Annotated in this window: 55 protein-coding genes, 1 other RNA gene and 1 riboswitch (2 of these 57 cut by a window edge); of the genes, 18 read left to right on the top strand and 38 right to left on the bottom strand. The window is 74.9% G+C overall.

All coding sequences use genetic code 11. The features are described 5' to 3' along the window. The 5 genes from BD833_RS14030 to BD833_RS14010 form a co-directional block, all read right to left on the bottom strand. Window positions 1-832, bottom strand: partial view of a hypothetical protein gene (locus tag BD833_RS14030; protein WP_166533743.1) — the 5' portion only. The gene continues 251 nt to the left of window position 1, outside the view; only the first 832 of its 1,083 coding nucleotides appear in the window; the start codon lies at window positions 830-832; its stop codon lies off the left edge, out of view. After that, window positions 829-1,491, bottom strand: coding sequence for an SCO family protein (locus tag BD833_RS14025; protein ID WP_166533742.1), 663 nt, complete (start codon window positions 1,489-1,491; stop codon window positions 829-831). The genes BD833_RS14030 and BD833_RS14025 overlap by 4 nt, the downstream gene beginning before the upstream one ends. Then, entirely contained in the window at window positions 1,488-2,225 is a 738-nt protein-coding gene (locus BD833_RS14020; RefSeq protein WP_208092658.1) for a YcnI family protein, read from the bottom strand. The genes BD833_RS14025 and BD833_RS14020 overlap by 4 nt, the downstream gene beginning before the upstream one ends. A 77-nt stretch (window positions 2,226-2,302) precedes the next feature. Next, window positions 2,303-4,075 carry a copper resistance CopC/CopD family protein gene (locus tag BD833_RS14015; protein ID WP_166533740.1) on the bottom strand — a complete coding sequence of 591 codons (1,773 nt, stop codon included), beginning with the start codon at window positions 4,073-4,075 and terminating at the stop codon, window positions 2,303-2,305. Beyond that, window positions 4,072-4,719 carry a zf-HC2 domain-containing protein gene (locus BD833_RS14010; protein ID WP_166533739.1) on the bottom strand — a complete coding sequence of 216 codons (648 nt, stop codon included), beginning with the start codon at window positions 4,717-4,719 and terminating at the stop codon, window positions 4,072-4,074. The genes BD833_RS14015 and BD833_RS14010 overlap by 4 nt, the downstream gene beginning before the upstream one ends. 70 nt (window positions 4,720-4,789) lie before the next feature. Here BD833_RS14010 and BD833_RS14005 point away from each other — a divergent pair, with 70 nt between their 5' ends. The 4 genes from BD833_RS14005 (at window position 4,790) to BD833_RS13990 (ending at window position 8,386) form a co-directional block, all read left to right on the top strand. After that, window positions 4,790-5,353: a sigma-70 family RNA polymerase sigma factor gene (locus BD833_RS14005; RefSeq protein ID WP_166533738.1), complete on the top strand. Its 564-nt coding sequence runs from the start codon at window positions 4,790-4,792 to the stop codon at window positions 5,351-5,353. A gap of 107 nt (window positions 5,354-5,460) precedes the next feature. Next, window positions 5,461-6,078, top strand: coding sequence for a DUF47 domain-containing protein (locus BD833_RS14000; protein ID WP_166533737.1), 618 nt, complete (start codon window positions 5,461-5,463; stop codon window positions 6,076-6,078). Window positions 6,079-6,099: 21 nt separating this feature from the next. After that, window positions 6,100-7,101 carry an inorganic phosphate transporter gene (locus BD833_RS13995; RefSeq protein WP_166533736.1) on the top strand — a complete coding sequence of 334 codons (1,002 nt, stop codon included), beginning with the start codon at window positions 6,100-6,102 and terminating at the stop codon, window positions 7,099-7,101. A gap of 268 nt (window positions 7,102-7,369) precedes the next feature. Continuing rightward, on the top strand, window positions 7,370-8,386 hold the full coding sequence (locus BD833_RS13990) for a sulfite exporter TauE/SafE family protein (RefSeq protein ID WP_166533735.1): 1,017 nt from the start codon (window positions 7,370-7,372) through the stop codon (window positions 8,384-8,386). A 19-nt stretch (window positions 8,387-8,405) separates the two neighbouring features. Here the strand turns inward: BD833_RS13990 and BD833_RS13985 are convergent, their stop codons facing one another. Both BD833_RS13985 and BD833_RS13980 read right to left on the bottom strand, forming a co-directional pair. Continuing rightward, the gene (locus tag BD833_RS13985) at window positions 8,406-9,389 is read right to left on the bottom strand and encodes an NAD-dependent epimerase/dehydratase family protein (RefSeq protein WP_166533734.1); all 984 of its coding nucleotides are present in this window, start codon (window positions 9,387-9,389) and stop codon (window positions 8,406-8,408) included. Between the two features lie 66 nt (window positions 9,390-9,455). Next, complete coding sequence (locus BD833_RS13980) at window positions 9,456-9,950, bottom strand: DUF5994 family protein (RefSeq protein ID WP_166533733.1); 495 nt, start codon at window positions 9,948-9,950, stop codon at window positions 9,456-9,458. A gap of 372 nt (window positions 9,951-10,322) precedes the next feature. Then, window positions 10,323-10,441: riboswitch (cyclic di-AMP (ydaO/yuaA leader) on the top strand. Between the two features lie 20 nt (window positions 10,442-10,461). On the opposite strand from BD833_RS13980, the gene BD833_RS22765 reads away from it, so the two are divergent. After that, window positions 10,462-11,100 (top strand): LysM peptidoglycan-binding domain-containing protein, encoded by a 639-nt coding sequence (locus BD833_RS22765; RefSeq protein ID WP_208092657.1) that lies wholly within the window; start codon window positions 10,462-10,464, stop codon window positions 11,098-11,100. Window positions 11,101-11,170: 70 nt separating this feature from the next. Here BD833_RS22765 and typA read toward each other — a convergent pair whose 3' ends face one another. The 5 genes from typA to BD833_RS13950 all read right to left on the bottom strand — a co-directional run bounded on the left by typA (window position 11,171) and on the right by BD833_RS13950 (window position 15,474). Continuing rightward, window positions 11,171-13,063 carry a translational GTPase TypA gene (gene typA / locus BD833_RS13970; protein ID WP_166533732.1) on the bottom strand — a complete coding sequence of 631 codons (1,893 nt, stop codon included), beginning with the start codon at window positions 13,061-13,063 and terminating at the stop codon, window positions 11,171-11,173. 101 nt (window positions 13,064-13,164) lie between these two features. Beyond that, a complete protein-coding gene (locus BD833_RS13965) occupies window positions 13,165-13,506 on the bottom strand; it encodes a hypothetical protein (protein WP_166533731.1) in 342 nt (113 codons plus the stop codon). A 12-nt stretch (window positions 13,507-13,518) separates the two neighbouring features. Continuing rightward, window positions 13,519-14,280 carry a DsbA family protein gene (locus BD833_RS13960; protein WP_166533730.1) on the bottom strand — a complete coding sequence of 254 codons (762 nt, stop codon included), beginning with the start codon at window positions 14,278-14,280 and terminating at the stop codon, window positions 13,519-13,521. Beyond that, window positions 14,270-14,785 carry a MauE/DoxX family redox-associated membrane protein gene (locus tag BD833_RS13955; RefSeq protein ID WP_166533729.1) on the bottom strand — a complete coding sequence of 172 codons (516 nt, stop codon included), beginning with the start codon at window positions 14,783-14,785 and terminating at the stop codon, window positions 14,270-14,272. Before BD833_RS13955 ends, BD833_RS13960 begins: the two co-directional genes overlap by 11 nt. 128 nt (window positions 14,786-14,913) lie before the next feature. Then, window positions 14,914-15,474 (bottom strand): YceI family protein, encoded by a 561-nt coding sequence (locus BD833_RS13950; RefSeq protein WP_166533728.1) that lies wholly within the window; start codon window positions 15,472-15,474, stop codon window positions 14,914-14,916. 90 nt (window positions 15,475-15,564) lie between these two features. Between BD833_RS13950 and BD833_RS13945 the strand changes: the two genes are divergently transcribed. Beyond that, entirely contained in the window at window positions 15,565-16,065 is a 501-nt protein-coding gene (locus BD833_RS13945) for a MarR family winged helix-turn-helix transcriptional regulator (protein WP_166533727.1), read from the top strand. Window positions 16,066-16,089: 24 nt separating this feature from the next. Here the strand turns inward: BD833_RS13945 and BD833_RS13940 are convergent, their stop codons facing one another. Genes BD833_RS13940 through BD833_RS13930 form a run of 3 tightly spaced genes read right to left on the bottom strand, consistent with a single transcriptional unit; the run spans window position 16,090 to window position 19,195 of the window. Then, window positions 16,090-16,989 carry an enoyl-CoA hydratase-related protein gene (locus BD833_RS13940; RefSeq protein ID WP_166533726.1) on the bottom strand — a complete coding sequence of 300 codons (900 nt, stop codon included), beginning with the start codon at window positions 16,987-16,989 and terminating at the stop codon, window positions 16,090-16,092. After that, entirely contained in the window at window positions 16,986-17,978 is a 993-nt protein-coding gene (locus BD833_RS13935) for an acyl-CoA dehydrogenase family protein (protein ID WP_166533725.1), read from the bottom strand. Before BD833_RS13935 ends, BD833_RS13940 begins: the two co-directional genes overlap by 4 nt. Then, window positions 17,975-19,195 carry an acyl-CoA dehydrogenase family protein gene (locus BD833_RS13930; RefSeq protein WP_166533724.1) on the bottom strand — a complete coding sequence of 407 codons (1,221 nt, stop codon included), beginning with the start codon at window positions 19,193-19,195 and terminating at the stop codon, window positions 17,975-17,977. Before BD833_RS13930 ends, BD833_RS13935 begins: the two co-directional genes overlap by 4 nt. Window positions 19,196-19,301: 106 nt before the next feature. Here BD833_RS13930 and BD833_RS13925 point away from each other — a divergent pair, with 106 nt between their 5' ends. After that, window positions 19,302-19,946 (top strand): TetR/AcrR family transcriptional regulator, encoded by a 645-nt coding sequence (locus BD833_RS13925; RefSeq protein ID WP_208092656.1) that lies wholly within the window; start codon window positions 19,302-19,304, stop codon window positions 19,944-19,946. A gap of 63 nt (window positions 19,947-20,009) precedes the next feature. Beyond that, window positions 20,010-21,599 carry a long-chain-fatty-acid--CoA ligase gene (locus tag BD833_RS13920; protein ID WP_208092655.1) on the top strand — a complete coding sequence of 530 codons (1,590 nt, stop codon included), beginning with the start codon at window positions 20,010-20,012 and terminating at the stop codon, window positions 21,597-21,599. 51 nt (window positions 21,600-21,650) lie between these two features. Here the strand turns inward: BD833_RS13920 and BD833_RS13915 are convergent, their stop codons facing one another. Together BD833_RS13915 and BD833_RS13910 are read right to left on the bottom strand one after the other, a co-directional pair. Next, window positions 21,651-22,814, bottom strand: a complete 1,164-nt coding sequence (locus BD833_RS13915; RefSeq protein ID WP_166533723.1) for a glycerophosphodiester phosphodiesterase — start codon at window positions 22,812-22,814, stop codon at window positions 21,651-21,653. 132 nt (window positions 22,815-22,946) lie between these two features. Further along, window positions 22,947-23,462, bottom strand: a complete 516-nt coding sequence (locus BD833_RS13910; protein WP_166533722.1) for a MarR family winged helix-turn-helix transcriptional regulator — start codon at window positions 23,460-23,462, stop codon at window positions 22,947-22,949. 116 nt (window positions 23,463-23,578) lie between these two features. Between BD833_RS13910 and BD833_RS13905 the strand changes: the two genes are divergently transcribed. Next, entirely contained in the window at window positions 23,579-24,052 is a 474-nt protein-coding gene (locus BD833_RS13905; protein WP_166533721.1) for a PPOX class F420-dependent oxidoreductase, read from the top strand. 27 nt (window positions 24,053-24,079) lie between these two features. Here BD833_RS13905 and BD833_RS13900 read toward each other — a convergent pair whose 3' ends face one another. After that, window positions 24,080-24,931: a patatin-like phospholipase family protein gene (locus BD833_RS13900; RefSeq protein WP_166533720.1), complete on the bottom strand. Its 852-nt coding sequence runs from the start codon at window positions 24,929-24,931 to the stop codon at window positions 24,080-24,082. 79 nt (window positions 24,932-25,010) lie between these two features. Between BD833_RS13900 and BD833_RS13895 the strand changes: the two genes are divergently transcribed. The 4 genes from BD833_RS13895 to BD833_RS13880 all read left to right on the top strand — a co-directional run bounded on the left by BD833_RS13895 (window position 25,011) and on the right by BD833_RS13880 (window position 31,128). Further along, window positions 25,011-26,753 carry a class I adenylate-forming enzyme family protein gene (locus tag BD833_RS13895; RefSeq protein ID WP_166533719.1) on the top strand — a complete coding sequence of 581 codons (1,743 nt, stop codon included), beginning with the start codon at window positions 25,011-25,013 and terminating at the stop codon, window positions 26,751-26,753. A gap of 73 nt (window positions 26,754-26,826) precedes the next feature. Then, window positions 26,827-27,885 (top strand): potassium channel family protein, encoded by a 1,059-nt coding sequence (locus tag BD833_RS13890; RefSeq protein WP_243737659.1) that lies wholly within the window; start codon window positions 26,827-26,829, stop codon window positions 27,883-27,885. Between the two features lie 271 nt (window positions 27,886-28,156). Beyond that, complete coding sequence (locus tag BD833_RS13885) at window positions 28,157-29,887, top strand: DUF2207 domain-containing protein (protein WP_166533717.1); 1,731 nt, start codon at window positions 28,157-28,159, stop codon at window positions 29,885-29,887. Then, window positions 29,884-31,128, top strand: a complete 1,245-nt coding sequence (locus BD833_RS13880) for a serpin family protein (protein ID WP_166533716.1) — start codon at window positions 29,884-29,886, stop codon at window positions 31,126-31,128. Before BD833_RS13885 ends, BD833_RS13880 begins: the two co-directional genes overlap by 4 nt. 7 nt (window positions 31,129-31,135) lie before the next feature. Here the strand turns inward: BD833_RS13880 and paaI are convergent, their stop codons facing one another. The 8 genes from paaI to BD833_RS13840 form a co-directional block, all read right to left on the bottom strand. Continuing rightward, window positions 31,136-31,591: a hydroxyphenylacetyl-CoA thioesterase PaaI gene (gene paaI, locus BD833_RS13875; protein ID WP_243737658.1), complete on the bottom strand. Its 456-nt coding sequence runs from the start codon at window positions 31,589-31,591 to the stop codon at window positions 31,136-31,138. Then, window positions 31,588-31,722: a methionine/alanine import family NSS transporter small subunit gene (locus tag BD833_RS13870; RefSeq protein WP_166533715.1), complete on the bottom strand. Its 135-nt coding sequence runs from the start codon at window positions 31,720-31,722 to the stop codon at window positions 31,588-31,590. Before BD833_RS13870 ends, paaI begins: the two co-directional genes overlap by 4 nt. Next, window positions 31,719-33,356, bottom strand: coding sequence for a sodium-dependent transporter (locus BD833_RS13865; protein WP_166533714.1), 1,638 nt, complete (start codon window positions 33,354-33,356; stop codon window positions 31,719-31,721). Before BD833_RS13865 ends, BD833_RS13870 begins: the two co-directional genes overlap by 4 nt. A 128-nt stretch (window positions 33,357-33,484) precedes the next feature. Then, entirely contained in the window at window positions 33,485-34,093 is a 609-nt protein-coding gene (locus tag BD833_RS13860; RefSeq protein ID WP_166533713.1) for a hypothetical protein, read from the bottom strand. After that, complete coding sequence (locus tag BD833_RS13855) at window positions 34,080-34,637, bottom strand: SigE family RNA polymerase sigma factor (RefSeq protein ID WP_243737657.1); 558 nt, start codon at window positions 34,635-34,637, stop codon at window positions 34,080-34,082. The genes BD833_RS13860 and BD833_RS13855 overlap by 14 nt, the downstream gene beginning before the upstream one ends. Window positions 34,638-34,670: 33 nt before the next feature. Beyond that, window positions 34,671-35,189 carry a hypothetical protein gene (locus BD833_RS13850; protein ID WP_166533712.1) on the bottom strand — a complete coding sequence of 173 codons (519 nt, stop codon included), beginning with the start codon at window positions 35,187-35,189 and terminating at the stop codon, window positions 34,671-34,673. Between the two features lie 79 nt (window positions 35,190-35,268). Then, window positions 35,269-35,868, bottom strand: coding sequence for a hypothetical protein (locus tag BD833_RS13845; RefSeq protein ID WP_166533711.1), 600 nt, complete (start codon window positions 35,866-35,868; stop codon window positions 35,269-35,271). Then, complete coding sequence (locus BD833_RS13840; RefSeq protein WP_166533710.1) at window positions 35,861-36,559, bottom strand: PD-(D/E)XK nuclease family protein; 699 nt, start codon at window positions 36,557-36,559, stop codon at window positions 35,861-35,863. Before BD833_RS13840 ends, BD833_RS13845 begins: the two co-directional genes overlap by 8 nt. A gap of 162 nt (window positions 36,560-36,721) precedes the next feature. Here BD833_RS13840 and BD833_RS13835 point away from each other — a divergent pair, with 162 nt between their 5' ends. Further along, window positions 36,722-37,204 (top strand): hypothetical protein, encoded by a 483-nt coding sequence (locus tag BD833_RS13835; RefSeq protein ID WP_166533709.1) that lies wholly within the window; start codon window positions 36,722-36,724, stop codon window positions 37,202-37,204. 78 nt (window positions 37,205-37,282) lie between these two features. After that, on the top strand, window positions 37,283-37,915 hold the full coding sequence (locus tag BD833_RS13830) for a hypothetical protein (RefSeq protein WP_166533708.1): 633 nt from the start codon (window positions 37,283-37,285) through the stop codon (window positions 37,913-37,915). A gap of 52 nt (window positions 37,916-37,967) precedes the next feature. Here the strand turns inward: BD833_RS13830 and BD833_RS13825 are convergent, their stop codons facing one another. From BD833_RS13825 to BD833_RS13770, 12 genes are all read right to left on the bottom strand, one after another. Beyond that, window positions 37,968-38,291 carry a hypothetical protein gene (locus BD833_RS13825; protein ID WP_166533707.1) on the bottom strand — a complete coding sequence of 108 codons (324 nt, stop codon included), beginning with the start codon at window positions 38,289-38,291 and terminating at the stop codon, window positions 37,968-37,970. Between the two features lie 729 nt (window positions 38,292-39,020). Further along, window positions 39,021-39,396: a transfer-messenger RNA gene (gene ssrA, locus BD833_RS13820) on the bottom strand. A 37-nt stretch (window positions 39,397-39,433) separates the two neighbouring features. Then, the gene (gene recD / locus BD833_RS13815; RefSeq protein ID WP_166533706.1) at window positions 39,434-41,206 is read right to left on the bottom strand and encodes an exodeoxyribonuclease V subunit alpha; all 1,773 of its coding nucleotides are present in this window, start codon (window positions 41,204-41,206) and stop codon (window positions 39,434-39,436) included. Next, window positions 41,203-44,469: a UvrD-helicase domain-containing protein gene (locus BD833_RS13810; protein ID WP_208092654.1), complete on the bottom strand. Its 3,267-nt coding sequence runs from the start codon at window positions 44,467-44,469 to the stop codon at window positions 41,203-41,205. The genes recD and BD833_RS13810 overlap by 4 nt, the downstream gene beginning before the upstream one ends. Next, entirely contained in the window at window positions 44,466-47,699 is a 3,234-nt protein-coding gene (gene recC / locus BD833_RS13805) for an exodeoxyribonuclease V subunit gamma (RefSeq protein WP_166533704.1), read from the bottom strand. Before recC ends, BD833_RS13810 begins: the two co-directional genes overlap by 4 nt. A gap of 62 nt (window positions 47,700-47,761) precedes the next feature. Further along, entirely contained in the window at window positions 47,762-48,910 is a 1,149-nt protein-coding gene (locus BD833_RS13800) for a magnesium and cobalt transport protein CorA (protein ID WP_208092653.1), read from the bottom strand. Between the two features lie 254 nt (window positions 48,911-49,164). After that, on the bottom strand, window positions 49,165-49,722 hold the full coding sequence (locus BD833_RS13795) for a carboxymuconolactone decarboxylase family protein (RefSeq protein WP_208092652.1): 558 nt from the start codon (window positions 49,720-49,722) through the stop codon (window positions 49,165-49,167). A gap of 7 nt (window positions 49,723-49,729) precedes the next feature. Next, window positions 49,730-50,608, bottom strand: coding sequence for an SCO6745 family protein (locus BD833_RS13790; protein WP_208092651.1), 879 nt, complete (start codon window positions 50,606-50,608; stop codon window positions 49,730-49,732). Between the two features lie 9 nt (window positions 50,609-50,617). Next, a complete protein-coding gene (locus tag BD833_RS13785; protein ID WP_243737656.1) occupies window positions 50,618-51,616 on the bottom strand; it encodes a GNAT family N-acetyltransferase in 999 nt (332 codons plus the stop codon). 11 nt (window positions 51,617-51,627) lie between these two features. Then, complete coding sequence (locus tag BD833_RS13780) at window positions 51,628-52,029, bottom strand: VOC family protein (RefSeq protein WP_166533702.1); 402 nt, start codon at window positions 52,027-52,029, stop codon at window positions 51,628-51,630. Continuing rightward, on the bottom strand, window positions 52,026-52,418 hold the full coding sequence (locus BD833_RS13775; RefSeq protein WP_208092650.1) for a VOC family protein: 393 nt from the start codon (window positions 52,416-52,418) through the stop codon (window positions 52,026-52,028). The genes BD833_RS13780 and BD833_RS13775 overlap by 4 nt, the downstream gene beginning before the upstream one ends. Then, a complete protein-coding gene (locus BD833_RS13770) occupies window positions 52,415-53,326 on the bottom strand; it encodes an amidohydrolase family protein (RefSeq protein ID WP_166533701.1) in 912 nt (303 codons plus the stop codon). Before BD833_RS13770 ends, BD833_RS13775 begins: the two co-directional genes overlap by 4 nt. Window positions 53,327-53,382: 56 nt before the next feature. Here BD833_RS13770 and BD833_RS13765 point away from each other — a divergent pair, with 56 nt between their 5' ends. The 3 genes from BD833_RS13765 to BD833_RS13755 form a co-directional block, all read left to right on the top strand. Next, on the top strand, window positions 53,383-54,189 hold the full coding sequence (locus tag BD833_RS13765) for an ArsR/SmtB family transcription factor (RefSeq protein ID WP_208092649.1): 807 nt from the start codon (window positions 53,383-53,385) through the stop codon (window positions 54,187-54,189). Between the two features lie 70 nt (window positions 54,190-54,259). Further along, window positions 54,260-54,889 carry a TetR family transcriptional regulator gene (locus BD833_RS13760; protein WP_243737663.1) on the top strand — a complete coding sequence of 210 codons (630 nt, stop codon included), beginning with the start codon at window positions 54,260-54,262 and terminating at the stop codon, window positions 54,887-54,889. 135 nt (window positions 54,890-55,024) lie between these two features. Next, window positions 55,025-55,988: the 5' portion of an MFS transporter gene (locus BD833_RS13755; RefSeq protein ID WP_166533700.1), read on the top strand. The gene runs 539 nt beyond the window's last position; only the first 964 of its 1,503 coding nucleotides appear in the window; the start codon lies at window positions 55,025-55,027; the stop codon falls past the right edge of the window.

Here is a 55,988-nt window from a genome sequence, read left to right as displayed (position 1 = left end):
TCATGGCCCCTTGCCCGCGCCAGGCGGCGCGCAGCCCCAGCACCGCGCAGAGCAGCGTCGCGGCGGCCGGCATGAGCGCCGAGACGACGGCTCCGGTGTGCGAGCCGGTGGTCACCGACGGCTCGGGGGTGGTGAGCGCGTGCCAGAGCGCCGCTAGCGCCCCGACGGCCAGCAGGCTGCCGAGCAGCCGGGGGCTGCGGGCGACCAGGCCGGCCGCGACGGCGAGAACCAGCAGCGCCACGACCGGCGGCCACACGACCCAGGGCGCCGGCGGCGGGCTCCAGGTCAGCACCCCGGCGACCTCGGCCTCGACGCCGCCGTGCCGGACCGGCACCACCCACTCCGCGACGACGTGCTCCCGGCCGGGGTCGGCGGCCACCTGCGGGGGCAGGACGCCCTCGCTCATCCAGTGCGTCCGGTGGTCGTGCCAGACGTACTCCGGCCGGGTGGAGACCTGCTGCCACTCCGGGGTGGCATCGGAGTCGGCGGACGCCGGCAGGCTCGTGCGCCCGTAGCGGTCCAGGTTGATCCAGGTGGCCGGGCTGTGCACGTTGCGCCAGACGCCGTCGGCCCCGATGCGCAGGTAGGGCTCACCGGAGTAGCCGGGCACCAGCACCTCGGTGTCCGAGGCGTTCACCAGCTCGAGCTCGTCGCCGAACTGCAGCACCCGCACGCTCACGCCCGGCAGCTCCGGGGTCACCGCCATCACCTGGCCGTCGAAGTCGCTGCCGGCCGCCTCCCCGCCCACGTGCGCCGACGCCGGCACGGCCGGCGCCAGCAGGGCCAGCACGCCGGCCAGGACGACGAGCAGCCGGCCGAGCCGGCGGCTCACGCGCCGGCCACCAGCTCGAGGTCCGCGGCGATGTCCTCCCACGGGGTGCCGGCGAGGAAGGCGACGTCGGCCTCGTCGTCGGCGCCGTACAGCAGCAGCTGCGTCGAGTGGAGGCGGCCGTCGTCCTCCGCCTGCGGCACCCCGGCCGACAGCTGCGCCTGCTCGATGGCCGCCTGGTCGCCGGTCAGCCCCACGAAGGAGGTGGGCAGGTCGGCGTCGAAGCCGCCCAGGTACTCGCCGAGCACCTCCGGGGTGTCCGTGGCCGGGTCGGTGGTCACGAAGACCACCTGCACCTGCTCGGCCAGCGCGGGGTCCAGCTGGCGCAGGGCCACGGCGACGTTCGCCATGGTGGTCGGGCACACGTCGGGACAGTCGGTGTAACCGAAGAACAGCAGCGTGGGCCGCCCGGCGGTCTCGGCCGCGAGGTCGTAGGGCTCGCCGGAGGTGTCGGTGAGGGTGAACGACGGCTTCCGGTAGGGCTCCGGCAGGTCCAGCCCCGCGTAGGTGTCGTCCGGTCCCTCCACGACGGCCGGAGCGCCGCCGCTGTGGTCGTGCGCCTCGGTGGCGCCGGTGTCTGCGGAGCTCCCGCAGCCGGCCAGCAGCACGCCCGCGGCGAGCAGCAGGGCCGGCGCGGAGCGGCGGCGGGCGGCGGGCGTCACGAGGACACGGTACGTCGGGAAGCCCGCACGCCGAGGACGACACCGGCGAGCCCGACCAGCAGCGCGAGGATCGCGACGAAGAGCGCGATCGCGCCCGGGTCGCTCCCGTGCTCCGAGGCGTGGCCGTCGTCCGCGGCGGCCTCGGTGACCGGGGCGGTCGTGGCCTGGGCGGCGTCCCCGCCGGCCGCGGCGGTGAGCGACAGCACCGGCGCGGGGCGCTCGGGCTCGGCCTGCCCGGCGACCGTCGGCTCGATCCACGCCGCTTCGCTACCGTCGCTGTAACTCTGCACCGCGGGGAAGCTCAGCTCCTCGGCGTCGGGCAGCGGGCCGCCGGACAGGGCGAACTCCTGGAACTGGCCCGGCGCGATCCCGCCGTCGGTCGCGCGGTACTCCACGAGGGAGACGTAGGAGCTGATCTCCCGCCCGTGCACCTCGATCGGCTCGGCGAGCTCGGAGGTCGACGTGGTCACGGTCCAGCCCGGCACCGGCTGGGCTCGCAGCGACCCCATGGCCGCCTCCTCGGGGATCTGGATCCGCAGCGCGACGGTGCTGGCGGTGTCGCTCTCGTTGGGCACCCGGAAGGTGAACTTGCCGTAGCCCCCGGCAGTGGCGTCGGCGGAGGAGACGGTGACGTGCGCGGCGGCGGCGCCGGCTCCGGCGGTCGCGGCCACGAGGGCGGTCAGGGCTGCCAGCAGCAGGACGGCGAGCCGGACGAGCGGGCGGGGCAGGGACACGGAACTCCTGTTCATCGGACGGATCGGGGCGGTGCGGATCGGGGCGGTGCGGATCGGGGCGGTGCGGATCGGGGCGGTCAGCGGACGGCGATGTCGGTGGTCGCGGTGAGCGCGGTGAACTCGTCGAGCCGGACGGTCGTGGTGAGCGTCCAGGTGCCGGCGCCGGGGATGCTCATCCCGTCACCGACGAAGTGCCCGGGCCCGGCCGGTTCGAGCTCGACGTCGAGCGGGCCGATCTCCTGGCTGCGCTCGGTCAGCGTGACCCGGATCTCCGCGGGCTGGGTCAGCCGGCCGGCGTCGTCGAAGAGGTACAGGTGCAGCGCGTTCTCCCCCGGCCGGGCGGGGTCGACGGAGACCTGGAGGCTGCCCGAGGTGCCGGCGCTGCCCTCCAGCGGCAGGACGACGTCGACGGGCTGGGCCAGGGCCGTCCGCGCCGGCGGGGTGGCGACCAGCACCGCGGACAGGGCGAGGACGACGGCGGCCAGGCCGGCCTCCAGCAGCAGCGAGCGGCGCAGGGCCGGCGCGTGCTCCGCGGCGTTCTCGGCCTGCGCCCGGTCCCGGCCGGCGGCCGCGAGCTCCTCGGGAGCCGGCTCGGCCGCGGCGGCGGGGGTAGCGGCGAAGGCGTGCACGGTCACGGGCCGGCGACGCCGGCGCCGGCGGACCCCCAGCCGCTGCTGCACCCAGACGCGGGAGACCCCCGCCGCGGCCAGCACGACGGCGACGAGCAGCAGCTTGACCAGGAGCAGCCCGCCGTAGGTCGTCTCCACCAGCGCGGTCGGCGAGCCGATCTCGCGGATCGACTGGACGATGCCCGACACGACGAGGGCGACGACGGACCCGAACGCCAGGCGGGAGAACGCCGGCACCGCGGTGGCCACGGCAGCGGGAGCCGGCTCCGGCCGCACCACCCCGGCCAGCAGCCCCGCCAACCCGCCCAGCCAGACGGACATGGCGCCCACGTGCACGGCGGCGGCCAGCACCGCGAGCACCGGCCAGGGGCCGGCGACCGGGTGCCCCACCGCGGCGGTGGCGACCACGAGGCCGGCGGCCAGGACCCCGGGCAGGACGAGCCGCCCGGGGCTCCCGGCGCTCCCCCGCCGCCACACCGCGCGCAGCGCGGCCAGGAGCGCCAGCGCCAGGACCACCCGCGCCAGCGCCGCCCACCCGACGCCCGACCGGGCGGTCGCCGCCAGCAGCGCGGGATCGGCGACCGCGCCCACCCCTGCCCCGGCCGCGTAGGGCCCCTGGAGCAGCGCGGTGGCCACCGCCGCTGCCGCGACCGCGACCGCTCCCCCGGTCGCCATCCGGCGCAGCCGCCCGGACCGCCAGCCGGCCGGCCAGCACGTCGCGGCGAGGACCGGCACCCCGATCGCGAGGGCGAGCCCCGCGTAGCCGACCCAGCGCGCCACCGGCAGCAGCACCCCGACCACCGGGTCGGTGGTGCCGGCCACCTGCGCCCCCGCGGTCAGTAGCTCGCCGTCGCCGACCGCGAACGAGAACGCACCGGCCACCGGGTGGGAATCCGCGGAGATCACCCGGTACGTGACCAGGTAGCCGCCGTCGGGGAGGTCGCCGCGCAGCGGGACGGTGAGGACGTCGCCGTCGACCGTCGCGGTGCCGGCGTCCACCCGCTCCTGGTCGGCGCCGAGCACCCGCGCGTACCCGGCCCCCAGCGACACCCCCTCGCTGAAGCGGAGGGTGACCTCCTCGGGAGCCTCGTCCAGGCGGGCGCCCTCCCCCGGATCGGTGGCGACGAGGGTGGCGTGCGCGGCGGCCGGGCCGGCCGTGCCGATGCCCACGGCCAGCCAGCCGGTCACCAGCAGGGCGAGCAGCGCAGCGGTACGCCTCACGCGGTCGCCGTCGCCGGGCGGTCGGAGAGCGCCGGCAGGGACCGCCGCCGGCCCCGCCAGGCCGCGGCCGCGATGAGGACGACGCCCGCGACCAGCAGCAGGTGCGCGGCGGCGCGGTCGGCGTGCACGTGCCCCGCCCCGAGGTCGGCGAGGGTCACCGGCAGCAGGAGCGCGGTGAACGAGCCCAGGAACGGCAGCGCGCCCGCGGCCAGCCGGGGCGCGGCCGCGACGGCGAGGAAGGCGGCCGCGACGGCGAGGTTCCAGGCGCCGCTCTCGCGGGTGATGTGCACCGGCGCGCTCATGGCCCCGGTGCCGGAGACGAGCACCGGCAGGGCCAGCATCGCCTGCGCGACACCCAGACCCAGCAGCACCAGCCGCAGCGCGGTGTCCGCGAGCCGCGCGCGGGCCGCGGCCCGCGCGCCGGGGAGCTCCCGGGGCAGGGCGCCCAGCACGGCGACGGTGAGGTCGGGGACCGGGGGCGCGGCGGCCAGCCGCGCGCGGCGGGTCACCCGCTCCGCCTCGGACGACCAGGCGGCGCAGGCGGCGCACCCGTCGAGGTGCGCGTCGAGCTCGGCGGCGGGCATCCCGAGCGGCTCGCCGTCGAGACGCGCGGACAGCGCCTCGCGGTAGGTCTGGCAGGGCATGGTTCATTAGTCGTCACCGGACACCGTCCGGTTCCCGCCTGCGGGAATGACGCCGATCACACCCGGGGACATGGACGATCTGGCACGCGTGGCCGCGGACGCCGCCGAGGGCGACCCGCTGGCCGCGGCCACCCTCGTGCGCTCCACGCAGTCCGACGTGTGGCGGCTGTGCGCCGCGCTGGTCGACCGGGACTCCGCCGACGACCTGACCCAGGAGACGTACCTGCGGGCCTTCGCGTCGCTGCACCGGTTCGAGGGCCGCGCCGCGGTGCGCACGTGGCTGCTCGCCATCGCGCGGCGGGTCTGCGCCGATGCGCTGCGGTCCCGCCGGCGGCGGCGCCTGACGCTGGTCCGCGAGGCGGCCGACCTGGAGCTCCTGGCGCCCGGAGGAGCCGCGGACGCCGTCGCCGAGGGCGCAACGGTGAGCGACCTCCTGGACCGGCTGGCCCCCGACCGCCGCGAGGCCTTCGTCCTCACCCAGCTGCTGGGGCTGTCCTACGCGGAGGCGGCCGAGGTGGCCGAGTGCCCGGTGGGGACCATCCGCTCGCGGGTGGCGCGGGCCCGCGCCGACCTGCTCACCTCACTCGCCCGGGTGGAAGACGGCCCCGGCACGGGAGACACCGCACACAGGTGACGCCCCGGTGAACGGGGGGTGACCGACGGGCGACCTATGCTGCCCGACGGCCCTGCGTCCGCCGCCCGCTGACGGCAGCCGTGCCGACCCCGAGACGGAGCCTTCGCGTGCCCTTCAGCCTGACGCCCAAGGACTCGAGCTTCTACCCGCTGTTCACCGCTTCGGCGGAGAACCTGGTGACGGCGACCGAGGTGCTGGGTGAGTTCGTCCACGACCACGTCCGCCGCGCCGAGCTCGCCGTGCAGCTCCGCGACCTCGAGCACGTCGGTGACCAGTCGACGCACGCGATCTTCCGGGCGCTGAACACCAGCTTCGTCACCCCGTTCGACCGGGAGGACATCTACCGGCTGGCCAGCGAGCTCGACGACGTCATGGACTTCGTCGAGGCCGCCGCCGACCTGGTCGTCCTCACCGGGCTGGGCACGCTGCCGGCCGAGATGAGCCAGCAGGTCTCGCTGCTGCAGCGCTGCGCCGAGACCACCGCCGAGGCGATGCCGCGGCTGCGCACCATGAAGGACCTCTCCGACTACTGGATCGAGGTCAACCGCCTGGAGAACGAGGCCGACAAGCTCTACCGGCGGCTGCTGTCCCGGCTCTACAGCGGCGAGTTCGACGCCCTGGAGGTGCTGAAGCTCAAGGAGGTCGCCGACCAGCTCGAGGGGGCGGCCGACGCGTTCGAGCACGTGGCGAACGTGGTCGAGACGATCGCGGTCAAGGAGTCCTGACGCCCGGATGGACCTCAGCTGATGGATCCGGCGTTCGTCGGCCTGGTCGTCATCATCCTGGTGGCGCTGGCGTTCGACTACACCAACGGCTTCCACGACGCGGCGAACTCCATCGCCGTCGCCGTCTCCACCAAGGCGCTCACCCCGCGGGTGGCGCTCGCGCTGGCCGCCGTCATGAACCTGGTGGGCGCGCTGATCTCCACCGAGGTCGCGAAGACCGTCGGGGCGGGGATCATCGAACCGCCGCAGGGCAACGACGGGCTGGAGATCGTGTTCGCGGCGCTGATCGGCGCGATCACCTGGAACATGATCACCTGGTGGTACGGGCTGCCCTCGTCCTCCTCGCACGCACTGATCGGGGGGCTGGTCGGTGCGGCCCTGGCCGCGGCGCACGGGGTGCAGTGGGCCGGCGTCCTCGACGACGTGATCGTTCCGATGATCGTCTCGCCGCTGGTCGGCTTCGGTCTCGGCTACCTGTTCATGCTGGCGCTCCTGTGGACCTTCCGCCGCGCGCACGTGTCGAGGGCGAACCGCAACTTCCGCACCGCGCAGATCTTCAGCTCGGCGACCATGGCGCTGGGGCACGGCATGCAGGACGCCCAGAAGACGATGGGCATCATCACCCTGGCGCTGTTCACCGCCGGGGAGATCGTCAGCTTCGAGGTGCCGTTCTGGGTGGTGCTCGCCGCCGCGGGAGCGATCAGCGCGGGCACCTACGCGGGCGGGTTCCGGATCATCCGCACGATGGGCAGGCGGATCATCCAGCTCACGCCCACCGGCGGGTTCGCCGCGCAGACGGTGGCCTCGAGCGTCATGGTGACCACCGCGACGGTCTTCGCCGTCCCGGTCTCCACCACGCACATCACGACCACCTCGATCATGGGCGTCGGCTCCACCCGCCGGCTGTCCGCGGTGCGCTGGGGCGTGGCCGGCAACATCGTGCTCGCCTGGGTGGTGACGCTCCCCGCGGCCGCGGCGGTCGCCGCTGTGGCCTTCTTCGTCACCGACCTCGCCGTCGGCTGACGCTCCCGCTCGCGGGCCTCGCCCGCCGGTGTCCCACACGCTGGACACCGGCGGGCGCATAAGTGCATCGATCTGGTAGACATTGCGGCGTGATGCGGACGACGATGCTGCTCCTGGTGAGCCGCCGGCACGTCGATCTGCTGCGCGTCTGCACCGCCGCCTGTCCGGCCTGCTGATTCCCGCGCCGTCCCGGCGCTCCCTCGTCTCGCTCGCCCTCTCCGCGGTGCGCCGCTGCGCGCCCGCTGCATGAGACCCGGAGTCAGTACCCGTGAAGACCCTCATCCTGCTCGCCCTCGCCGGCCTCGGCGCCCAGCTCGTCGACGGCAGCCTCGGCATGGCCTACGGCGTCACGTCGACGACGCTGCTGCTGGCCATCGGCACCAACCCGGCCGCCGCGTCGGCCACGATCCACCTGGCCGAGATCGGCACCACGCTCGCCTCGGGCGTCGCGCACTGGAAGTTCGGCAACGTCGACTGGCGGGTCGTCCGGCGGGTCGGCGTCCCGGGCGCGCTGGGCGCCTTCGCCGGTGCGACGTTCCTGTCGAGCATCTCCACCGAGCTCGCCGGCCCGGTGATGTCGCTCATCCTGGTCTCGCTCGGGGCCTACATCCTGGTCCGCTTCACCCTGCGCGGCATCGACCGGCGCAACGTGGGCAAGCCGATCCGCAAGCGGTTCCTCGGCCCGCTCGGCCTGGTCGCCGGGTTCGTCGACGCCACCGGCGGCGGTGGCTGGGGCCCGGTGGGCACGCCGGCGCTGCTGGCCAGCGGCCGGATGGAGCCGCGGAAGGTGATCGGCTCGATCGACACCTCCGAGTTCCTGGTGGCGCTGGCCGCGAGCCTGGGCTTCCTCCTGGCGCTGGGGTCGCAGGGCATCGATCCGCTGTGGGTGGCCGGGCTGCTCGCCGGCGGGCTCGTCGCGGCGCCGATCGCCGCCTGGCTGGTCCGGCACGTGCCGCCGCGGCTGCTCGGCTCCCTGGTGGGCGGGATGATCGTGCTGACCAACGTCCGCACGCTGCTCACCAGCGACTGGGTCGCCGCCGGCGACGGCGTCCGGTACGCCGTGTACGCCGTGCTGGCCCTCGTGTGGGTCGCCGCGGTCGTGCACTCCTACCGCGAGTACCGCAAGGACCGCGCGGCCGAGTCCGCGGACGCGGTCGCCACCGTGGCCGAGCGCAACGTCGTCGCCGAGCTGCCGGGCGAGCTGTCCGACCGGGTGCCCGACGGGGCGCCGGTCGTCGACGGGCAGCCGGTCGGCGCCGGCCGGCCCAGCGCGCCCCGCGACTGAAGGGCGCCCAGGTCGTAGGTCAGGACCGGCGCAGCAGGTCGGCCTCCAGCTCGGCGGGCAGCCCCGGTCGCGGCAGCCCCATCGGCGAGTAGACCGGCCGCCGGTCGCCGGGCTGCCAGGCCCACGTGTCGGCGACCGTCTCCCGCAGCGGACGGCTCGGCAGCCCCAGCGCCCGCGCGCGGGTGGTGTCGACGTCCCAGGCCGTGCGCGCCGTCTCGGCGGGCAGCCACATCGGCAGGTGGATCCACGGCTCCACGCCCGCGGCGAGGAGCTCCGCCTCCGGTACGGGCACCCAGGTCGCATCGCCGCCGGTGACCTCCCGGCAGCAGTCGAGGAGCCCGCCGAGCGTCGTCATCCCCGCGGGCCCCGTCGCGTTCACCGCGCCGCCGCGCCCCTGCTCCACCCCGTCGACCAGCCAGCCGGCCAGATCGCGGGCGTCGACGAGCGCGATCGGCTGGGCCACCCCCTCCGCCGGGACGACGACCCGGCCGCCGCGGGCGATCCGCTCCAGCCACCACCCCAGCCGGTGGACGTAGTCGTAAGGGCCGACGACCAGGCCCGCGCGGGCGGTGAGGAAGCCCGGCCCCACGACGGCACCGATCTCGCGCTCGGCGAAGGCCTTGACCGGCCCGTAGTCGTCGTCCTCGGTGTCCCAGGTCGGCTCGTCGTCCTCCGGGCCGACCGGGCCGGGCGGCCAGCCGCGGTAGGCGTTGAGGCTGCTGACGAACGCGTACCGCGACACCCCACCCAGGGCAGCGGCGGCGTTGCGGGCCGCCGCCCGGGTGCGCGCCGAGGTGTCGACGACGGCGTCGGGCGCCCAGTCCGCCAGCGCGCGCGGGAGCGCCGCCGGGTCGTCCCGGTCCCCGTGCAGCGCCCGCGCGCCCGGGGCGGGGAGCCCGGACGTGCCACGGGTGAACGTGGCGACGTCGTGGCCGCGCTCGAGGGCCGCCGTCACGACGTGCCGGCCGAGGAACTGGGTACCGCCCAGGACGAGGATCTGCACGCCGGTCAGCTCAGCGCAGCGGCACCCCGGGCGTCCAGCCGGTTCGCGGCGGGCGTAGCGGCTCCCTCAGCCCGCGCGGGGGTACTCCGGCACCTGGGGCAGCGGGGTGGAGCGGGCCGCGGCGAGCACCATCTGCGGCGACGGCGGCAGCCCGCGCCGGGTGCACAGCCGCAGCGCCCGCGCGCCGGTCAGCACGTCGGTCTCCGGCGGGACCACCAGCAGGTCGGCCCGCCGGTTGCCGCCGCCCCAGGTGAGGCAGACGACCTGAGGGTCCATGCTGCGGAAGCCGCCGGCCCGCACGGTGCGGCCGAGCACCTCGAGCTTGCGGGGCGCGGGCTCCCAGGCGTCGAGCGCGTAGGTGAACCGCTCCACCCGGACGCCGCGCCGGTCGAGCGCGGCGATCAGCTCGGGCAGCTCCGTGGCGAGGTCACGGCTGCGGGGGAACCAGGCGCCGTCGAACGCCGACCCACCCGATCCCGCGTCCGCCCGCAGGCTCACGCGGACGTCGATCCCACTCCGGAAACCCTCGGTCACCGGAACCGTGCGGGTGGTCGTCGTCATCAGCGCTCGGCCGCCTCTCGTCGCTCGCCGTCGGGCACCGCAGGGATGCCTCCGAGACGAACGTAGGGGGCGGCGCACCGCCGCGGCCGTGCGGCGACGACGGGCGGGTCGCGGCTGCACGGCCGGTCATCACGATTCGTGACCTGCCGAGCACGGACCCGCGGGGACGTCGCCCGGTGGTCGCCCGCCCCTCCCCGGTGATCCTTTCGGACACTTCGTCGGCGCCCCATGACGGTGCGTCAGACCTCGCGGGCCGGCCGGCGATAGCCGGGCTGCGGCCTTGCTGCCCGGGGTCCCCCTCTGCCTACCGTGCGCCGTCCGCCATCGGCGGACCCGGATGGCGGACCGCCGAACCTGCCCACCGCCACCGGACCTGTACCCGACGGGCAGGCGCGGGGGACCCACCGATCCTGGCCCCTCCGGCCTCGGGGTTAAGCCGCAGCATCGCGGCCGGGCAGCTCTCGCCCGAACCCGACAGCTAACCCCGCAGGCGGCGAGAGGCTCACCTCCCATGCTCAAGCGCACCATGGGGCGATCCGGTCGCCCCGCTCGCACCTCCGCCATGGCCCGTCCGGTCGTGGTCCTCGCGGCAGCAGCCGCGCTGTCCCTCGGGATCGCCGGTCCCGCCCAGGCCCACCCGGGCGCCCACACCGTCGTCCCCGGCGATACCCTCAGCGGGCTGGCGGCCGCCCACGGCACCACGTGGCAGACCGTCTACGCCGCCAACGTCGCCGTCATCGGCGCCAACCCGAACGTCCTGCGCGTCGGCCAGGTCCTGCAGATCGGAGGCACCGGCGGGACGACGACCACGGACACCACCGCCTACGGCGCCTGGGACCCGCACGTGCGCCCCGCGGTCGCGGAGATCGCGGCGCAGTTCGGCATCGGGACGGTGCTCACCCGCCCCGGCCACAGCCCGACCGCGGGCCGGGCCGCCGACTTCATGGTCTACGACGACGCGGCCACGGGGGGCGCGGTCGCCCAGCACGCCATCGACAACGCGGCGCGGCTCGGCGTCGAGTACGTCATCTGGCAGCAGCACATCGCCGGCTCGTGGACGGGCTGGGCGTGGCAGGGCATGGCGGACCGCGGCTCGCCGACGGCCAACCACATGGACCACGTCCACGTGGCCTTCGTGCCGGCGCCGTAGGACCCGCGGACGCCACGGAGCCCCCGTCCGGAGGTCCGGACGGGGGCTCCCTGGGCCGCGCGGAGGCGGATCAGACGGGCTTGGGCTTGCGGTTCTTCGCCTTGCCGCGCTCGGTCTGGTCGAGCACCACCTTGCGGATGCGCACCGTCGCCGGCGTGACCTCGACGCACTCGTCCTCGGCGCAGAACTCCAGCGCCTGCTCCAGGTTGAGCACCCGCGGCGGGATCAGCCGCTCGAGCTCCTCGGAGGTGGACTTGCGCATGTTGGTGAGCTTCTTCTCCTTGGTGATGTTCACGTCCATGTCGTCCGGACGGGAGTTCTCACCGACGATCATGCCCTCGTAGACCTCGGTGCCCGGCTGGACCATCAGCTGGCCGCGCTCCTGCAGCGAGAACATCGAGTACGTCGTCGCCAGGCCCTGGCGGTCGGCGACCAGCGACCCGGTGGGCCGGGCGCGCATGTCACCCAGCCACGGCTCGTAGGCCTCGAAGTTGCTGTTGAGGACGCCGGTGCCGCGGGTCTCGGTGAGGAACTCCGTACGGAAACCGATGAGCCCGCGGGACGGGACGAGGTACTCCATCCGCGCCCAGCCGGTGTCGTGGTGCACCAGGTTCTCCAGCCGACCGCGGCGGGTCGCCAGCGCCTGGGTCAGCGTGCCGACGTACTCGCCCGGGGTGTCGATGGTGACCCGCTCGACCGGCTCGTGCAGCTTGCCGTCGATCTCCTTGGTGACCACGGTCGGGCGGCCGACGGTGAGCTCGAAGTCCTCGCGGCGGAGCTGCTCGACGAGGATGGCCAGCGCCAGCTCGCCGCGGCCCTGCATCTCCCAGGTGTCGGGCCGGTCGGTGGGCAGCATCCGCACCGACACGTTGCCGACCAGCTCCTGGTCGAGGCGGTTCTTCACGAGGCGGGCGGTGAGCTTCTTCCCCGACTTGCCCGACAGGGGCGAGGTGTTGATCCCGATCGTGATCGAGATCGACGGCTCGTCCACAGTCAGCGGCGGCAGCGGCCGCGGGTCGTTCGGGTCGGCGAGGGTGTCGCCGATCATGATGTCCTCGATACCGGCGATGGCCACCAGTTCGCCCGGGCCGGCACTGTCGGCCGGGGTGCGGGTGAGCCCCTCGGTGACCAGCAGCTCGGTGATCTTGACGTTCTTGATCGTGCCGTCGACCTTGCACCAGGCCACCTGCTGGCCACGCTTCATCTCACCGGAGTGGATGCGCAGCAGGGCCAGCCGGCCGAGGAACGGCGAGGCGTCGAGGTTGGTGACCTGCGCCCGCAGCGGCTCCTCGGCGTCGTAGACCGGGGCCGGGACGGTGTCCAGCAGCGTCTTCACCAGCGGGGCCAGGTCGTCGTGGTCCGGCTCGGTGCCGTTCTCCGGGCGGTTCAGCGACGCCTTCCCGGACCGGCCGCTGCAGTAGACGATCGGGAAGTCGAGGTTGGCGGCGTCGAGGCCGGCGTCCTCCATGAGCTCCATGAACAGCTCGTAGCACTCGTCGACGACCTCGGCGATGCGCGCGTCGGCACGGTCGGTCTTGTTGACCGCGAGGATGACCGGCATCCCCTTCGCCAGCGCCTTGCGCAGCACGAAGCGGGTCTGCGGCAGCGGCCCCTCGGAGGCGTCGACGAGCAGACAGACGCCGTCGACCATCGACAGCCCGCGCTCGACCTCGCCACCGAAGTCGGCGTGACCGGGGGTGTCGACGATGTTGACGACGACGGGGTTGCCGTTCTCGTCCGCCAGGTGGATCGCGGTGTTCTTCGCGAGGATGGTGATGCCGCGCTCGCGCTCGAGGTCCATCGAGTCCATCACGCGGTCCTGCGTGGAGTCGTTGTCGGTGCCCTCGCCCTTGGCGCGGCCGAGCGCGCCGGCCTGGCGGAGGAGGGCGTCGACCAGGGTCGTCTTGCCGTGGTCGACGTGGGCGATGATCGCCACGTTGCGCAGGTCGTCGCGGGTGGGCATGCGGAAGGGCACCTCGGGAGTTCGGGAGCGCACCGCGCGGACGCGCGCGGGCATCAGGACAACAGCCGCAGCGGCCGCGACCTTCCTCCCACTCTAGGTGGTCAGCGCGCGGGCGCGGTCTCCCGCGACCGGTCGACCACCCCGAAGGTGACCCCTGCGGCGACAACAGTGACCAGACTCACGGCGAACCAGGCCGGGAACCCGGCGCCGAGCGCGAGCACGTGCGCCAGGACGAACGCCCCCACGTAGAGGGCCGCGAGGCCCGCCGTGACGGCGGGACCGCGCCGGCGGGCCGCGATCCAGCCCGCGCCGATGCCGCACACGGCGAACACCGCCCCGCCCAGCGCGCGGATCCCGGTGCCCTGGGCGATCCCGAACCCGGCCGCCAGCCCGACGGCCACGAGCAGCGAAGCGGGGATCCGGGCGAGGGCCGAGGTCGACATGCCCCCAGTGTCCTACCCGGCCGCCGCCACGGCCGCGGCCAGCCCGTCCGCGGTCAGCTGCGCGGGCTCGAGCGCCGTGCCGTCGACGAGGACGGTCGGGGTGCTGGTGATGCCGGCCTGCGACCACGCCTCGGTCACCCGCTCGGTCCAGTCCGCGAAGCGCAGGTCGCGGATGCCCTCCTCGACGGCCGCGCCGGTGGCGCCGGCCCGGGCGGCGTACTCGACCAGCTGGTCGTCGGAGAGCCCGGGTCCGCCCTCGGCGGGCTGGTCGCCGAACAGCAGGCCGTGGAACTCCACGAAGGCATCGACCCCGGCGGCGTCGAGCACCACCCCGGCCGCGTTCAGCGCCCGGGTCGAGTACTCGTCGGCGGACGCGTGGTCGAGGAAGGCCACCGGGCGGTAGCGGACCAGGGCGTCGCCGTCCGCGGCCAGCTGCTCCAGGGTCCGGCCGGTGGCCGCCTCCAGCTGCGCGCAGAACGGGCACTGGAAGTCCTCGTAGACGTCGACGGTCACCGGGGCGTCAGCCTCCCCCACCGGGATCGCCGTCCCGTCCGCCACCGTGCCCGCCGGCACGGGGGCGTCGGCGGCGGTGGAGCTGCGCCCGGTCTGGACGGCGATCACGACGCCCACCACGACGACGACCACGACCGCGGCCACCACACTGCCGAGGAGCGTCCTCTGGCGGCGCCCGGCCGTCGCCCGCGCGGCGGCCTCCGCCGCCCGCTGCTCCGCGATCCGCCGCCGTGCGGCCTCGCGCTTCGCGTCACCGGTCAACGAGCTCCTCCGATCGGTCGGCCGGCCAGGGAGCCCCGGCGGCGAGGGGGTTCCCGAGGGCGAGCCGGGACGCGGGGCGCCGGGCCAGCAGGAGGGCGACCAGCAGCAGGGCGCCGTCCCGGAGCACCTCGGTGAGGTAGCGGGTCTCACCGGCGGCGACCTCGCCGCCCCCGCCGAAGCAGCCGCAGTCGATCTGCAGGCCCCGGGCCCAGGCCGAGACGACCCCGGCCAGGAAGACCGTGAGCAGCACGGCCGTGGCGATCGCCGCCGTCCGGACGAACACCCCGGCCAGCAGGGCGAGGCCGACGACGATCTCCACCGCCGGGAGGCCGAACGCGACCGGGCTCACCAGCCCCTCGGGCAGCAGCCGGTAGGCCCGCACCGCCCGTTCCGCGGCCGCGGGGTCGGGCAGTTTCAGGGCCCCCGCGACGAGGAGCACCCCGCCGAGGAGGAACCGGGCCGCGGTCGCGAGCCACGGGCCGGCCGACGCAGGGCTCCACCTCATGCCGGATTAGTCGCCGTCCGCCCGGCCGGGGTTCCCGGCGTGATCCACGTCATAGGCAGGCCGGGCGCGCGAGGGCCCCGGACGCCATGGCGTCCGGGGCCCTCGAGCCGTTCGGGAGCGGTCCTCGATCAGGCGGTGCCGAGCACGGCCTCGATCTCGAGCTCGACGGTGATCTTGTCGCCGACGACGACGCCGCCGCCGTCCATCGGCATGTCGATGTCGACGCCGTACTCCTTGCGGGAGATCTCGGTCTTGGCGGAGAAGCCGGCGCGGGTGCCGCCGTAGGCGTCCGGGCCGAAGCCGTTGAGCTCCAGCTCCAGGGTGACGGGCTTGGTGATGCCCTTGATGGTGAGGTCGCCGACGACGTGCCAGTCGGCGCCGTCGGTGCGGACCTCGGTGGAGCGGAAGGTCATCTGGGTGTGGTTGCCCACGTCGAAGAAGTCGGCGGACTTGATGTGCGCGTCGCGCTGCTCCTGACGGGTGTCGATCGAGTCCATGTTCACGGTGGCGACGACGGTGGACCGCGTCGGGTCGGCGGCGGTGACGATCTCGCCGGAGAACTCGCGGAAGTAGCCGCGGACCTTGCTCACCATCATGTGGCGGACGGAGAAGCCGACGGTGGAGTGGCTGGCGTCGATGTCCCAGGTGCCGGCGAGGTAGCCGGGGATCTGGACGGGGGTGGTGGTCATGGGGTCTCCCTGAAGATTCGTGCGTGGGCGGGGATGCCGTCGTCCGTAGCGTAGTTGAGCGTTTGACTATTCCGCCAGTATTCTGTGCCCATGCGCGCGTCGGTGTCCCCGGAACCCCTCCCCACGGGTGAGCCCCGCTGGCTCGACGTCGACGAGCAGAAGGCCTGGCGCGCGTGGCTCTACAGCGCCCAGCTGCTGCAGGACCGGCTCGACCGCGAGCTCACCCGCCGCACCGGCATCTCGCACGCCTACTACGAGATCCTCGTCGCGCTCTCGGAGACCCCCGAGCGGATGATGCGGATGAGCGAGCTGGCCGACCGCTGCCTGTCCTCGCGCAGCCGGCTCTCGCACGCGGTGTCCCGGCTCGAGGAGCGCGGCTGGGTGCGCCGCCAGGTGTGCGAGGAGGACGGGCGCGGGCAGCTCGCCGTCCTCACCGAGGAGGGGTTCGCCGCGCTGGAGGGCGCCGCGCCCATCCACGTCGAGGGCGTCCGCCGCGAGCTGTTCGACCAGCTCGCCCCGGAGCAGGTGGCCGCGATGCGCGACTTCGGCGAGACGCTCCTGCGGCACCTCGATCCCTCGCGCATGCCCTGAGCCGCGTACCGCGGACGGGCCGGCTCAGCCGGCGGTGACGCTCCCCGGGGGCAGCGGCCAGCGCGGCACCCCGGCGACGTCGTCGGCGACGTCCCCGAGGCGGTGCGCGAACCGCGGCCGACGCTTCTCCAGGAATGCGGCGACGCCCTCCGCGGGGTCGGGCCCCTCCCCCAGCTCCACGAGCGCCCGCGACTCCGCGCGGTGCGCGTCCCAGGGCGAGGGCGCGCCGAGCATCGACCACAGCAGCTGGCGGGCCGCGCCGACGGCGACGGCGCTGGTGTTGTCGGCGATCTCCCGGGCCAGCGCGTACGCCGTCGGGAGCAGCTCGTCGTCGGGGACGACGCGGGACACCAGCCGGCCGCGCAGCGCCTCGGCCGCGTCGAACACCCGGCCGGTGGCCACCCACTCCATCGCCTGGCTGATGCCGACCACCCGCGGCAGGAACCACGACGAGGCGGCCTCCGGCACGATGCCGACCCGGCCGAAGACGTAGCCGAATCGGGCGGACTCCGCGGCGATCCGGACGTCCATCGGCAGGATCATCGTCGCCCCGATGCCCACCGCGGGGCCGTTCACGGCGGCGATGACCGGCTTGCGCAGCGCCGCGAACGGCAGCGAGGCGACCCCGCCGGCGTCGCGGGGGAAGCCGGCGATCTCCTCGCTCAGCGGGCCGGGCGGCCGCACGCGGGTGCGCCGGTCGCCGAAGGTGTCGGGCCCGCCCGCGAGGTCGGCCCCGGCGCAGAACGCCCGGCCGGAACCGGTCACCACCACCACCCGGACGGCGTCGTCGGCGTCGGCCGCGGCGGCCACCCGGGCGAGCTCGTCGGCCATGGTGAGGGTGAACGCGTTGAGCCGGTCGGGCCGGTGCAGGGTCACGGTCGCCACGCCGTCGGCGACCGCGTAGCGGAGCTCGGTGAGGTTCACCGACCGAGTGCTCCGGCGACGGCCAGCCGGGCGACGGCGTCGAGGTGCTCGGCCTCGTCACCGAGCAGCAGCCGGTCCACCTTGGCCCGCCGCCAGAACAGATGGGCGTCGTGCTCCCAGGTGAAGCCGATGCCGCCGTGCACCTGGATGAGCGTGCCCGCAGCCCGCTCGAACGCGGTCGCCGCGTGGGCCTTGGCGGCCGAGGCGGCGAGCGGCAGCTCGGCGGGAGCGGCGTCCGCGGCCCAGGCCGACCACCAGACCAGCGAGCGGAGCTGGTCCACCCCGGCCCACGCGTCGACCAGCATGTGCTTGACCGCCTGGTACGAGCCGATCCGCCGGCCGAACGCCTCGCGCTCCTGGGCGTAGGCCACGCCCAGCTGCACGCAGCGCTCGGCGCCGCCGAGGTCCTCGGCCGCCATGACGACCGCGCCCACCTGCCGGGCCCGGGCCCACAGCTCCCCGGCATCGGCGACGAGCACCCGGCGGGAGGTCAGCCGCACCGAGGCGAGTCCGCGGGTGGCGTCCAGCGGGCGACCGGGCACGACCTCCCCCTCGCCGACGACGAGGTCCCCGCCGTCGAGCCCGAGGAACAGCGTCGCGTCGGCGGCGTCCACCGACGGGGACGAGCCGTCGACCGGTCCGTCCAGGACGGCGAAGGCGACCGACCCGTCGGCCAGCTGCGCCGCCAGCTCCGGCTGGTCGGCCAGCAGCACCGCCGCCCGGGCCGCCGTGACCAGCGACGGCCCGGCCAGCACCGCCCCGCCCTGCTCGGCGACGACGGCGAGGTCCAGCAGCGGCCGGCCCGAGCCCCCGGCTGCCTCGGGCACGGTGATGCCGAGGAAGCCGATGTCGGCCAGCGCCTTGCGGCCGGGTTCCGGGCGGCCGCCCTCCAGACCGCCCCGCGCCGCCGCCGGGGACGCGGAGCCGGTGAAGAAGTCGCGGGCGCCCGCGGCGATGTCCCGCTGGTCGTCGTCGAGGTCGAAGTTCATCGCGTCCCTCCCGAGAACGGGGCGGTCTTGTCGCTGCGCGGCTCGGGCGGCAGCCCGAGCACCCGCTCGCCGAGGATGTTGCGCAGCACCTGGTCGGTGCCGCCGGCGATGGCGATGCCGGGGAGCCAGGACTGGGTGCGTTGCCACCGGTCGTCGCCGTCGGCCGTCGCGGCGTAGACGGCGTCGTCACCGAGCAGCCGGACGCCGGCGTCGGCGACCAGCCGGGCGGCCTCGGTCCCGGCGAGCTTCCCGGCGCTGGCCTCCGGCCCGGGGATCCCGCCCTGGCTGAGCACGGTGAGCCGCCGGTAGCCGGTGTACCGGGCAGCCAGGGCGGCGACGACGGCCCGGCCCACCGCCTGCCGGGCGAGCACCTGGCGGTCGGGGTCGAGCGCGGGCAGCCGCTCGCGGGCGTGCTCGACGAGGGCCTCGACCGGCAGCCCGATGTCCCCACCGGCGCCGCCGATGGCGACCCGCTCGTTCATCAGCGTCGTGAGGGCCACCCGCCAGCCCTCCCCCGGCTCTCCCAGCCGCTCCGCGTCGGGGATGCGGACGTCGTCGAAGAAGACCTCGTTGAAGTCCGACTGCCCGCCCATCTGGCGCAGCGGCCGCACGGTCACGCCCGGGGCGTGCATGTCGACGACGAACATGGTCAGCCCCGCGTGCTTGGGGCGGTCGGGGTCGGTGCGGGTGAGCAGGATGCCGAAGTCGGCGACGTGCGCCAGCGTCGTCCACACCTTCTGGCCGTTGACCACCCAGTCCTCGCCGTCGCGGACGGCGGTGGTGCGCAGCGCCGCGAGGTCCGAGCCGGACGCCGGCTCGCTGAACAGCTGGCACCAGACGTCGTCCGCGCGCAGCAGGCGGGCGAGGTAGCGGTCGCGCTGGTCCTGGCTGCCGTGCGCGATGACCGTCGGCCCGCACATGCCGATGCCGATGTGGTTGATCAGGCCCGGCACCCGCGCGCGGGCGAGCTCCTGCGCGACGATCGCCTGCTGCACCAGCGTGCCGCCCTGCCCGCCGTACTCCCGCGGCCAGGTGACGCCCACGAGACCGCCCTCGGCGAGCACCCGCTGGGTGCGGCGCATCTCCGCCTCGTGCCGGCGGGCGTCGACCCCTTCCTGGCCCGGGGCCAGGTGCAGCAGCTCCCCGGCGTGCTCCGCCAGCAGCGTCCGGACCCGCTCCCGGTAGGCGGCCTCGTCGGGGCTGTCGTCGAAGTCCACGGGTGGCACCTCTCGTCGATGAGCGGACCCGCGCAGCGTGACACCGGTCACCCGAAACGGTCAACGGTGACTGTCGGAGCGGCCGGGCCGGACCTACGCTCCGGCCATGGCCGCCGCCCCGGACGCTGCACGCGGCCCGCGGACGCGCTCGGAGCGGACCGCGGACAGCCGGCTGCTGATCCTCGACGCCGCGGTCGCCTGCCTGGTCGAGGACGGGTACGCCGCCGCCTCGACCCTCGCGGTCCAAGCCCGGGCGGGGGTGTCCCGCGGCCGGCTGCTGCACCACTTCCCCTCCCGCGCCGAGCTGCTGGTGGCCGCCGCCCGGCACCTGTCGACGATCCAGCTCGAGGAGGTCCGCCGCCGAGCGGCCGCGCTGATGGACGACGAGCCGGCCGGCCGGGAGCGGGTGGACCGGGCGATCGACCTCATGTGGACGACGTTCCAGGAGCCACCGTTCTGGGCGGCGATGGAGCTGTGGACCGCGGCGCGGACCGATCCGGAGCTGCGCGCGGCACTGCGCGGGGAGGAGCGCCGGCTGCGGGCGGCGATCGGCGCCGTCGCCGACGGGATCTGGGGCCCGGCCATCACCGGTGCGCCGCTGTACGCCGACCTGACCGAGCTGCTGTTCACCAGCATGCGCGGGGTCGCGCTGGTCTACGCCTTCGAGGACCGGCCGGCCGCGACCGATCCCCACCTGGCGCTGTGGAAGCGGCTGGCGGCCCGGATGCTGGCGCTCGACAGTCAGGGTTGACCGCCCCTCGTCGGCGGGCCAGCATGACGCAGATCACATCCGCGCCGCCGTCGAGGAGAGCACGTGAGCGCCGAGATCCCTGTTCTGCACGGCCGGGGCATGACCATGGGCGACCAGCTCGCGCGGTGGAGCCGGACCTCGCCGGACGTGCCGGCGCTGCGCTTCGAGGGGGCCGGCCGCAGCTACGCCGAGCTCGACGAGCGGGTCACCCGGCTGGCCCGGGCGCTGCGCGACCGCGGGGTGCGGACCGGCGACCGCGTCGCCGTCCTCGCGCTCAACGGCATGGAGACCTGGGAGGCGTACCTCGCCGGCGTGCGGCTGGGCGCGGTCGTCGTCCCGGTGAACTTCCGGCTGGTGGCCGACGAGGTGGCCTACGTGCTCACCGACTCCGGCGCCGTCGCGCTGGTCGCCGACCGGGCGATGGCGGGGGTCGCCGCCAAGGCCCGGGAGCAGGCACCCGACGTCGCCACGGCGCTCGTCATCGGGGGCGGGGACGCCGGCCCCGCGAGCGAGGACTACGGGACGGCGCTCGGCGCGGCCGGCAGCGCGCCGCTCGACGGGGTCGTGGACGAGCCCGCGTTCATCATGTACACCTCCGGGACCACCGGCCGCCCCAAGGGCGCGGTGCTCACCCACCGGAACCTGCTGATGCACGCGTTCAGCCAGATCACCAGCCTCGGCTGGGACCCCGACGACCGGGTCGGCGTGCCGGGCGCCCCGCTGTTCCACATCGCCGGGCTCGCCGGCGGCCTGCCGCCGCTGCTGCTCGGCGGCACCAACGTGATCCTCCGCTCGGGCAGCTTCGACCCGGCCCAGACGCTGGACCTGATGGAGCGCGAGCAGGTGTCCAGCATCTTCCTGGTGCCGGCCATGTGGGCCGCCGTGCTGGCCGTCCCCGATCTCGCCGCCCGCGACCTCTCCCGGCTGCGCCGGGTCTCCTGGGGCGCTGCGCCGGCCTCCACCACCCTGCTGCGCGCGCTGATCGACGCGTTCCCGCAGGCGGAAGTGGTGACCGCCTTCGGGCAGACCGAGTGCAGCCCGGTGACCTGCCTGCTGCGCGGCGAGGACTCGGTGCGCAAGATCGGCTCGGTCGGGAAGCCCATCCTCAACGTCGAGGTGCGGGTGGTCGACGACGCGATGGCCGACGTCCCCCGGGGCCAGGTCGGCGAGATCGTCTACCGCAGCCCGATGGTGATGAAGGAGTACTGGGGCAAGCCGGAGGAGACGTCGATCGCCTTCAGTGGCGGCTGGTTCCACTCCGGCGACCTGGTGCGCCAGGACGAGGACGGCTACTTCTACGTCGTCGACCGCAAGAAGGACATGATCATCTCCGGCGGGGAGAACATCTACTGCGCCGAGGTGGAGAACGTGCTGGCCGCCCACCCCAAGGTGGGCGAGGTCGCGCTGATCGGCGTCCCCGACGCCCGGTACGGCGAGGCGCCGCTGGCCGTCGTCGCGCCGCGGGACCCCGCCGACCCGCCGACGCCGGAGGAACTGGCCGCCTACTGCCGGGAGAAGCTGGCCCGGTACAAGAACCCTCGGGAGTACTCGGTGGTCGCCGCACTCCCCCGCAACCCCAGCGGCAAGGTGCTCAAGACCCAGCTGCGCACCGAGCACTCGGCCGGGTCGCTGGTGGCCGAGCCGGTGGTCTAGCAGCGCGCCGGGTCGGCGGGGCCGGAGCCCCGCCGACCCGGCGGCCGGGGATCAGGCGGCGGGAGCCGCCACGCCCGTCTCGAACAGCTCGCGGGAGACCACGCCGGTGTCCGGGTTGTCGGTGAACATCCCGTCGATGCCCGCCTCCCAGAAGGCCAGGTGCTCGACCAGCGCCTGGCCGTAGTCCTCGGGCGCGGTGCCCTCGCGCAGCGCCGGCGGCAGGAAGACGTTCTCGTTGCGGAACGTGTACGGGTGCACCAGCAGCCCGACCCGGTGCGCGTCGTCGACCAGCGCGGTCGGCGTGCTCAGCGTCCCGTCGGCGTTGCGCGGGATCACCATGTTCTTGTCCGGCCCCACGCCCTCGGCGTACTCGGCGATCTCCTCGAGCCCCGCCGCGCTGGCCAGGTCGGCGTAGGTGCGCGGGTCGCCGGCGGCGGTGAGGTCGTAGGGCTGGCCCGAGCCCGACAGCAGCTGCACCAGCGGGATGCGCACGCCCATCTCCTCCAGCTCGCGCAGGTTCGTCGTCTCGAACGACTGGATGAAGACCGGGGAGTGGTGCTTGTGCACCCGGGCCTCCCGGAGGTCGGTCAGGAGCGGCTCCTCGAGGGAGAGGCCGATGGAGTCGAAGTAGGTGGGGTGCTTGGTCTCGACGTACACGCCGATCTCGCGGCGCAGCTCCTTGGTGAGCTCGGCCCGCAGCTCCAGCACCTCGTCCAGCGTGGGCACCTGGTAGAGCCCGTCGTAGAGGGTGTTCTCCTCGCGCACCTCGGGCAGCCGCTCCACGGCGCGCAGCGTGCGCAGCTCGGCGAGCGTGAAGTCCTCGGTGAACCAGCCGGTCAGCGGCGTGCCGTCGATGACCTTGGTGGTGCGGCGGGCGGCGAACTCGGGCCGTTCGGCCACGTCGGTGGTCCCGGAGATCTCGTTCTCGTGCCGGGCGACCAGGACGCCGTCCTTGGTGCTGACGACGTCGGGCTCGATGTAGTCGGCGCCCATGCGGGCGGCGAGCTCGTACGAGGCGAGGGTGTGCTCGGGCCGGTAGCCCGAGGCGCCGCGGTGCCCGACGACGAGGAGGTCGTCGGCCAGCGCCTCACCGGGCTCCGCGGCCGGCGGGCGCGGGGCGGCGGTCGCGGGGGCGGCCGCCGGGACGGCGAGGGACAGGGGGACGGCGACCGCGACGGCGGCGACCGTGGCACGGAGGCGGCGTGCTCGGGACATCAGTACTCCCGCGGGCTCGGACGGCGACCCTCGCCGGCGGCTCCGCGAGTCGATCCCAACCAGGCCAGGTGCCCAGGCCGCGTCGCCCGCCACAACTCCCGGTGACGAGCTGGTGGCGCGCTCGTGTCGCGGTCAGCTCCCGTCGCGGCCGGCCGGGCCCGGGGTCTCGCAGGACACGGCTGCCTCGGTGGAGCGGGCCACCCGGACGAGCAGCGAGCGGAGCTGCGCCGCCTCAGCGGGCGCCAGGTCCCCGAGCATGCGGGCCTCGACCGACCGCAGCGCCCGCCTCGAGGCGTCCAGCGCCTCGAGGCCCGCGTCGGTGAGGACGACGTGGCGCACCCGCCGGTCGGTGGGATGCGGCCGGCGCGCGACGAGCCCGGCGGTCTCCATCTCGTCGACGAGATAGGTCATCGCCGTCCGGTCGATGCCGAGCTGCTGCGCGAGCGCCAGCTGCGAGGCGGGCGGCCCCGCGTGGGCGGCCACCAGGACCTGGTAACCGCGGGCCCCGCCCGGCACGCCGGCGACCGCCTCCGGCGCCAGCTGGCGGAAGGCGGTCGACACCCGGTGCAGCGACCACCCGAGCTCCGCCTCCAGGCCCGGCCCGGCAGGCGCGGGTTCGGAACGACTCGCGTCACCGGGAGCAGCCATGGCGGGATCGTATCGCGCTGATACCTTCTCTCTCACAGACGATCGGATGGACAGACGATCCACGACAGCGGACGGCCGGATCCTCCGGACCGCCTCGCACACGCAGAGGAGCAGTCATGACCGCGGAGCCCGCCCCCGTCGTCGGCAGACCTGGCGGCGACGGCGGTCCGCCGGCTGCGGGCGGCCACGTCGCCGCGCTCGAGCTGCCGGCCGACGTCGTCGACCTGCTCCGCGACGGGGCCACCTGCTACCTGACCACCCTCATGCCCGACGGCTCTCCCCAGATCACGCAGACCTGGGTCGACACGGACGGCACGCACGTGCTGATCAACACGGTGATCGGCCACCGGAAGGTCCGCAACGTCGAGCTCGATCCCCGCGTCGCCGTGGCGGTCAGCCTGCCCTCGCGCCCGTCCCGGTACGTCGAGATCCGCGGCGTCGTGACCGGCACCTCGACCGCCGACGCCGGGGAGCACATCGAGGAACTCGCCCAGCGCTACCTCGGCGGGCCCTACCCGTGGTTCGGCGGCCGCACCGAGCAACGCGTCGTCCTGCGGATCACCCCGACGCGGCTGAACCGCATGGGCTGACACCGCAGGCCCGGCCGGGCGGCGGGCTCAGCCGTTCCAGACGTCCGCGACCCGCTCGGCGACCGCGGCCGCCTGAACGCGCCCGGCCCGCGCGGCGGGCTCGCGGGCGGCGGGGTCGAGGACGTTGCGGCCGATCGCGGTGCGGCCGGCCTCGTCCGGGGCGACGACGGCGACCCGGGCCACCATCCCGGTGACCTGCGCGTCGACGCTGGCCATGGGGCCGACGCCGCGCGGGATGGGCGCCAGCACCACCACCCGCTCGTAGCCGTCCGCGAGGTCGGCGTTGGCGGCCGACCGCATGCCGCCGTCGACGTACCGGCGATCGCCGATGGTGACCGGCGGGTAGACGCCCGGCACCGCGCAGCTCGCGGCCACCGCCTGCAGCAGGGGCACGCCGGAGTTCCGGTCGAAGGCATGGAACTCGCCGGTCGCGGCGTCGACCGCGGTGACGGTGAGCGCACGCTCGGGCCAGGTGCGGGTGACCAGCCGCGACCCGATGACCTCGAGCCGCTCCTCCTCGGACGGGGTCAGCCCCGCCCGCTCGGCGGCCAGGGCCAGCGCCCCGACCCGGCGGCGGAACTCGGCGTCGCGGCCCCGGCTGACCAGCATCGCCCACGCGTAGCGGGCCAGATTGCCGCGGGTCATCCGCGCGCCCTTCTCCTGCGCCGGCGGCTCGAGCTGCCGGGCGTACATCTCCTCCAGCGGCGCCCCGCCGGTGAGCTGCGCGCCGACCACCGACCCCGCCGAGGTGCCGACCACCAGCTCCGCACCGCTCAGGTCGACGCCCGCCTCGGCCAGACCGGCGAGGACGCCGATCTCCCAGGCGATGCCGGTGATTCCCCCGCCGCCCAGGACGAGGGCGGTGCGCTGGTCACTCATGCCCCCATCCTCACAGACCTCTCGACACGGGCTGTGAGCTGGGCCACCCTGTTGGGACTTTCCCGACGAGAGGACCCGGATGACGACCGTGCAGCCAGCCCCCACACCGACGACGGCCAGCTGGCCGCCCGGGCTGCCCCGGTCCCTCGACTACCCGCAGGTCCCGGTCGGCTCGATCCTGCGCGCAGCCGTGCGCCGGTGGGGCGACCGGACCGCGTTCCTCGACCACGACGTGCCGCTGACCTTCACCGAGCTCGGTGCCCGGGCGCACGCCGTCGCCGGATGGCTCGCCGACCACGGCGTCGGCCGGGGCGACGTCGTCGCGGTGCACATCCCGAACTGCCGGCAGTACCCGCCGCTCTACTACGGGATCCTGCTGTCCGGGGCCACCTTCTCCCCCACCAACCCGCTCCTCCCCGCCGCCGACCTCGCCGCCCAGCTCGACGACGCCGGCGCGACGGTGCTCGTCACCTGGGACCAGGTGCTGCCCTTCGTCCGCGGCGCCCTCGCCCAGACCGGCGTGCGCACCGTCGTCGTCACCGGGGAGGCGCACATCCTCGATTTCGCCGCCCGCATCGACGGCCTGCAGGACGACGACGTCGACCTCGCCGACCTGCTCGCCGGCGACCCCACCGACCGCCACCTCGACGCCGGCGTGGACGTGGCCACCGACCTCGCGCACCTGGCCTACACCGGCGGGACCACCGGCGTGAGCAAGGGCGTGGAGCTGCCGCACCGGCAGGTGGTCACGAACGTGCTGCAGTCGGGCTGCTGGACGTCGGGCTCGGTGCCGGCCCTCGACGAGCACGGCGACGTGACCCTGGAGCAGGTGCTGGGCGCCGACGAGTGCCCCACGCGGCTCGGGGAGGCACGGATCATCAACCTGACGCCGTGGTTCCACGCCATGGGCTCGATCGGCTACCTCAACGGCATGGTCATGGGCGGCACCACGACCGTCATCCACATGCGGTTCGACCCGGGGAAGTACGTCGAGGACATGGTGCGGCACCAGGTGACCGCCATCGGCGGCGCGCCGCCGATCTTCGTGGCGCTGCTGCAGGTGCCCGGGTTCGCCGAGGCCGACCTGTCGCACGTCCGCGGGGTCAGCAGCGGCGCCGCGCCGCTGGCGGTGTCGCTCATCGAGAAGATGAGCGCGCTGATGCCGAACGCCACGATCGGCGAGGGCTACGGCCTCACCGAGGTGACCATGATCGCCACCGGCAACCCGTCGTTCCGCTCGGGCGTCCGCAAGGCCGGCACGGTCGGCGTCCCGATCTTCGACACCGAGATCACCATCCGGCCGCTCGGGGGCGGCGACCCGCTGCCCGCCGGCGAGCGCGGCGAGGTGTGCATCCGCGGCCCGCAGGTGATGCGCGGCTACGCCCACCGGCCCGAGGCGACCGCCGACGCGATCGACGCCGAAGGCTGGTTCCACACCGGCGACGTCGGCGTCCTCGACGAGGACGGCTACCTCTCCATCGTCGACCGCACCAAGGACATGCTGCTCTACAAGGGCTACAACGTCTTCCCGCGCGAGCTCGAGGAGATCCTCTTCGGGGTGCCCGGGGTGGGTGGGGCCGCGGTGGTCGGCCGGCCGGACGACGAGGCCGGCGAGCTGCCGGTGGCCTACGTGGTGCGCAAGGACGACGCCGATGGCGCGGCGCTGACCGCCGAGTCGGTCATGGCCGCGGTCAACGACAAGGTCACCCCCTACAAGCGGCTGCGCGACGTCCGGTTCATCGACGCGATCCCCGTGTCGGCGGCCGGCAAGGTGCTCAAGCGCGAGCTCGCCGCCCGCGAGCGGGAGGCCGTCGGGGGCTGACCGGGCGCGCGCCGTCGCCCCGAAAGGGTGCGGCGGCGCGCATCCGCGGTCTCCGCTCACTATGGTCCGCGCTGTGGACGAGGAGCGGAACGGTCTGGAGACCGAGCACACAGGCGTGCGCATCGCGCACGTCGAGCATTCCCCCGTCCGCCAGGTGTGGCGCCGGGTGCTCATCGCCGCGATCGTCCTCGTCGTCGTCGTCCTGATCGTCTACCTGGACCGGGACGGGTACGCGGACAGCCGCGGCGACGAGATCTCCCTGCTCGACGCCACGTACTACGCCACGGTCACCCTCTCCACCACCGGCTACGGCGACATCACGCCGGTCACGCCGGGAGCGCGCCTGATCAACATCCTGCTGATCACGCCGCTGCGCATCATGTTCCTGATCGTCCTCATCGGAACCACCCTCGAGGCCCTGACCGCCCGGTCGCGCGAGGAGTTCCGCATCCGTCGCTGGAGGTCCCGCGTGCGCCAGCACGTCATCGTGTGCGGCTACGGCACCAAGGGCCGCAGCGCCATCCGCTCGCTCCAGGCCAGCGGCACGCCGCTGGAGAAGATCGTCGTCGTCGACCCCGAGCCGCGGGCGATCGACGAGGCGAACGCCATGGGGCTCACCGGGATCGTCGGCGACGCCGGGCGCACCGAGGTCCTGCGCCGCGCCGCCGTCGAACGGGCCCGGTCGGTGATCGTCGCCGCCAACCGGGACGACGCGTCGGTGCTGATCACGCTCACCGTGCGCCAGCTCAACCCGAGCGTCCCGATCACCACGTCGGTGCGCGAGGAGGAGAACGCCAACCTCCTCCGGCAGTCCGGCGCCGACACCGTCATCACCACGTCGGCCACCTCCGGCCGGCTGCTCGGCCTGTCCACCGACGCCCCGCGGGTCGTCGCCGTGGTCGAGGACCTCGTCACCGGCGGTCAGGGCCTCGACCTGCACCAGCGCACCGTCACCGCCGACGAGGTGGGCCTCGGACCACGCCAGCTGCGCGACATCGTGCTCTCGGTGACCCGCGGCGGGCGCACCCTGCGCTTCGACGACTCGCTGATCGGCACCCTGCAGCCGGAGGACGTGCTCGTCGTCGTGAAGGCGCACGAGCCGGGCAAGCCGATGCGGCCGCCGACGCAATGATTCTGTCGTCCTCCGGACGACACCGCGGCCACGTGCCGTCCCCCGCTGAGACGAGCGCGTCCGTCGTCCCTACGCGGCCCCCTCCGGGGGCCACTCGGCACGACCATGCAAGACACCGCGGCCACGCGCCGTCCCCCGCTGAGACGAGCGCGTCCGTCGTCCCTACGCGGCCCCCTCCGGGGGCCACTCGGCACGACAATGCGGGACACCGGGAGGATGCGCCTGGACCCGCGGCAGCTCGTCGCGGCAGGAGCACGAGGAGCCGCTCACCGTGGAGACGCCCCGCCGCACCGACCGCGTCCGCCGACGGCGCCGGATCGACGGCATCGCGCTGCTGGTGGTCGCCGTCCTCGTCGGCGTCCTGACCGGTCTGATCGCCCTCGCCGGAGGCGGCGAGCGGGTGCGCCAGCTGTGGGTGGCCGCGACGGTCGCCGACGACGGCAGCGCCCGGATCACCGAGGTCATCGACTACGACTTCGGTGGGGAGGACCGGCGCGGCGTCCTGCGCCGGGTCCCGGGCCTGGACGCCTCCGCGTCGGTCGAGGCCTCGTCCCCCGACGCACCCGCCGACATCACCGTCGCCGACGAGGAGATCCGGATCGGCGACCCCGACCGGACGGTGACCGGCCTGCACCGCTACGTCCTCACCTACACCCTGGCCGACGTCGTCTCCGGCGACGAGCTGGCGTGGGACGCGGTCGGCCCCGGCTGGGAGGTGCCGATCGACGAGGTCGTCGTGCAGGTGAGCGCGCCGGCCCGGCTGACCGACGGCCGGTGCGCCACCGGAGAGGCCGACTCGACCGAACCGTGCGACGTCGAGGGCGCCGCTCCGGGGCGGTTGGCGGCCCGGGTGGATTCGCTCGAGCCCGGCGAGGGCGTGACCGTCGGCGCCGCCACCGGCGCCCCGCTGGACGGCGCCCCGCCGCTCCCCGGGCCCCCGGCGCTCGCCCCGGTTCCCGAGGGCACCTCCGCGCTCCTGACCGGGGCCCTCGCCGGCGCGGCCGCCCTGCTGGCCGCTGCGCTCGCCTGGGTCTGGATCCGGCGGGCCGGCCGGGAGCGGGTGCCCACCGTCGGTATCCCGGTGCGCTCGGCGCCGGGCGAGCAGGCCCGGATCGACCTGGCCGAGCTGGCCGACTCCGCGACCCCCTCCCCCACCCTCCCCGCGGCGCTGTCCCCGGCGCAGGGCGGCGTCCTGCTGGCCGGCTCCGTGACCGCCGCGCACAAGGCGGCCTGGCTGATCGACCAGGCCGTGGCCGGCGCCGTCGACCTCGAGCCGTCGGAGGAGGACCGGGAGAAGGTCACCCTGGTCCGCCGGCAGCCCGGCGAGGGCGCCGCCCGCCGACTGCTCGACATGATGTTCCGGGAGCGGGAGCGGCTGCCGCTGGACAGCTACGACGAAGACTTCGGCAAGGCGTGGGCCGCGCTGGGCGAGGAGCTCGGCAGCTGGCAGCAGGACAGCGGCCTGTGGGACCCCGCCGCGGACCGGCGCACCACGTGGATCCGGATCGTCGGCGGGCTGGCCGGCGTGGTCGGCTTCGGGCTCGCCCTGCTCGCCGGCTACCTGGCGATCGCACAGGTCGGGGTGCCGCTGGTGGTCGCCGCCGGCGCCGGCGCGCTCACCGGAGCCGGTGCGGCCGCCGCCCTCGCCGGCTGGGAGCTGCGCGTCCTCACGCCGGACGGCGCCGCGGCCTGGGTGCAGGTGGAGTCGCTGCGGCGGTTCCTCGCCGGATCGCCCCAGCCCGCCGTCGACGAGGCGGTCGGCTCCGGCTCGCTCGGGCGCTACACGGCCTGGGCGGTCGCGCTCGGCGAGGCGGAGCGGTGGACCCAGCTCGCCTCGCGGGTGCCGGCGGCGTCGTCCGGCGGCCGGCACCTGACCTACGCCGCCTACGCGCCGGCCCTCGTCGCCAGCTGCGGTGCCGCGAGCACCGCGCCGTCGTCGTCCACCGGGGGCACCACCTCGGTGGGCGCGGGCGCCGGTGGCGGAGGGGGCGGCTCGTGGTGACCGTACGGGCTGCGGGCCGGCGCGGCGCTCTCGCCGCGGCCGCGATGGCCCTGCTCGTCGGCTGCGGCACGGCGAGCGCCGGCCCGGTCGTGCACCGGGGCGAGGTCGTTCCGGTGGAGCTCGGCGCGCTCACCGCCGACGACGTGGCCGACGCGCAGACCGCCTTCGGCATCGACCTGCTGCACGCGGTGTGCGCCCAGGCCGCCGGCGAGGACGTGCTGCTCTCCCCCACCTCGGCCGCCTCGGCGCTGGGCCTGCTCCACCCGGCCGCCGGTGGGCGGACCGCGGCGGAGTTCGGGCAGGTGCTGCACCTGCCAGAGTGGTCACCGGATCTGGTCGCGGCGATCCGCGCGCACACCAGCGCGCTGGACGCGCTGCGCTACGACGGCGACCTCGACGACGAGGATGCGCCCGACGCCCTGCAGGTGAGCAACCGGCTGTGGACCGTGACCGGCCTGGAGCCCGAGCCGCGCTACCTCGACGACCTCGCCACCGCCTACGACGCCGAGGTGCGGTCGCTGGACTTCGCCGAGGAGCCGGAGGCGGCCACCGACCGGATCAACAGCACGATCGCCGAGGACACCCGCGGGATCATCGAGGAGCTGTTCGACCAGCCGCTGCGGCCGACGACGGTCGCCGTCCTCACCAACGCCGTGCACCTGCGGGCGCGGTGGGCGGTGCCGTTCACCGGGACGCAGCCCGCGGACTTCGCCGCACCCGGCGGTGAGGTCTCCGTCGACATGATGGGCGGCGCCACCGGCGCAGGCCGGGACGCCGCGGGCTGGCGATCGGTGGAGCTGCCCTACCGCGACGGCACGCTGGCCGCCGTCGCCGTCCTGCCCCCGGAGGGCACCGACCCGTGCGCCGTCGACACCGCGACGCTGGATGCGCTCCGCTCGGCCGGGCCGCGCGAGGTGGGCGTGGAGCTGCCGCGGATCTCGCTCGAGCAGTCGCACCAGCTGCTCGACGTGCTGACCGCGATGGGGCTGCCCGCCAGCGGCGACTTCTCCGCGCTGGGCCGCGACGACCTGGTCATCTCCCAGGTGGTGCAGAAGACCTTCCTGGAGGTCGACGAGGAGGGCACCGAGGCGGCCGCCGCCAGCGGCGTGGTCGTGGAGGAGTCGGCGGGGGCGATCCCCCAGGCGGTCGTCACCTTCGACCGGCCGTTCCTGCTGCTTCTCACCGACACGGCGACCCGGTCACCGCTGTTCGCCGCCGTGGTGCGGAACCCGTCGGCCTGACCGGGCGTCAGGCCGACGGCGGCCCGGACAGCTGCCGACTGTGCCCGCGCAGCTCGGCGAGCAGCCGGCCGTCGGCGTCCCGGGTGACCGCGACGTCGTAGATGCCACCGCGGCCGGCGACGGAGCGCTCGACCGCCGCGGCGGTGACCGCATCCCCGGCGAACGCCGGAGCCAGGTACTCGATGCTGCAGGACCGGCCGACCGCCGGGCGGCCGTGGGAGTTGCAGGCCATCGCGAAGGCGATGTCGGCGACGGCGAACAGCGCCGCGCCGTGGGCGTTGCCGTGGCCGTTCAGCATCTCCGGTCGGATGGTCATGTGCGCGGTCACCGCACCGGGGGCGACGGTGGACACGGTGATGCCGAGCGCCCGGGCCGCGGTGTCCCCGGCGAGGAACGCGCGGACGGACTCCTCCGCGGTCGCCTGGGCGGTGCGGTCGCGCAGCGGGCCGTCCGCGGAGCTCACAGGTCCCGGCGGGGAGCCTCGACGCGGTCCTCGACCGCCCCGTGGCGCAGGAGGCTCACGACGGCCAGGGCGAGGCCGCCCCAGATCACGGCCATCGCCACCAGCATCATCACGATCGCGCTCGTGCTCATCGGGCTCCTCCCTCGTCCTGCCCGGCCGCCGGACGGGGCCGGACGTCCGCTCCGCCGGCCGGCGCCGTCGCGCGCAGCGGCGCCACCGGGTCGGAGCCCGGGGGCGGCCCGTCCAGGTGCGTGCCGGCGCGCCACTTCACCCGGGCGAGCAGGAAGCCCACCACCGGCAGCGCCACGACCATGAGCCAGCCGAAGACCAGCAGCAGCCAGGTCGGGTAGTCCTCGTAGGGGGCCTCGAGGTCGTCGAGCAGGCCGAACACGAGCACGAGGGCCAGGGCCAGCGGGGCGACGATGCTGACCAGCACCCGCCAGCCGGTGCCGACCCGGGGCCGGCCGTGGACGTTGAGGTGCTCGCTCAGCCGCGGCAGCGCCCGGACCGCCCAGGCGACGACCAGCATGCTGACCAGCGCCACCACGAGGATGCCGTACTGGTTGACGAAGTGGTCGACGACGTCGAGGACGTAGATGCCGCTGGTCGTGCTGAACAGCACCAGGCTCAGCACGGCGGTGGGGACGACGACCGCGAGGGTCGCGGTGAGCCGGCTGGTGTCGAACTTGTCGCGCACGGCGGAGATGACGACCTCGATCACGCTGATCAGCGACGTGATCCCGGCGATGACCAGCGATCCGAAGAACAGCACGCCGAGGAGGGCGCCGGCCGGCGCCTCGCTGATGATCGTCGGGAAGGCGATGAAGGCCAGCCCGATCCCGCCGCTGGCCACCTCGTCGACCGCGACCCCGCTGGACTGGGCCATGAACCCGAGGGCGGCGAAGACGCCGATGCCGGCGAGCAGCTCGAAGCTGGAGTTCGAGAAGCCGACGACCAGGCCCGAGCCGGTCATGTCCTCGCGGCGGCCGACGTACGAGGCGTACGTGATCATGATGCCGAAGCCGATCGACAGCGAGAAGAAGATCTGCCCGAAGGCGGCGGCCCAGACCGAGGCCTCGGTGAGCGCGCCCCAGTCGGGCCGGAACAGCGCGTCGAGGCCGAAGCCCGCACCGTCCAGGAGCAGCGCCTGCACCACGAGGACGACGAAGGCGAGGACCAGGAGCGGGATGAAGACCAGCGAGACCACCCCGATCCCGCGCTGGACGCCGAGGGCCATGACCACGAGCACGGCCAGCCAGACGATCGCGAGGGGCACGAGCACCCCGGGCACCACGTCGGCGGTGACCGCGACGTCACCGGCCTGGAGGAACTCGCCGAAGAAGAACGCATTCGGATCTGAGCCCCAGGCCTGGTCGAGCGAGAAGAAGGTGTAGCGCAGCGCCCAGGCGAGGACCGCGGCGTAGTAGACGGCGATGACGAAGCAGATGGCCACCTGCCACCAGCCGAGCCCCTCGGCACCGCGGCGGAGCCGGGCGAACGACAGCGGCGCGGAGCCGCGGTGCCGGTGGCCGATCGCGTAGTCGAGCAGCAGGAACGGGATGCCGGCGGTCAGCAGCGCGACCAGATAGGGCAGCAGGAAGGCGCCGCCGCCGTTCTCGTAGGCGACGTAAGGGAACCGCCAGATGTTGCCCAGGCCCACCGCCGACCCGATGGCCGCCAGGATGAAGACGCGCCGGGAGCTGAAGGCGCCGCGGCGGCCCTCCTCGCCCGACTGCTCCGGGGCCCGCCCCGCCGTCGTGCTCATGCATCCTCCTGTGTCCGGATCGGCCGGGTCCGCGACCACGTCGCGCACCGGTCGACGTCGCACCGACGGAGACAGGATGTCAGGAGTCGGGCCCTTCGGCCGTCGGAAATCCCTGGCGATCCATGACGTCAGCCGACGCGGACGCGGATGTCGTCCGGATCCAGGTCCCCGGTCGGCAGCGCCGCCTTGTAGACGCACCACCCCGGCGTCTGCTCGAAGCAGGCCACCGTGGCCTCGACGGTCCGCTCCGGCGTCGTGACGGTCACCGACTCCGGCTCCCCGCGCACGTTGCCCATGACCAGTCCCTGCCCGTCGGGGGTCTCCGCCGGCTCCAGCACGACCAGGTCGTAGCCGAGGTCGCCCCAGTCGGCGGTCGGGTCGTCGGTGTCCAGGACCGCGTGGACGCCGTCGGGGTAGCCGATGGCGAGGGCGGCGCCGTCACGCCACGCCTGCACCTGGTCGCCCAGGTCGACCCGGTCGTCGGCGATCTGGGTGACGCCGGTGCCGCTGGACACGGTGAGCCCGTCACCGACGAGGCGCATCCGGTCCTCCGGCGAGCCGGGCAGGGTGAGGGCGGCCACGAGACCTCCGGCGACGAGGACGGCCGCGCCGCCCCGCGCGACCCGGCGGCGGGTCCGCGCCCGGTGGCCGGCGGCGAGCGCGGCGTGCACGGGCACCGTCCCCATCGGCGGGTGGGTGTGCAGGGCCGTGCGGAGGTCGTCCTCAACGCTGGGCATGGTCGTGCTCCTTCGGGTCGCTGGTCTCGGAGTGGGCGCGCAGCTTGCCCAGGGCGCGGGAGGTGGTGCTCTTGACGGTCCCGGTGGAGACGCCGAGGGTCCGGGCGACGTCGCGCTCGGCCATGTCCTCGCCGTAGCGGAGGACGACGATGGCCCGTTCGCGCTCGGTGAGCACGGAGAGCGCGCGGGTCAGCTCGTCGCGGTCGCTGGCCCACTGCGCGTGGTCGACCTGGGCGCCCCCGGGCCGGTCGTCCGGCCGATCGGTGAGGTCCTCCCGCCAGCGCCGGCGCCGCCAGGTGTCGGTGTGCGCGTTGACGAGGACGCGGCGGGCGTAGGCGTAAGTGTTCCCGCGCCGGGCCGCCGACCACGCGACGAACACCTTGGTGAGCGCCGTCTGGACCAGGTCCTGGGCGCTGTGCCGGTCGCCGGTCAGGTACTCGGCGGCCCGCAGCAGCCTCGCGCCGTGCTCCTCGGCGAACGCGGTGAACTCACGACTCGCCCGATCGCCCGGCAGCTCCACATCTCCCCCAACGGGTCGGCGCACCGGAAAGGTTGTGCCGGCCCCAGGGAGACCGTGTCAGCGCCCGCCCCGGAGCAGCTCGGCTCGTCGCTGCAGTCGCGCAGGAGCGGCGAACCCGGCGACGAGCAGGGCCGCCCAGAAGGCTGCGGCGAGCCACCACCAGGGCGACTGCGTGACGGCCAGGAGGACGGCTCCGAGCAGCAGGACGCCTCCGGCGACGCGGGCCGGGGTGCGGGTTCCGCGGAGCACGAGCAGCCGGTCCTCCGCGACGCGCAAGGCGGCCTCGCGCGTCGCGTCGTCCTCCGGGACGGGGCCGCGCCGGGCCGCCCGCTCCACCACGGCGAGGTCGTCGTCCGGCAGCGGGCCGCCGGCGGCCATCGAGTCCTGGAGCTGGTTCGCGGTGAGGAAGCCCAGCACCGGGCCGCAGATCACCGCGGTTCCGAGCCCCATGAGAACCGCCGCCGGCCAGCTCCGGTCGCCGATCAGCGCGAACGCCAGGACGACGAAGGGGGCGATCACCGCCGTCATGACGCAGGCGAGCTTCCACCCCGGGGCACGCAGCATCCACGCGTTCACCCCCGCAGCCTGCGATGTCGCACGGCTCAGCACCCGCGTCGTCACCCGGTCGGCTGACGGAGCCGGCTCGGCCGGGCCCTCAGAGCGCGGCGCCGCTCCCTGGACGGGCATGCAGCGCGTCCAGAACGGGTGCCGCGGCGTCCCACAGCTCGCGGAATGCGGCTCCGAGGTCCGCGACGAGCGAGTGCGGGTCCAGCGGCACGCCCGCCGGGGGGTGCACGTAGCGCCAGAACGGGAAGGTCCGGGACGACGAGCCCGCCAGTTGGGCTCGCACGGGCTTCATGGCCTCGCTCAGCTGCCGGCGGCGTTCCTCGTCGGCCGCGTCGGCGGGCAGGCGCACGGCGACGTACGGCCACTCGTTCGATCCCGGGGTGAGCAGGCGGGCGCGCTCCCACTGGATGACGACGCTGACGTCCGCGATCCCGTCGTGGGTCCAGGTCGCCCGGCGCAGTCCCGCTCTGGGCCAGGAACCGGAGTCCAGGTCGTTGGTCTCGAACTCGGCGTCGAAGTCCTCGGCCAGCTCTTCGACCTGGCCAGCGACACCCATGAGGTGCTTTTCCAGCAGCTGGCGGCCCTCCGCGCGCAGGCCGGCCCAGGTCTCGATGTCGGGGCGGTGGCCCAGGTAGAACCACGCCTTCGCGTCGGCGTCCTCCCGCGAGGGGACGATGGGGTCAGACACGGTGGTAGGCCTCCAGGGTGGCGATGTAGTCGTGGACGCCGGGGGCCGCCCCGGGCATCGAGGTGGCGGCCGCGCGGGCGATGTCGGCGACCTGCGCCCAGGTCAGTGCTCGCCACTGGCCGCGGCTGTCCTCGGCGGTGGTCTGCAGCTGGGGGCCGCGGGTGAGGAAGACGAAGCAGGGCGCGGGCTCGTTCCGCCAGTGCGCGTGGAGGCGGTCGAGCTGGCGGTCCTGCTCGACCGCGAAGGTCTTGGCCTCCACCACGATCGTCCAGTCACCGCCGTAGACGACGAGGTCGGCGCGGGTCTCGTCGCGCTGCCCCTCCAGCACCACCCGCACGCCGACCTCCAAGCCGGAACCGGCGATCCCGAGGTGGCCGAGCAGCCCGCCGAGCACCGTCGGGCCGAGGCCGTGGTGGCCGTCGGTGCGCAGCAGCCAGGCCAGGCCCGCGGTCATGGCGAGTTCCCGGTACTGCTGATCGAGGGCAGCGAGCAGTGTTCGCGGCCCGCCTCGCCAGTGGCCGGCCCGTACGAGCTCCCGTTGGCCGGCCCGCATCTGCTCCAGGCGGTTCACCCACCTCGTGACAGCTTCGGCGTCGTGCGCGCGCTCGTGCTCGGCAAGGGTCCGCCACGCCGAGGTCAACGTCTCGAGCCGCGACTCCCACCCGTGCACGGCCTCGGTCTCGGCTCGCACTGTGGTCCTCTCGACTCGGTTCGCAGCACCCTGTGCAGGTTCGCCCTGTAGTACCTCGGCGGAAGCCACGAGGTGTTGAGCCCAGCCGGAGGAGAGCAGCTGACGGCAGGATGGCCACGTGCGCACCCGGGTCCCCACCGACGAACGGCATGGTGAGCGGCGATGACGGAGCTCGCGGAGGAAGCTCCCCAGCTCATGCGTGCCCTGCGACAGGCGGTCGAGGAGCTGTGCTCCGGCCGCACGGACGTGGTCGTCGAGCACGAGGCCGTCGACGAGCCGGGAAGCTACGGCTGGAACACGATCTTGTCGCCCGCGGGTCGGGGCTCTCAGGTCTGGTTCTGGTTCGACGGCTTCGACGAGGACCTCATGCTCCTCATCGAGGACGAGTACTACTTCGAGTGGCTCTGGGACGCCCTCGCGGACGAGGCCTCCGTCGTGGCCGATGTCCTCGGGATCTGCTCCGCGGTGCTCGCCGGGAACCTCCGCGTCCGGCGCAGGCGCCTGCACCGGCACCTCGACCTTTGGACTTCCGACAGCCGCCGCTGGACCGGGCGAGGACACGGACAGCTCCTCCCGTGGACGCGCCCGCGGCACGCTGCGCGGGACGGCCGGCTGCCGGGATACGGGCCGGCCGCGGGCACGTGACTCAGGAGCGGGCGCTCGCCACAGCGGCGGCGTCTCGGCTCGGCGTGCCGGCCCCGGCGATGCCCGTACCGTCGCGCCGTGGCTGACGAGGACTTCACTCCATGGACTCCGGAAGGCGCGGCGCGGCTACGGGCGGCTGCGGCCGAGTTGACGGCCGCCATCACCGCGCACGCGGAGGCCGTGACGGCGGTGTCGAAGGACGCCGACATCACCGAGGTCTTCGCGGCCACTGACCGCCTGCTCCCCGCGGTGCTGGCGTACGCCGACGCGCAGTTCGACTACACCGGCAACGGCTTTCCGTTCGGCGTGTTGCACCAGTTCGCCGAGCAGGACGACGAGGACGAGCCCGCCGACGAACCGGAGCCCGCGACCGGCATCTCCGTGCTGCAGCGGCACGACTATCGGGTCACCGACGTGGCCGCCGTGCTGTCCGCGGGGCGTCGTGCCTACCTGGACGTATGGCCGGAAGACGACGAGGCCGCTGCGGCCGTGGACGTGACGCACCTGGGACGTGCGCTGTACCAGATCGCGCACGCCGGCGGCTGGCACCGTCTCGATGAGGTGGAAGGTCTACGGGCGACCGGCGGGGCGGTCGTCGTGGTGGCCCAGCAGGAGATACTCGGATCCGATCCGGACGAGTGGCCGGAGGAGCTCTTCGAGGGCGACGGCGGCGAGTTCCTGTGCAAGCAGGAGGACGTCTTCCCCGCCTAGTTCGACGAGGCGACGGCCGCCAGGCACGCGACCGGCGGCGATCGCCCTCGACTCAGCTGGCTACCTCCAGCAGCAGGCGAGCCAGCTGCCGCAGCCGCCCGTGGTACTCGCTCTCGTGCTGATCGTCGAGGAGCGGCAGGACGACATCGAGGTCACGAGCGAGGTCTCGAAACAGGGAGAGCCTGCCCCGGTCGAGCGGACCGCTGCCGTGGAGCCACGTGTCGACACAGCCGGTGACGTCGGCGTCGAGGATGACCATGTCGACGCCGGCAAGTTCTTCACCACGCAGTCGAGCGGGGAAGGGATCACGCAGGTGGTGCTCCCACAGCTGGGACACCAGCGCTCGAGGGTCATCCGAGCCGAGGGCAGCAGTCACGTCGCGATAGTGCCCCACGCCGGCCGCCGCGCTGGCCGGTGCGGCACCATGAACGTCGGAGGGATTCGGGGTCCATGCCGGCGTGGTCCCGCCGGTACCGTCCGGGCCCGGACGGACCTGTGTCCGCAGGGTGCTGCCGTGGCTCCACCGACCGGGCCACAACGACCCGATGGGCTCACAGCGCTCGACCGTCAGCTGCCGGGAGGGTCCGATTCTCGGGTGGAACGGACGCTGATGATGCGGCGAGCAGCACGGCGCTCCGCGAACCGTTGCCCCAGGGTCCCACCGAACGGGTCCTCAAAGAGGCGTGACAAGACCTCTCGCAACCCGTGGGGCCGCGGCCTCGGGACGAGAGTGGCCTGGGCCCAGTCGCGCGCGGCCTTCGCGATTGCTGGGTCGGGGTGGCTCGCGCCGCGCCGCGCCGCGCGGAGGACGGCTCGGCGCTCCGACCAGGACAGCCCCTCCCACGCGCGCTGCCGGTACCTGGGCACGACGGGAAAGCCGTCGTCTTCGTACACGGGCCTGCGCCGTGAGTTCGACTGCTCCCCTCCCTCGTCCACAACCGCATGGTGCCCTGCATGGGTATTCCAGCACCGGCATCTCCGGCCGGGCCCCCGAAGGTGTCCGTGTAGCCACCGTTCATTCGTGACCCCGGAACCCGCTGCGCCAAGGGCCACGAACGCACGCAGGGCCCGGTCAGCTGACCGGGCCCTGCGTGATCGTGCTCAGGGGTGGAGGTGGCGGGAATCGAACCCGCGTCCTTCGACGTATGGCCAGGGCTTCTCCGAGCGCAGTCTGCTATCGCCTCTACTCGGCCCCATCGATCACGCAGACATGTTCGATGTGACGGGCCCAGTCGCTGTTTGATGTCCCCTCCGCACCCGCGACCGGTACGGACGGTGAGTCATCTAGCTGATGCCAGGATCCGGGCCGATGACGAACCCGGGCTGACAGACTCGCCTAGCTGCGATTAGGCAGCGAGAGCGAAGTCGCCGCGCTTAGCGTCGGCATTTGTGGTTTGCGACGGGTGGTTAACGAGATCATCGTCGCCTTCCTCGGCTCGCTTCCCCTGGTCAAGCGACCGAAGTCGAGACCAATCACCCCCTGTGTAGTTGTGCAGACAGCCTAACGGCATCCGGCGTTCACGTGTTCCCGGCGCTCCCCCGGCGGGGCGTGGAGCCGCGCCGCAGGCCGCTGGCCCGCACCACCTGCCGGCCGACCGCGGCCCGCACCGCGTCCGCCGAGCCCACGATCCGGACGCTGCGGCTGGCGCGGGTCACCGCCGTGTACAGCAGCTCCCGGGTGAGCAGCGGCGAGCCCGCCGGCGGCAGCAGCACGGCCACCTCCTCGAACTGGCTGCCCTGGCTGCGGTGCACGGTGAGCGCGTGCGCCGGGCTGACGGCCGAGAGCCGGGACAGCGGCACCAGGTCCGGGCCGGTGCCGCGCAGGAACGCGGCCCGGGGGCCGTCGGGCGTCGCGACGACCACCCCGGTGTCGCCGTTCCACAGCTCGTTCTCGTAGTCGTTCGCGGTGACCAGCAGCGGCAGCCCCGGCGGCCACTCGCCGGGGGCGGCGCCGCTCAGCCGGCCGATCCGGTCGTTCCAGGCCGAGACGCCGTACGGCCCGTGCCGGTGGGCGCAGAGCAGCCGGTGCCGGCCCAGCAGCGCCAGGCACCGCCCGGCGTCGCCCTGCTCGGCGGCCGCGCGCAGCTCCGCCGCCCCGCTGCGGATCCGCTCCTCCAGGGCCGCGGGGTCGGGCTCCAGGACGAGCGCCTCCCCGTCGGCCAGCAGCTCGAGGACGCGGTCGGCGTCGCCGGCCCGCACCGCCTCCGCCAGGCCGGCGATCCCGGGGCCGTAGCGCTGCGAGACCCGCAGCCGCACGACGCCGTTGCGCAGCTGCCGGCGGCCCTCCTCGTCGAGGTCGGCGCCGTCGTCGGCGGCCTCGGCCGGGACTCCGGCCCCGGCGCCCGACGGCGCCGGCCGGTGCACCAGGTCGCTGAGGACGGCGCCGGCGTCGACCGGGGTCAGCTGGTCGGGGTCACCGACCAGCACCAGCCGCGTGGTCGGCCGCAGCGCCTCCAGCAGCCGCGCCATCATCGTCAGCGAGACCATCGACGACTCGTCCACGACCACCACGTCGAAGGGCAGCCGGTTCCCGGCGTCGTGCCGGAAGCGGCTCCGGCTGTCCGGCCGCCAGCCGAGCAGCCGGTGCAGCGTCGAGGCGGTCAGGTCCAGCGGCAGTCCCACGGCGGCCGCCTGCTCCAGCACCGACTCCTGCAGCCGGGCCGCGGCCTTGCCGGTGGGCGCGGCCAGCGCGATCCGCGGCCGCGGGCCGGGCTGGTCGAGCAGCAGCCGGAGCAGCCGGGCGACCGTGTGCGTCTTCCCCGTGCCCGGGCCGCCGGTGACGACGCTGACCCACCGGCCGGCGGCCACGGCCGCCGCCAGCCGCTGCAGGTCCGGGGCGTCGCCGGGGAACAGCGTGGCCAGCCCGGCGAGGTCGGCCGGCGGCGCGGGCCGGGCGGCCCGCTCGTCGAGCTCCCGGCGCACCAGCTGCTCCTGCTGCCAGTAGCGGTCCAGGTAGAGCAGCCCGTCGACCAGGCGCAGCGGCCGCCACGGGGCGTCCGCCCCGACGGCGACCACCGGGCTGTCGTGCAGCGCCGTCCAGTCCCGTGGCCAGGCCAGCTCGACCGGCGGCGCCTCCTCGTCGGGCACCACCGAGTCCGCGACGGTGGCCAGCTCCACGCAGACCGAGCCGGCCCGCACCCCGCGCACGGCCAGGGCGGCGGCCAGCAGCACACTCTCGCGCTGCTCCCCGCCGAGCCGGGCCAGCCGCAGCGCGACGTGCACGTCGGCGGCGACCAGGATCCCGGCCTCGGCGAAGTCGCGCAGCAGGCCGTCGGCCCGCACCGGGATCACGGCCGCCCCGCCAGCAGGTCGGAGAGCTCGGGCACGAGCCCGGGCGGTGGCGTCCAGGAGAAGACCCCGGCGCCGGCGGGGGTCTCCGGCCCGGCCATGCCCCGCACGAACAGGTAGAGCACCGGCCCGAGGTGCCGGTCGGGGTGGTAGCCGGGCAGCCGCCAGCGCAGGTAGCGGTGCAGGGCGACGCAGTAGAGCAGCGCCTGCAGCACGTAGTGGGTGCGGCGCATCTCCTCGGCCATCGCCTCCGGCCGGTAGTCCCAGGTGCTCAGCGGCTCGGTGCCGAGCCGGTTGGTCTTGTAGTCGACGACGGCGAACACCGGCCCGGGCAGTCGCAGCACCGCGTCGATGCTGCCGGTCAGGAACCCGCGCAGCGCCTGCGGCTCGAGACCGGCCAGCAGCTCCGGGTAGCCGGCCAGGGAGCCGAGGTCGTACCGCCGCAGCAGGTCGACGACGTCGGCCAGCGTGGCGTGCGGCACCGCGGCGTCGCCGCCGGCCAGCGGCAGCTCGAAGTCCAGCTCCGCCAGCCGGTCGGACGCCGCGACGTCGGCCAGCGTCCGGCCGAGGTCGCCCAGCGGGGTGCGGAGCACCGGCCGCAGCCCGTCGGCCAGCGCCGACGCGGTCACGCCGGGGACGAGGTGGCGGGCGACCCCGTCGGCGCAGCGCTCGTCGAGCGCGGCCGGGTCGAGGTCCTCCAGCACGTCGTGCACCAGGGTGCCGAAGGTCGCTCCGCCGGGGAGCTCGCTCAGTGGCGAGGGCAGCGCACCGGCGGGCACCGCCTCGGGCACGGGCTCCGCGGCCGGTCCGGTCGCGTCGCGCTCGTCGTCGGTGGCGCCGGCCTCCGGCTCGCTGGCCAGGTGCTGGTGCGCCGCCTCGTGGGCGCCGCGGGTCAGGGCGCTGTAGGAGGTGCGCCGCCAGTCGTCGTCGAGCACCCGGGTGAAGACGCTGACCGACAGCTCGGGCACGGCGGGGCTCGGCGGCTGCCACCGGGGCACCGGACGCCGGACCACCTCGGCCACCTCGATCGCGCCGTCGGACCGCGCCGCCAGCGCGTCGAGGGCGGCGGCGACGTCGTCGTCCCCGGGGAGCGGCACCCGGGCGGCCGGCTCCGCGCCGGCACCGGCGCCGCCGAACAGCAGCCGGTGCAGCGGCGCAGCGGCGGTGTTGCCGCTGGGCGCCCAGTGCGCGACCACCTGGCAGCGCGCCCGCGTCAGCGCGACGTACAGCAGGCGGAGGTCCTCACCGGACTCCTCCGCCTCGTGCCGGGCGCGGGCCCGGGCGTAACCGGCGCCGCCGGAACCGCCGACGTCGAGCACCCGCCGCCCCTGGTCGTCGTGCAGCCGGAGCACCTGCGGGGTGTCGGGTACCCACCGGTCCCAGGCGAAGGGCACGTACACGACGGGGAACTCCAGGCCCTTGCTGACGTGCACGGTCATGACCTGGACGGCGGCGGCGTCGGACTCCAGCCGCCGGCTGCGCTCGTCGGTGCCCTCGACCGACGCCTGGCTGATCCGCCGGCGCAGCCACTCCACCAGCGCGGTGAGGCCGAGGGACTCCCGCTGCGCCGCCGCGTGCAGCACCTGGCCGATGTGCCGCAGGTCGGTCAGCACCCGCTCGCCGTCGGGCTGCGCGAGCACCCGCCCGGGCAGCCCCTCCTCGGCGGTGAGGACCTCCAGGAAGGCCGCCACCCCGCGCTCGGCGAGCAGGTCCGACCACCGGCGCAGCCGCGGGCCCAGCCGGTCGGCCAGCTCGTCGCCGGACGCGTCGAGGGCCTGCTCGTCGTGCCCGAGGAAGACCGAGAGCGCCGCGGAGCGAACCCGGCCGGCCCGGTGCGGCTGCTCCATCGCCTCCAGCAGCCGCAGCCACGACCCGGCGCTCGGCGTGCCGAAGACGCTGCCGCCGCCGGCGAAGACGGCGGGGACGCCCGCCCGGGCGAGGGTCTCGCGCACCAGGTGCCCCTGGGCGTTGGTGCGCACCAGCACCGCGACGTCGCCGGGCTCCACCGGGCGCCCCTCGTACCGCGCGGGGCCGGACAGCAGGTCGACGACGTCGGCGGCGACGTCGCAGGCGACGGCGTCGCGCAGGGCGTCGACCTTCGGCACGCCCCGGAACACCGGACCGTGGCCGGTGCGCAGCAGCCGGCGCAGCCGCAGCGGCGCCCCCGCCGCGTCCAGGCGCGGGTGCGGGTGGGCCGCGCCGACCGGGCGCACGACGATCCGCTCGTGGCCGAGCGCGGCGCCGCCGAACACCCGGTCCAGAGCGCCGAGGAGCCGTGCGTCGCTGCGCCAGTTGGTGCCCAGCGTCGCCTCGGTGGTCGCCTCCGCGGCCGCCGCCAGGTAGGTGGTGACGTCGCCGCCCCGGAAGGCGTAGATGGCCTGCTTGGGGTCGCCGATCAGCACCAGCGTGGTGCGCCCGTGGAAGGCGCGGTCGAGGATCTCCCACTGCACCGGGTCGGTGTCCTGGAACTCGTCGACCATGACCACCCGGTACCGGGCGGCCACCCGCTCGCAGGCCACGGCTCCGCCGGCCGGGTCGGCCAGGGCGTCGCGGAGCAGCGAGAGCCAGTCGTCGTAGTCGACCAGGCCGACCCGCCGCTTCCGCCGCTCCACCTCGCGCCGGACCGCCTCGGCGGCGCGCCGGCGCCGCCCGGGGACGCCGTCGTCCGCCGCCGGCCAGAGCTCCGCCTGCCGGTCGCTGCCCACCGCCCGCCGGCCGAGCTCCAGCAGCTCCGCGTGGCTGAGGAACGGCGGGTCCGCCGCGCCGGCGAAGGTGCGCAGGTAGAGGTCGTCGACGACCTCCCGCACCAGGTCGTCGATGTCCTCGACGAAGGCGGCGGTGGGGTCGGCGTCGGCGGCCATGCCCAGCCCGGCGAGCATCTGGGAGCAGAACGAGTGGGTGGTGGCGATCGTCGCCTCGTCGAAGCCGGCGAGCGCCCGCGCCAGCCGCCCGCGCCGGCGGGTGACCTCCTCGTCGGGCACGTCGGCGAGCAGCCGCAGCACGGGGTCGTTCCGGTCGCCACGGGCCGCGGCCGGGTCGCGCAGCCCGCGCTCGGCGGAGACCAGCCGCTCGCGGACCCGGTCGCGCAGCTCCCGGGAGGCGGCGTTGCCGAAGGTGACGAGCATGATCTCGGACAGCTCGGCCGCGCCCTCGGCCACGTACCGGGCGGTGAGCGCGGCGATGGTGAAGGTCTTGCCGGTGCCGGCGCTGGCCTCCAGGACGGTGGTGCCCGTCGGCAGCGCGCCGCCGAGGTCGAAGGTGCTCACGACAGCTGCTCCCCGTTGCGGATCGGCGCCCACAGCCGGCAGGCGAGCACGCCGAAGCGGGTGGTCTCACCGGGGAACCGCTCCCCGTCCGCGGGCGCGGCCTCGACCAGCCCGTCGAACGCCGGCCGGGATCCCCAGAGGTGTTGGTGCGAGCGGTCCTCCCGCTCGCCGCCCGGGTCGCGGTTCCACTCCCGGCGCGCGGCGTCGAGGGCCTGCTCCGGGGAGTTGCCGGACAGCCGAGCGCCGGCGTAGGCCCAGGAGGTCTTGACCGGCAGCGGGAGCGGCTCGCACAGGCCGCGGTCGTAGAGGTCGAGCAGGTCGGCGAGGACCGCCGCCGGGTCGGCGGGCGCGGTGATCGTGGAGGTGCGGGCCCGGTCCCGCGCGCGGCCGACGGTGACCGCCCGGCCGCTCCCCTCGGCGGCCGCCAGCGCCAGCGCCAGCACCCACGCCCGCGCCCGGTGCTTGGCCGACAGGCTGGAGTAGGTGACGGTGACGACCGCGCCGTCCCGCACGCCGTTGACCGTGCCGGACAGCTCCCGGCCGCCGATGTCGAGGCGCACGTCGACGGTGCGCGGGGTGGGGGTGACCAGCGGCCGGCCGGCGCTGACCAGCGCGTCGACCCGGCCGCCCACCCGCAGCAGAACCTGCTCCCCCAGGCCGCGGGGCGGGAGGGTGCCGCGCAGCCACTCCGCCCGCCGCGCCTCCTCGGGCGACGTGCCGCGCAGCCCGGCGGCCAGCAGCCGCTCGCCGACCGCCCACTCCTGCAGCCCGTCCAGGCCGGCGGAGAGGGCGTCGTCGACCTCGTCGTCCTCACCGGGCAGCGTGATCCGCAGCCGCTGGCGCAGGTAGCCCTTGACCGGGTGCTCGACGAACGCGACGAGGTCGTCGAGGGCGACCGGTCCGGTGCGCGGCGGCAGCGGCCCGCGGACGGCGGTGGGGCGGCGCGGCTGCACGGCCCGGCGCGCGCCGGCCAGGCCCACCGGGTCGAAGCTGGGCGGCGGCGAGCCGGTGAACGAGCGGACGTCGTAGGGCTGCAGCGGGTGCCGGGTGACGGCGTCGGTCCGGGCGCCGGGGACCATCGCGTCGAGCACGTCCAGCAGCTCGCCGAGCGGGACGGCCGGCGGCCGGGCGGCGCCGCTGACCGGGTCCGCGCCGGTGTAGAGCACGACCACCCGCTCGCCGGCGGCCATCAGCGCGTCGAGCAGGAGCTGGCGGTCCTCGCTGCGGACGTCGCGCTCCCCCACGCACGGCTCGCGGGCCAGCACGTCGTCGCCGTCCATCCCCGCGGTCCGGGGGAAGACCCCGTCGTCCAGGCCGAGCAGCACCACCACCCGGTGCGGCACCGACCGCATCGGCACCAGGGTGCAGACGGTGAGGTTGCCGGTGCGGAAGTTCGCGCGGGTCGGGCGCCCCGCCAGCCGGTCGGCCAGCATCGCGCGCACATCGGAGAGCCGGACCGGCACCGCGCCGCCCTCCCCCGCCTCGGCGAGCTCGCGCCGGGCCTGCGCCAGCTGCCACGCATCGGCGGGGTCGGTCTCGGTGAGCGCGTCGAGGGCGGCGGCCAGGGTGTCGACCCAGTGCCCGACCGGGTGCTCCCCGCGCAGCCCGTCGAGCACGTCGGCGAGCCGGTCGAGGAGCTCGGCGAGCCGGCCGGTCAGGTCGATGTCGCTGCCGTCGACGTCGTCCAGCGGCAGCGCCCGGTCCAGCCACACCGGCTCGTCCTCCGACGTGGTCACGCCCAGCAGCACCCGGTCCAGCCCGGCCTGCCAGGTGTTCTGCACGACGTGCTCCAGCCCGTAGGGCTGCCGGGTGCCCGGGTCGATCCCCCAGCGCACCCCGGCCTGGGCCACCCAGCCGCGCACGCGTTCGAGCTCCTCGTCGGTGAACCCGAACCGGCGGCGCACGCCCGGGGTGGCGGCGAGGTCGAGCACCTGGCTGGCGGTCACCCGCCCCTGGGCGAGCTCGAGCAGCGCCGCGACCGTGTCCAGCAGCGGATTGGTGGCCCGGAGGCTGCGGTCGGCCAGCCGCACGCGCAGCGCGCCGCCGGGGTGCGGCAGCCCGGGCCCGAACCCGAAGGCCGCCGAGACCAGCGGCGCGAACGTCTCGACGTCCGGGCACATGACCAGCACGTCCCGCGGCTCCAGCGTCGGGTCGTCCTCGAACAGGCGCAGCAGGAGCTCGCGCAGCACCTCCACCTGGCGGGCCGGGCCGTGGCAGGCGTGCACCTGGAGGGTGTCGTCGAGCGCGGTGGGGCCGGGCGGCACGTCGTCCCGCAGGTCCGACTGCAGCCGGCCCAGCAGCGTCGGCGGGCGGGCGGCGTCCTCGGCGTGGGAGTCCTCGTGCGCCGGCAGCCGCAGCTGGAGCTCGCGGGCGTCCCGGGCGAGGCTGCGCAGCAGCGGGTGCCGGGCGAGGGTGGCGGTCGCGTCGTCGCGCCGCCGGCCGGCCGTGCGGCCCGCCAGCTCCCGCCACAGGACGGGGCTCGGGTGCGGCAGCCAGAGGTGGACGTCGCGCTGCGCGGCGAGGGCGTCGAGGACCGCCAGCGCGTCGGCGTGCAGCCGGGTCGGGCCGAAGACACTGATCCGCCCGGGCAGCGCCGAGAGCGCCGGATCGGCGCGCAGCGCCGCGCAGTCGGCCTCCAGCCGCTCCGCGGGGCTCGGCCCGAGGCGGGCGCGCAGCCGCCGCCACAGCTCCGCCTGCCACCGCAGGTCGGCCGGCAGGGCGCCCAGCCCGTCGGTGTCCCGGCCCGCCGCCCAGTCCCGCAGCATCTGCGGCCGGTGCGCGCCGTAGGACCGGAACAGCCCGGCCAGCCGCGCGGCGGCGGCCCACCGGCGGCCGCGGCGGGAGTCGTCGGCGCCGGCGCCCAGGTGCCGGGCGAGCACCGCGCACCACGGCTCCCCGAGGCAGGCGTCGATCACCTCGAGCAGCGGCCAGACCGGGTCCGACCACGGGTCCGACGACGGGCCATTGCGCGGCTCGGACCCGCGGGCGGCGGCCAGCGCCTCGCCGACCACCCGGCCGGTCGGCGGGAAGGCCACACCCGAGCAGATGCCGTCGCCGGCCGGACCGGCGCCCAGCGCCGCCGACAGGCGCTGGGCCAGCCAGCGCTCCACGCCCTTCGCGGGCACCGCGACGACCTCGGTGGCGAACGGGTCGGGCAGCGGCGTCGCCAGCAGGTCGGCCAGGCCGTCCGCGAGGCGCGCCGTCCGTTCGGCGCGGTGGACGTGCAGCACCCGGCCTGTCTACCCGAGCCCGGGGACAGAACCGCGCAGGGCGTGGCCGCGCCCGACCCCGGTCAGATCCAGTCGCGCCGCTTGAACACCAGGTAGAGCGTCAGGCTGACGCCGGCCATGAGCAGCAGCGCGAACGGGTAGCCCCACACCTCGTCGAGCTCGGGCATGTGGTCGAAGTTCATGCCGTACACCCCGCCCACGAGGCTGGGCGCGAACAGGATGGCCGCCCAGGCGGAGATCTTCTTGACCTCCTCGCCCTGGGCGATGCTGGTCTCGGTGAGCTCGCGGATCTCCTCGTTCTGCCGCTGCGCCACCAGCGTCGCGTTCACGGTGAGGATGTCGCGCAGCTGGAGCCGGAAGCCCTCCACCCGCTCGTTGACCTGGATGACGTGGTCGGCGACGTCGCGCAGGTAGCTGCGCAGCTCCTCGTCCACCCCGTACTTGTCGAACCCGGCGGTGATGGCGGCCAGGATGCCGGTGAGCGGCTGGGCGGCGCGCTGGAACTCGAGCACCTCCTGGGAGAGCTCGTAGATGCGCCGGGAGACGCCCGGGTCACCGCCGAACACCTGCGTCTCGATCTCGTCGATGTCGTTGGCCAGCCCGTCGAGCACCGGCCGGTACCCGTCGACGACGGCGTCCAGCGTCGCGTACAGCACCGCCTCGCTACCCTTGGCCAGCAGCGCCGGGTCGCTCTCCAGCCGGCGCCGCACCCGCGAGAGGTCGGGTGACTCGCTGTGCCGGACGGTGATCGCGAAGTCCGGACCCAGGAACAGGTGCAGCTCGCCGAACTCCACCTCCTCGGCGGCGTCCAGGTACCGCGCCGCCTTGAGGACGACGAACAGCGTGCTGCCGTACCGCTCGAACTTGGGGCGCTGGTGGGCCTTGATCGCGTCCTCGACCGCGAGCTCGGGCAGGTCGAACAGCTCGGCCACCGACCCCAGGTCACCGGGTTCGGGCCGGTAGAGCCCCATCCAGGCCAGCCGCTCCTCGCCTGCGGCCAGCTCCTCGCGGCTCTCGGCCGCGGTGTCCGGCGTCGCGATGCGGCGGCCCTCGGAGTAGACCGCGTTGTCCACGATCCGCGACTCCGCGTCCGGGGCCGGCGGCAGCGCGGCGGACGCCGTGGCGCCGCTCGGCGGCGGCACGGGCTCCAGCCGGGGGCGGCGGGTGAGCGTGGTGAGGGCGGTCAGCGGCGCGAGACGGCGCTCGGTCATGACGGGCTCCCGGGGCGAGAGAGGACGGCGGTGGGCACCGGAGCGGTCCTCCCCCGCGGCCTCCCTGACGCGCCCCACCGCGAGGCGGCGGGGGCAGGGACGGGCGTCAGCGGGCGGGGAGGACCTCGGGATGGGGACTGGGAGGCTCGCTGCGCACGACGTCCTCCTCCCGGTTCTGGCCGCCCCGTGACGCGGCCGTCGTCCATCGTCCCACGTCGCGGCCCGGTACCGGCGCGGTGCTCCGCGGCCTCCCCCTATCCGGCGACCTCGCCGGCAGGCGGCGGGATCTCGAGCGCGACGAGGAACCGCGACACCATGGCGTAGCCCGCCACGGTCGCCGTCAGCTCCACGACCTGCCGGTCGTCCAGGTGCTCGCGCACCGCGGCGAACACGGCCTCGGGAACGGCCACCGCGCGCGTGGACGCGTCGGTGAACGCCAGGACGGCGGACTGCACCGGGGACCACAGATCGCCGGTCGCGTCCGGCCGGCGCAGCAGCTCCAGCTGGGCGTCGGAGAGACCGGCGCGCCGGCCGATCGGCTCGTGGGCCGCCCACTCGAAGGCGGCGTCGTTGAGCACCGCCACCCGCAGGACCACCAGCTCCCGCAGGTCGCCGGACAGGGTCGAGGAGCGCAGCGCGCCGAGCAGGCTGTTCCAGCCCTCGGCGACCGGGGGGCTGTGCAGCAGGAGCAGGTCCAGGGTGCTGAGCTGCCCGCCGCGCCGGGCCCGCATGCGCTCGGCGATCTCCCCGTCCCCGGCGGCGGGGGGCAGGCGGGGCGCGTCGTCGCCGGTTCCGTCGAGAGCGTCGGTCATCACGCGATCAGCGCCCGAAGATCCCTTGGCCGAACGCGCCGTTCGCGGTGATCCGGCGGGACAGCCCCTTGCCCAGCTCGACCACCCGCGCGGTCCGCTCCGCGCCGAGGGACAACCAGGGGTCGGCGGCCAGCGCGTCGGTCTGCATCTCGATGCGGGCGCGCAGCTCCGCGCCCTCCTCGGTCAGGCCGGCGTCGTCGAGCAGGCCCCGGTCGGCCAGCGCGGCGCAGGCGGCTTCCCACTGCTCGTCCTTCCAGCCGCGGGTGGCCTTGGCCGCCGCGACCGTGAACCCGCGGCCGGTGGCGCAGTGGGTGATCAGCGCCTCCAGCCCGGTGAGGCCGGCGTGCACGAGGACGGCGACGTGCCCGTCGCCGCGGTGCTCGCGCAGCAGCGAGGCGCCGTGCCACAGCGCGAGCAGCGGCTCGTCGGGCCAGGGCAGGTCGGCATGCCCGGCGAAGAGCGGGCGCCCCTCCGCGCTGAGCCCGTCGCACGCCTCGCGCAGCAGGCCGGCCAGCTCGGCGACCTCCGGGGAGCCGGCCGCCTCCTCGCCCAGCAGCCGGGTGAGCGAGGCGCGGGCCGCGTCGAGGCGGGCGGCGATCACCTGCTCGGGCGCGGCGAGGGTCCAGGCGCGCGGGATCATGTGGGCGACGAGCGACGGCGAGAAGTTGTAGAACGTCGCCGTCACCACGCCCGCCCCGACCGCGCCCATGGGCGCCGCGCGGCCGGCGAAGTAGACCATCCGCCCCGGCTTCAGACCCAGCGCGCCGAGGTGCTCGTCCTGCTCGGGGGCGAAGTACAGCTGCGAGTGCAGCGGGTCGACCGCGCGGTGGGCGCGGCCGACGAGGGCGGGGTCGAACACGGGCTCGGGCTGATCGGCACTGGCCATGGCCGCACCCTAGCCAGCCGCTCCCTCCGCGCGCTCCAGCGACCACGCGACCCTGGTGCGCACGGTCTCGAAGCCGAGCCGCTCGTACAGCCGCAGGGCCCCGGTGACGTTGTCGCTGTCGACGTCGAGGGCGGCGGTGCGGCAGTGGGCGCCGGCGGCCCGCTGCAGCGCCAGGCCGATCATGGCCGCCGCGAGGCCGCGACCGCGGACGGCCGGCAGCACGCCGATCTGGCCGAGCACGACCTCGCGGTAGCCCCGGGCCCGGGTGTCGGCCTCGTAGACGTACGCGAGGACGTACCCGGCGACGGCGCCGTCGGCGAGCGCGAGCACGGAGAGGTCGGGGCGGAAGGCGCGGCTGCCGGTGAACAGCCGCTGCCAGGACGCGGCGTCGCGCTCGGCGGACCCGTGGTGCTCGGTGAAGGCGGTGTTGTGCGCGCGCCGCACCTCGTCGTCCCGGTCCCAGGTGAAGGCCGCGAGCTGCGCCCCCGTCAAGGGCGGCGTCGGGGGCAGCTCCCCCAGGGGCCGCTCCATCGAGCGGTACCAGCGCTCGGCCGTCAGGCCGCGCCGCCGGACCAGCCGCTCCAGGGCCGGCTGGGTGCCGAGCACGCCGACCACCAGCCGGGCCGGGGCGCCGGGGTGCCGTTCGGCGGGCAGCTCCGCGCCGCGCGCCAGCTGCCAGTCCAGGAGCGCCGCCCCGATGCCCCGTCCCCGCCGGTCGGGGTGCACCCGGCCGTCGAGGACGATCCGGAACGCCTCCCGGAAGCTCGCGGCGGCCGACACCACCGCGTACCCGGCGAGCGCACCGTCGGCGCCGTGGACGGCGATGCCGTCGCGGCCGGGGTCGACCTCCCAGCCGGTCCACTCGTCGGCGACGTCGTCGGCATCGGGGAACTCCCCGGTGTCGTCCAGCGGCTCGGCCGTCACCAGCAGGCCGGCCACGGCCGGGGCGTCGGCTGCGCGCAGGGGGCGGGCGGTGCAGCCGTCGGGCAGCGCGGGGAGATCGGGCACGAGGACGCAGGTTAGGGGTGCGCCGCCGCGCCCTCCACCGGGTTTTCCCGCACCCATAGGCAGAACGGGTGCCCGGCCGGGTCGAGGCAGACCCGCACGTCGTCCTGCGGCTGGAACTCCGCCACCCGCGCACCCGCGGCCACCGCCACGCGGACCGCCGCGGCCAGGTCGTCCACCTCGATGTCGAGGTGCAGCTGCATCCGCGGGTCCCCGTCGCCGGCCGGCCAGACCGGGGGCACGTGGTCGGGCTCGTGCTGGAAGGAGAGACCGGCGCCGCCGTCGGCCGGGCGGAGGGTCACCCACTCCGGCTCGTCCGAGCCCAGCGGCCAGCCGAGCAGCCGCTGGTAGAACAGCGCCAGGCCCTTCGGGTCGGGGCTGTCGAGGACGGTCCCGGTGAGCGCGAAACGGGTCACCCGTCCTCCGTCCCGTGCGGCACGAACAGGCAGAAGGGGTGGCCGTCGGGGTCGGCGAAGATGCGCACCGTCTCGTGCGGGTCGTCGTAGCCGCCGATCTGCTCGGCGCCCGCAGCCAGCGCGAGCGCCGTCGCGGCGGCCAGGTCGTCCACCTCGAAGTCGAGGTGCTGCTGCATCTGCTGGGTGCCCGGCTGCGGCGGCCACACCGGCCGGACGTGGTCGGCCTCGAGCTGGAAGGACAGCCCCGGCCCGTCCCCCGGCCGCAGCGTCGCCCACTCCGGGGTGTCGTCGCGGAGCGGCCAGCCCAGCAACCGCTGGTAGAAGCGCGCCAGGCCACCGGGGTCGGGGGTGCCGAGGACGGGCGCGACGAGGCGGATGGTCGGGGTCACGCCGCGATCCTGAACAACCGCGCCCCGTTGCGCCAGAGCACCGAGCGCAACCACTCCTCGCCCAGGTCCAGCCGGTGCAGCGCCTGCAGCTGGTGGGCGTAGGGGTACGGGATCGAGGGGAAGTCGCTGCCGAGCACGATCTTGTCGCGCAGCGCGGCCAGCCGCGGGCGATCGGCCGGGTCGAACGGCATCAGCCGCTCGGTGAAGTCGGTGGCGAACATCGTGGTGTCCAGGTGCACCCGCTCGTACCGGTCGGCGAGGTCGAGGAACTCCCGGTACTCGGGCATGCCGAGGTGGGCGATGACCAGCTGCAGCCGGGGATGGCGCTCCAGCAGCCCGGCCATCGGTGCCGGGCCGGTGTGCTCGCCGCGCAGCGGGCCGGAGCCGCAGTGGATGACCACCGGGGTGCCGGTCTCCTCCAGCCGCGCCCACACCGGGTCCAGCAGCGGGTGCCTCGGGTCGAAGCCGCCCACCTGCACGTGCACCTTGAACACCCGTGCGCCACGGTCGAGCGCCTCGGCCACGTAGGCCGGCGCCTCGGGCTCGGGGAAGAACGTCGCCGACTGCAGCACCCGGGGCCGGCCGTCGGCGAACCCGGCCGACCAGTCGTTGAGCCAGGCTGCCATCCCCGGCTTGTGCGGGTAGGGCAGCGTGGGAAAGGCCCGCACGCCCAGCCGCTCGAGGACGGCGAGCCGCTCGTCCTCCGGCAGCGCGTAGGCGACCGGCCAGTCGGCCCCGTAATGCGTGCCGGCCGCCTCGAAGTACTGCCACACCTTCGCCTGCACCCGCTCGGGCAGGAAGTGCACGTGCACGTCGACGAGCCCGGGGAGGCCGAGCTCCCGCCAGTACCGCGGCACGTCGTCGTCGTCCGCCGGCGGCTGCACCGGCGGCGCTCCTCGGCTTCCCATGCCGGGACCGTAGCCGCGGGCATTGACATGCAGGCAAATGCCTGCATGATTGGACCGTGACCGATGACCTGGCCCCGGTCTTCAAGGCCCTGGCCGATCCCACCCGCCGCCAGCTGCTCGACCGGCTGCACGAGCGGAACGGTCAGACGCTCGGCGAGCTCTGCGCCTCGCTGTCGATGGCCCGGCAGTCGGCGTCCCAGCACCTCGCCGTCCTGGAAGGGGCCAACCTGATCAGCACGAGCCGGCACGGCAGGGAGAAGGTGCACCACCTCAACCCCGTTCCGCTGCACGAGGTGCAGGAGCGGTGGATCGACAAGTTCGAACGCCCGAGACTGCGCGCCCTCAGCGCGATCCGGCACTTCGCAGAGGAGCAGGCGATGTCCCAGCCCACCTACGTCTACGTCACCTACATCAGGGCCACCCCGGAGCAGGTCTGGCACGCGCTGACCGACGCCGACCTGACCGCCCGCTACTGGGGCCACCGCAACGAGTCGGACTGGCAGGCGGGGTCGACCTGGCGGCACGTGCGCACCGACGGCTCGGGCGTCTCCGACGTGACGGGCACGGTCGTCGAGACCGTCCCCCCTGAGCGGCTGGTGATCACCTTCGCCGGCGCGGAGGACCAGGGGGAGGAGCCGTCGCAGGTCACGTTCACCATCGAGCCGCACCAGGACATCGTCCGGCTCACCGTGCGGCACGAGGGCCTGCCCACGCCTGCGGACCACGCCGCGATCTCGGCCGGCTGGCCGGCGGTCCTGGCGAACCTGAAGTCGCTGCTGGAGACCGGCGAGGTCCTCCCCCAGGCGCCGTGGGAGATGCACGCCGAGCTGCGGGAGGCGCAGATGTCGACGGAACGTTCCTGAACGGTCGCGAAAAGTTGTCCGAGTAAGAACTTGTACTGAGTTCAGGTTTCGCTCTACGGTATGTCCCGTGATGAGACCCGGGAAGGCGGCGCACGCCGACCGCTGCCCCGTGTCCGCCGTCATGGGGCTCCGGGAACGCAAGAAGCTCGAGGCCTGGCGCACCATCCGCTCCGCCGCGCTCGGGCTGATCTCCGAGCGCGGGTTCGACGCCGTCAGCGTCGAGGACATCGCCGCCGAGGCCGGTGTCTCCCGCACCACGTTCTTCAGCTACTTCTCCAGCAAGGAAGCAGTCGTCTACGACCTCGATCCCGAGGAGGTCCGGCAGTGGCGTGCGCTGCTGGACGACCCCCGGGACGGCCAGCCCCTGTGGGCGGCGATCACCGAGGTCGCACTCGGGCTGGCGCAGCTGCTCTCCGAGCGGCTGCCCCTCCAGAAGCGGCTGTTCGAGCAGTCCCCCGAGCTGTGCCGTTCGGCCCGGGGTACCTGTGACAGCTTCGAGCCCGACCTGAAGCTGTGGCTCGCCGCCCGGGTTCCCGACGGCGACGAGCTGAGGACCGCGCTGGTCTTCAACACCGCCCTGGCCGCCTTCACCACGGCGATCGAGGCCTGGGATCCCGACGACCCGTTCGAGACGTTCCTGGAGAGCGTGCGCGACTGCCTGCGCTGGGCCGGCGCAGGACTCGCCCGCACCGGGAGCTGATCCCCTCTCCCCCCGGCCGGCGCCGACCGCCGTCCCGACCTCCCCTTTCCGTGATCCGGCACCGCCGCCGGTCGCGCGACCCGTCACGCCCTTATCCCTCTCCGCTGCGCGCTGCGCAGGAAGGACGGCTTCGCCATGCCCACGTCCACCACCGTCCCGCCGGGGACCGACCTCCCCGACCCGGGGACGCCGCAGGTCACCGACGCCCCCGATCCCCGACGATGGCTGGCGCTCGCGGTCATCGCAGTGGCCCAGCTGATGATCGTCCTCGACGTCTCCATCGTGAACATCGCCATCCCCGATGCCGGGGCCGACCTCGGCATCAGCCCAGCGAACATCCAGTGGGTCGTGACCGCCTACACCCTGAGCTTCGGCGGGTTGCTCCTGCTCGGCGGCCGGGTGGCCGACTTCATGGGCCGCAAGCGCGCCTTCCTGATCGGCCTGCTCGGCTTCGCGGCCGCCTCCGGCCTCGGCGGGCTCGCCCCCAACCAGGAGCTGCTCTTCGCGGCGCGCGCCCTGCAGGGCGGGTTCGCCGCGCTGCTCGCCCCCGCGGCGCTCTCCCTGCTGGCGGTCACGTTCACCGAGTCCAAGGAGCGGGCCCGCGCGTTCGCCGTCTTCGGGGCCGTCTCCGGTGGTGGCGCGGCGATCGGGCTGCTGCTCGGCGGCGTGCTCACCGAGTACGCCTCGTGGCGCTGGACGCTCGGTGTCAACGTGCCGATCTCGATCGCCACGGCGCTGCTCGCCGTCGTCCTGGTCCGGGAGAGCCGCGCGTCGGGCGACCGGCACTTCGACATCCCCGGCGTGCTGCTCTCCACGACCGGGCTGGTCAGCCTGGTCTACGGCTTCAGCAAGGCCGCCGAGGAGGGCGTCGGCTGGGCCGACCCGGTGACCCTGACCCTGCTCGGCGCCGCCGCCGTCCTGCTCGTGTCGTTCGTCCTCTACGAGCGCCGGGCCGCGCACCCGCTGCTCCCCCTGCGGGTGGTGCTCGACCGCAACCGCGGCGGCTCCTACGCCGTCTTCCTGCTCGTGGGGGCGGGGCTGTTCGCGATGTTCCTGTTCCTGACGTTCTACTTTCAGGAGACCCTCGGCTACACCCCGC

This window comes from Blastococcus xanthinilyticus, from assembly GCF_008124835.1.
GTDB lineage: Bacteria > Actinomycetota > Actinomycetes > Mycobacteriales > Geodermatophilaceae > Blastococcus > Blastococcus xanthinilyticus.
This window is presented reverse-complemented; position numbering and strand designations above follow the sequence as displayed.

Coding starts and splice junctions, on each gene's coding strand:
- BD833_RS14010 (WP_166533739.1), bottom strand. CDS start 4,719: ATGCCCTGCCAGACCTACCGCGAGGCGCTGTCCGCGCGTCTCGACGGC.
- BD833_RS14005 (WP_166533738.1), top strand. CDS start 4,790: ATGGACGATCTGGCACGCGTGGCCGCGGACGCCGCCGAGGGCGACCCG.
- BD833_RS13995 (WP_166533736.1), top strand. CDS start 6,100: ATGGATCCGGCGTTCGTCGGCCTGGTCGTCATCATCCTGGTGGCGCTG.
- BD833_RS13980 (WP_166533733.1), bottom strand. CDS start 9,950: ATGACGACGACCACCCGCACGGTTCCGGTGACCGAGGGTTTCCGGAGT.
- BD833_RS22765 (WP_208092657.1), top strand. CDS start 10,462: ATGCTCAAGCGCACCATGGGGCGATCCGGTCGCCCCGCTCGCACCTCC.
- typA (WP_166533732.1), bottom strand. CDS start 13,063: ATGCCCACCCGCGACGACCTGCGCAACGTGGCGATCATCGCCCACGTC.
- BD833_RS13965 (WP_166533731.1), bottom strand. CDS start 13,506: ATGTCGACCTCGGCCCTCGCCCGGATCCCCGCTTCGCTGCTCGTGGCC.
- BD833_RS13955 (WP_166533729.1), bottom strand. CDS start 14,785: ATGAGGTGGAGCCCTGCGTCGGCCGGCCCGTGGCTCGCGACCGCGGCC.
- BD833_RS13950 (WP_166533728.1), bottom strand. CDS start 15,474: ATGACCACCACCCCCGTCCAGATCCCCGGCTACCTCGCCGGCACCTGG.
- BD833_RS13945 (WP_166533727.1), top strand. CDS start 15,565: ATGCGCGCGTCGGTGTCCCCGGAACCCCTCCCCACGGGTGAGCCCCGC.
- BD833_RS13935 (WP_166533725.1), bottom strand. CDS start 17,978: ATGAACTTCGACCTCGACGACGACCAGCGGGACATCGCCGCGGGCGCC.
- BD833_RS13925 (WP_208092656.1), top strand. CDS start 19,302: ATGGCCGCCGCCCCGGACGCTGCACGCGGCCCGCGGACGCGCTCGGAG.
- BD833_RS13915 (WP_166533723.1), bottom strand. CDS start 22,814: ATGTCCCGAGCACGCCGCCTCCGTGCCACGGTCGCCGCCGTCGCGGTC.
- BD833_RS13910 (WP_166533722.1), bottom strand. CDS start 23,462: ATGGCTGCTCCCGGTGACGCGAGTCGTTCCGAACCCGCGCCTGCCGGG.
- BD833_RS13905 (WP_166533721.1), top strand. CDS start 23,579: ATGACCGCGGAGCCCGCCCCCGTCGTCGGCAGACCTGGCGGCGACGGC.
- BD833_RS13900 (WP_166533720.1), bottom strand. CDS start 24,931: ATGAGTGACCAGCGCACCGCCCTCGTCCTGGGCGGCGGGGGAATCACC.
- BD833_RS13895 (WP_166533719.1), top strand. CDS start 25,011: ATGACGACCGTGCAGCCAGCCCCCACACCGACGACGGCCAGCTGGCCG.
- BD833_RS13870 (WP_166533715.1), bottom strand. CDS start 31,722: ATGAGCACGAGCGCGATCGTGATGATGCTGGTGGCGATGGCCGTGATC.
- BD833_RS13865 (WP_166533714.1), bottom strand. CDS start 33,356: ATGAGCACGACGGCGGGGCGGGCCCCGGAGCAGTCGGGCGAGGAGGGC.
- BD833_RS13860 (WP_166533713.1), bottom strand. CDS start 34,093: ATGCCCAGCGTTGAGGACGACCTCCGCACGGCCCTGCACACCCACCCG.
- BD833_RS13835 (WP_166533709.1), top strand. CDS start 36,722: ATGACGGAGCTCGCGGAGGAAGCTCCCCAGCTCATGCGTGCCCTGCGA.
- BD833_RS13800 (WP_208092653.1), bottom strand. CDS start 48,910: ATGACCGAGCGCCGTCTCGCGCCGCTGACCGCCCTCACCACGCTCACC.
- BD833_RS13795 (WP_208092652.1), bottom strand. CDS start 49,722: ATGACCGACGCTCTCGACGGAACCGGCGACGACGCGCCCCGCCTGCCC.
- BD833_RS13790 (WP_208092651.1), bottom strand. CDS start 50,608: ATGGCCAGTGCCGATCAGCCCGAGCCCGTGTTCGACCCCGCCCTCGTC.
- BD833_RS13770 (WP_166533701.1), bottom strand. CDS start 53,326: ATGGGAAGCCGAGGAGCGCCGCCGGTGCAGCCGCCGGCGGACGACGAC.
- BD833_RS13760 (WP_243737663.1), top strand. CDS start 54,260: ATGAGACCCGGGAAGGCGGCGCACGCCGACCGCTGCCCCGTGTCCGCC.